At 51.9% G+C, this 45,707-nt stretch carries 43 protein-coding genes and 1 pseudogene (1 of these 44 running past the window's edge); 16 read left to right on the top strand and 28 right to left on the bottom strand.

The features are described 5' to 3' along the window. Positions 1 to 118: 118 nt before the first annotated feature. Together gss and FDW92_RS03270 are read right to left on the bottom strand one after the other, a co-directional pair. Positions 119 to 1,978, bottom strand: coding sequence for a bifunctional glutathionylspermidine amidase/synthase (gene gss / locus FDW92_RS03275; protein ID WP_042310963.1), 1,860 nt, complete (start codon positions 1,976 to 1,978; stop codon positions 119 to 121). A gap of 153 nt (positions 1,979 to 2,131) precedes the next feature. After that, positions 2,132 to 4,420 (bottom strand): FdhF/YdeP family oxidoreductase, encoded by a 2,289-nt coding sequence (locus FDW92_RS03270; protein WP_042310965.1) that lies wholly within the window; start codon positions 4,418 to 4,420, stop codon positions 2,132 to 2,134. 218 nt (positions 4,421 to 4,638) lie between these two features. Between FDW92_RS03270 and yghU the strand changes: the two genes are divergently transcribed. Continuing rightward, entirely contained in the window at positions 4,639 to 5,505 is an 867-nt protein-coding gene (gene yghU / locus FDW92_RS03265; RefSeq protein WP_038633828.1) for a glutathione-dependent disulfide-bond oxidoreductase, read from the top strand. An 88-nt stretch (positions 5,506 to 5,593) separates the two neighbouring features. Here yghU and hybG read toward each other — a convergent pair whose 3' ends face one another. The 11 genes and pseudogenes from hybG to FDW92_RS23160 form a co-directional block, all read right to left on the bottom strand. Then, positions 5,594 to 5,842: a hydrogenase maturation factor HybG gene (gene hybG, locus FDW92_RS03260; protein WP_042310968.1), complete on the bottom strand. Its 249-nt coding sequence runs from the start codon at positions 5,840 to 5,842 to the stop codon at positions 5,594 to 5,596. A gap of 30 nt (positions 5,843 to 5,872) precedes the next feature. Beyond that, positions 5,873 to 6,214, bottom strand: coding sequence for a hydrogenase maturation nickel metallochaperone HypA (hypA, locus tag FDW92_RS03255; RefSeq protein ID WP_003828349.1), 342 nt, complete (start codon positions 6,212 to 6,214; stop codon positions 5,873 to 5,875). Further along, entirely contained in the window at positions 6,207 to 6,695 is a 489-nt protein-coding gene (gene hybE / locus FDW92_RS03250; protein ID WP_042310970.1) for a hydrogenase-2 assembly chaperone, read from the bottom strand. Before hybE ends, hypA begins: the two co-directional genes overlap by 8 nt. Further along, positions 6,688 to 7,182, bottom strand: a complete 495-nt coding sequence (locus FDW92_RS03245; protein ID WP_003024473.1) for a HyaD/HybD family hydrogenase maturation endopeptidase — start codon at positions 7,180 to 7,182, stop codon at positions 6,688 to 6,690. Before FDW92_RS03245 ends, hybE begins: the two co-directional genes overlap by 8 nt. Further along, entirely contained in the window at positions 7,182 to 8,885 is a 1,704-nt protein-coding gene (hybC, locus tag FDW92_RS03240) for a hydrogenase 2 large subunit (protein WP_038633838.1), read from the bottom strand. The genes FDW92_RS03245 and hybC overlap by 1 nt, the downstream gene beginning before the upstream one ends. Next, positions 8,882 to 10,060 (bottom strand): Ni/Fe-hydrogenase cytochrome b subunit, encoded by a 1,179-nt coding sequence (gene hybB, locus FDW92_RS03235; RefSeq protein ID WP_042310972.1) that lies wholly within the window; start codon positions 10,058 to 10,060, stop codon positions 8,882 to 8,884. The genes hybC and hybB overlap by 4 nt, the downstream gene beginning before the upstream one ends. Then, positions 10,050 to 11,036, bottom strand: coding sequence for a hydrogenase 2 operon protein HybA (gene hybA / locus FDW92_RS03230; RefSeq protein ID WP_003828357.1), 987 nt, complete (start codon positions 11,034 to 11,036; stop codon positions 10,050 to 10,052). The genes hybB and hybA overlap by 11 nt, the downstream gene beginning before the upstream one ends. A 2-nt stretch (positions 11,037 to 11,038) precedes the next feature. Beyond that, complete coding sequence (gene hybO / locus FDW92_RS03225) at positions 11,039 to 12,157, bottom strand: hydrogenase 2 small subunit (protein WP_003024486.1); 1,119 nt, start codon at positions 12,155 to 12,157, stop codon at positions 11,039 to 11,041. A 190-nt stretch (positions 12,158 to 12,347) separates the two neighbouring features. Then, positions 12,348 to 12,635, bottom strand: coding sequence for a DUF2623 family protein (locus FDW92_RS03220; RefSeq protein WP_038633845.1), 288 nt, complete (start codon positions 12,633 to 12,635; stop codon positions 12,348 to 12,350). A gap of 85 nt (positions 12,636 to 12,720) precedes the next feature. Beyond that, the gene (locus FDW92_RS03215; protein ID WP_042310974.1) at positions 12,721 to 14,361 is read right to left on the bottom strand and encodes a methyl-accepting chemotaxis protein; all 1,641 of its coding nucleotides are present in this window, start codon (positions 14,359 to 14,361) and stop codon (positions 12,721 to 12,723) included. Positions 14,362 to 14,579: 218 nt separating this feature from the next. Next, positions 14,580 to 14,705: pseudogene (locus FDW92_RS23160) on the bottom strand (dienelactone hydrolase family protein); the annotation flags it as partial. 137 nt (positions 14,706 to 14,842) lie between these two features. Here FDW92_RS23160 and FDW92_RS03205 point away from each other — a divergent pair. Further along, positions 14,843 to 15,883, top strand: coding sequence for an aldo/keto reductase (locus FDW92_RS03205; protein ID WP_042310975.1), 1,041 nt, complete (start codon positions 14,843 to 14,845; stop codon positions 15,881 to 15,883). A 64-nt stretch (positions 15,884 to 15,947) separates the two neighbouring features. Here FDW92_RS03205 and FDW92_RS03200 read toward each other — a convergent pair whose 3' ends face one another. Then, positions 15,948 to 16,451, bottom strand: a complete 504-nt coding sequence (locus FDW92_RS03200) for an ESA_00282 family adhesion-associated protein (RefSeq protein WP_042310977.1) — start codon at positions 16,449 to 16,451, stop codon at positions 15,948 to 15,950. 104 nt (positions 16,452 to 16,555) lie between these two features. Here FDW92_RS03200 and FDW92_RS03195 point away from each other — a divergent pair, with 104 nt between their 5' ends. Both FDW92_RS03195 and FDW92_RS03190 read left to right on the top strand, forming a co-directional pair. Next, entirely contained in the window at positions 16,556 to 16,960 is a 405-nt protein-coding gene (locus tag FDW92_RS03195) for a hypothetical protein (RefSeq protein ID WP_042310979.1), read from the top strand. Position 16,961: 1 nt separating this feature from the next. Further along, the gene (locus tag FDW92_RS03190) at positions 16,962 to 17,369 is read left to right on the top strand and encodes a hypothetical protein (protein ID WP_042310980.1); all 408 of its coding nucleotides are present in this window, start codon (positions 16,962 to 16,964) and stop codon (positions 17,367 to 17,369) included. Between the two features lie 71 nt (positions 17,370 to 17,440). Here FDW92_RS03190 and exbD read toward each other — a convergent pair whose 3' ends face one another. Both exbD and exbB read right to left on the bottom strand, forming a co-directional pair. Next, the gene (exbD, locus tag FDW92_RS03185) at positions 17,441 to 17,866 is read right to left on the bottom strand and encodes a TonB system transport protein ExbD (protein WP_042310983.1); all 426 of its coding nucleotides are present in this window, start codon (positions 17,864 to 17,866) and stop codon (positions 17,441 to 17,443) included. Positions 17,867 to 17,872: 6 nt separating this feature from the next. Beyond that, the gene (gene exbB / locus FDW92_RS03180) at positions 17,873 to 18,607 is read right to left on the bottom strand and encodes a tol-pal system-associated acyl-CoA thioesterase (protein WP_042310985.1); all 735 of its coding nucleotides are present in this window, start codon (positions 18,605 to 18,607) and stop codon (positions 17,873 to 17,875) included. 250 nt (positions 18,608 to 18,857) lie between these two features. On the opposite strand from exbB, the gene metC reads away from it, so the two are divergent. Beyond that, positions 18,858 to 20,045 (top strand): cystathionine beta-lyase, encoded by a 1,188-nt coding sequence (gene metC, locus FDW92_RS03175; RefSeq protein WP_042310987.1) that lies wholly within the window; start codon positions 18,858 to 18,860, stop codon positions 20,043 to 20,045. A 131-nt stretch (positions 20,046 to 20,176) separates the two neighbouring features. Then, positions 20,177 to 20,836: a DedA family general envelope maintenance protein YghB gene (yghB, locus tag FDW92_RS03170; protein WP_003024510.1), complete on the top strand. Its 660-nt coding sequence runs from the start codon at positions 20,177 to 20,179 to the stop codon at positions 20,834 to 20,836. Positions 20,837 to 20,926: 90 nt separating this feature from the next. Here the strand turns inward: yghB and FDW92_RS03165 are convergent, their stop codons facing one another. Next, the gene (locus FDW92_RS03165; protein ID WP_137365268.1) at positions 20,927 to 21,826 is read right to left on the bottom strand and encodes an AraC family transcriptional regulator; all 900 of its coding nucleotides are present in this window, start codon (positions 21,824 to 21,826) and stop codon (positions 20,927 to 20,929) included. Positions 21,827 to 22,021: 195 nt separating this feature from the next. Here FDW92_RS03165 and yqhD point away from each other — a divergent pair, with 195 nt between their 5' ends. The 4 genes from yqhD to FDW92_RS03145 all read left to right on the top strand — a co-directional run bounded on the left by yqhD (position 22,022) and on the right by FDW92_RS03145 (position 26,383). Beyond that, positions 22,022 to 23,185 carry an alcohol dehydrogenase gene (yqhD, locus tag FDW92_RS03160; RefSeq protein ID WP_042310994.1) on the top strand — a complete coding sequence of 388 codons (1,164 nt, stop codon included), beginning with the start codon at positions 22,022 to 22,024 and terminating at the stop codon, positions 23,183 to 23,185. A 228-nt stretch (positions 23,186 to 23,413) separates the two neighbouring features. Beyond that, a complete protein-coding gene (gene dkgA, locus FDW92_RS03155; protein WP_137400541.1) occupies positions 23,414 to 24,241 on the top strand; it encodes a 2,5-didehydrogluconate reductase DkgA in 828 nt (275 codons plus the stop codon). Positions 24,242 to 24,429: 188 nt separating this feature from the next. Continuing rightward, on the top strand, positions 24,430 to 25,884 hold the full coding sequence (locus tag FDW92_RS03150; RefSeq protein ID WP_038633882.1) for a DASS family sodium-coupled anion symporter: 1,455 nt from the start codon (positions 24,430 to 24,432) through the stop codon (positions 25,882 to 25,884). 43 nt (positions 25,885 to 25,927) lie between these two features. Beyond that, complete coding sequence (locus FDW92_RS03145) at positions 25,928 to 26,383, top strand: HIT family protein (RefSeq protein WP_042310999.1); 456 nt, start codon at positions 25,928 to 25,930, stop codon at positions 26,381 to 26,383. Between the two features lie 55 nt (positions 26,384 to 26,438). Here FDW92_RS03145 and FDW92_RS03140 read toward each other — a convergent pair whose 3' ends face one another. Next, positions 26,439 to 28,610 carry a YgiQ family radical SAM protein gene (locus FDW92_RS03140; protein ID WP_003024532.1) on the bottom strand — a complete coding sequence of 724 codons (2,172 nt, stop codon included), beginning with the start codon at positions 28,608 to 28,610 and terminating at the stop codon, positions 26,439 to 26,441. A 198-nt stretch (positions 28,611 to 28,808) separates the two neighbouring features. Between FDW92_RS03140 and FDW92_RS03135 the strand changes: the two genes are divergently transcribed. Further along, on the top strand, positions 28,809 to 30,284 hold the full coding sequence (locus tag FDW92_RS03135) for a TrkH family potassium uptake protein (RefSeq protein ID WP_042311002.1): 1,476 nt from the start codon (positions 28,809 to 28,811) through the stop codon (positions 30,282 to 30,284). A gap of 16 nt (positions 30,285 to 30,300) precedes the next feature. Here FDW92_RS03135 and ftsP read toward each other — a convergent pair whose 3' ends face one another. The 4 genes from ftsP to FDW92_RS03115 all read right to left on the bottom strand — a co-directional run bounded on the left by ftsP (position 30,301) and on the right by FDW92_RS03115 (position 35,505). Next, entirely contained in the window at positions 30,301 to 31,713 is a 1,413-nt protein-coding gene (ftsP, locus tag FDW92_RS03130) for a cell division protein FtsP (RefSeq protein ID WP_038633892.1), read from the bottom strand. A gap of 71 nt (positions 31,714 to 31,784) precedes the next feature. Next, positions 31,785 to 32,522, bottom strand: coding sequence for a 1-acylglycerol-3-phosphate O-acyltransferase (plsC, locus tag FDW92_RS03125; RefSeq protein ID WP_032940773.1), 738 nt, complete (start codon positions 32,520 to 32,522; stop codon positions 31,785 to 31,787). A 194-nt stretch (positions 32,523 to 32,716) separates the two neighbouring features. Next, a complete protein-coding gene (parC, locus tag FDW92_RS03120) occupies positions 32,717 to 34,975 on the bottom strand; it encodes a DNA topoisomerase IV subunit A (RefSeq protein WP_042311005.1) in 2,259 nt (752 codons plus the stop codon). A 134-nt stretch (positions 34,976 to 35,109) separates the two neighbouring features. Continuing rightward, positions 35,110 to 35,505: a YgiW/YdeI family stress tolerance OB fold protein gene (locus FDW92_RS03115; RefSeq protein WP_038633899.1), complete on the bottom strand. Its 396-nt coding sequence runs from the start codon at positions 35,503 to 35,505 to the stop codon at positions 35,110 to 35,112. Positions 35,506 to 35,656: 151 nt separating this feature from the next. On the opposite strand from FDW92_RS03115, the gene qseB reads away from it, so the two are divergent. Both qseB and qseC read left to right on the top strand, forming a co-directional pair. Next, entirely contained in the window at positions 35,657 to 36,316 is a 660-nt protein-coding gene (gene qseB / locus FDW92_RS03110) for a quorum sensing response regulator transcription factor QseB (RefSeq protein ID WP_032940770.1), read from the top strand. Then, positions 36,313 to 37,662: a quorum sensing histidine kinase QseC gene (gene qseC / locus FDW92_RS03105; protein ID WP_042311007.1), complete on the top strand. Its 1,350-nt coding sequence runs from the start codon at positions 36,313 to 36,315 to the stop codon at positions 37,660 to 37,662. Before qseB ends, qseC begins: the two co-directional genes overlap by 4 nt. 7 nt (positions 37,663 to 37,669) lie before the next feature. Here the strand turns inward: qseC and FDW92_RS03100 are convergent, their stop codons facing one another. The 3 genes from FDW92_RS03100 to FDW92_RS23150 are packed head-to-tail and all read right to left on the bottom strand — an operon-like array spanning position 37,670 to position 39,201. Further along, positions 37,670 to 38,002: a DUF2645 family protein gene (locus tag FDW92_RS03100; RefSeq protein ID WP_072014783.1), complete on the bottom strand. Its 333-nt coding sequence runs from the start codon at positions 38,000 to 38,002 to the stop codon at positions 37,670 to 37,672. A 6-nt stretch (positions 38,003 to 38,008) separates the two neighbouring features. Next, positions 38,009 to 38,719 (bottom strand): hypothetical protein, encoded by a 711-nt coding sequence (locus tag FDW92_RS23155; RefSeq protein ID WP_042311009.1) that lies wholly within the window; start codon positions 38,717 to 38,719, stop codon positions 38,009 to 38,011. A gap of 2 nt (positions 38,720 to 38,721) precedes the next feature. After that, entirely contained in the window at positions 38,722 to 39,201 is a 480-nt protein-coding gene (locus FDW92_RS23150; protein WP_042311010.1) for an Hcp family type VI secretion system effector, read from the bottom strand. Between the two features lie 246 nt (positions 39,202 to 39,447). Between FDW92_RS23150 and FDW92_RS03085 the strand changes: the two genes are divergently transcribed. Together FDW92_RS03085 and FDW92_RS03080 are read left to right on the top strand one after the other, a co-directional pair. Then, on the top strand, positions 39,448 to 40,029 hold the full coding sequence (locus FDW92_RS03085) for an NAD(P)H-dependent oxidoreductase (protein WP_042311012.1): 582 nt from the start codon (positions 39,448 to 39,450) through the stop codon (positions 40,027 to 40,029). Positions 40,030 to 40,059: 30 nt separating this feature from the next. Continuing rightward, positions 40,060 to 40,374 (top strand): putative quinol monooxygenase, encoded by a 315-nt coding sequence (locus FDW92_RS03080; RefSeq protein WP_042289259.1) that lies wholly within the window; start codon positions 40,060 to 40,062, stop codon positions 40,372 to 40,374. Between the two features lie 93 nt (positions 40,375 to 40,467). Here the strand turns inward: FDW92_RS03080 and FDW92_RS03075 are convergent, their stop codons facing one another. From FDW92_RS03075 to FDW92_RS03065, 3 genes are read right to left on the bottom strand one after another with little or no spacing between them, the layout of a single operon-like run. Next, positions 40,468 to 41,658 (bottom strand): glycoside hydrolase family 88 protein, encoded by a 1,191-nt coding sequence (locus FDW92_RS03075; protein WP_042311014.1) that lies wholly within the window; start codon positions 41,656 to 41,658, stop codon positions 40,468 to 40,470. A gap of 23 nt (positions 41,659 to 41,681) precedes the next feature. Beyond that, positions 41,682 to 42,950, bottom strand: a complete 1,269-nt coding sequence (locus FDW92_RS03070) for an oligosaccharide MFS transporter (protein WP_042311016.1) — start codon at positions 42,948 to 42,950, stop codon at positions 41,682 to 41,684. 10 nt (positions 42,951 to 42,960) lie between these two features. Further along, positions 42,961 to 44,781, bottom strand: a complete 1,821-nt coding sequence (locus FDW92_RS03065; RefSeq protein ID WP_042311018.1) for a DUF2264 domain-containing protein — start codon at positions 44,779 to 44,781, stop codon at positions 42,961 to 42,963. Positions 44,782 to 44,946: 165 nt separating this feature from the next. Here FDW92_RS03065 and FDW92_RS03060 point away from each other — a divergent pair, with 165 nt between their 5' ends. After that, positions 44,947 to 45,707: the 5' portion of an AraC family transcriptional regulator gene (locus tag FDW92_RS03060; protein ID WP_042311020.1), read on the top strand. The gene runs 91 nt beyond the window's last position; the window shows 761 of its 852 coding nt (coding positions 1-761); it begins with the start codon at positions 44,947 to 44,949; its stop codon lies off the right edge, out of view.

The following is a 45,707-nucleotide window of genomic DNA, read 5'->3' as shown; positions in this document are numbered from 1 at the left end:
CGGGCACCACTATTTAAAGAACCCGCCCAAAAGGCGGGTTTTTGCTTTGGGGTATTTCTAAAATTATTCCCATCAAATAACCCCGTGATAGCAACATCACCACCACAGGGGTTCGCAATTATTCCTTCACCACAATCAGCGGTTCGATATCGCTCTCTTTTTTAATTACCAGCGACTCGTCACCGCGCAGGCAGGTACCGCCGTAGTTACCGCCTACGGTGAAGGTACAAACCTGAATATATTTACCAGCAACCTTCGGCAGACACCAAAGCTGCTGATAAATGTTCTTCTGTTCAGCAAACTTACCGCTGGTTTTATCCAGGAGCTCTTCCTGGTGGCTCACCAGATCGATGTTGCTGCCACAACGTCCTGCAATAGGTTTCACTGCATAACCGGTTCGCGCCAGCTCTTCATTAACAGTGAAATCAGTATCAAGCAGATAACGGTGGTGCGGGAACAATTGCCACAGGATCGGCAGAATCGCTTTGTTGCCAGGGATCACCGTCCACAGAGGCTCGAAGACCAGCACTTCCGGGCGTAGCAGCACGTCTATCAAACGCACTTCCTGATTGGTATGCCCGGTACGGATGGGCACTGCGGCATACTCCGTTTCGCTGACCTCTCGCACCTGCTCTATCGCGGTTTCCCACGCCCAGGTTTTCCAGACGCAGTTCACCAGGCGACCATCGCCGTCAATCAACTGACCGGCGTCATCCCAACGTAGCTCATCGAGGCCACGCAGAATTTTGCTGTCAAACCCGGCCTGACGCAGCGCCTGCTGCATAAACTGCGCGTGGTAGTTTTCCTCAATATCCTTATCCTGCATGATGTGGACAAAAGGACGCGCGCGGCTATGTTTCCAGGCACCAGCCAGTTCGTTGATCAATCCTTCAGCCGGATTATGTCCCTGTCCTGTGTAGCCCCGCTCGGCCCATCTTTCGAGGATCAAACCGGCTTCGGTATGACAGGATGCGGAATCGGCGTTGTACTCATACACCTTCAGTCCGCGTTCATCCATACAGAAATCCATACGCCCGGTGATCATATGATGCCGACGACGCTGCCAGGAAAGACGCAGCCGCGGCCAGAGGATTTTCGGGATGTCGAACAGCGCCAGCAGATTGTCGTCTTTCAGCACTTTGTCGGTCGCGTGCAGATACATCAGGTGCAGTTCGTTGGTGGCTTTAATCAGCTCCTGCTCCGCACTCTCGGTAATGGTGAAGTACTGATGCGGATCCTGATTAATGACGTGGCCGTTCGCCAGCACGTACGCTTTTTGCAGCGGATCCTGTTCATCCAGCCATTTACCGTCAAACTGCCCGTTATCTTCCAGTCGCGCGCCGCCAATTTTTAGTGAGTCATTGGCGATCCCCGGCTGCGGCAGGCTGTAACGGGTATCATCGGTCTGGATCATCCAACCAAGAATGGTGGTGTCGTCAAAGGTATCACGCAGGGTGTAACACCCGTTTTCAACCACCATTTCCAGTTCGCGGGTCCACTGCTGTCCGGGAGGCAGCGGCGTGTGGATCACGTTCTGTTCGGCAATGCGGATTTTGTTTTCCAGCAATTGGGTGACTACCGCCACATGGCCGGTGTCTTTAAATTCGCCGCCTTTCTGCCAGATCAGCAGAGCACCTGCAACTGGCGCACGGGGTGAACCATTCGGAAATGCCTGTAACGGCAGGATATTGTCATTCACCACTTCGCGCAGGAAGCGTAAGGAGAAGATCTCCCATGCCATGCCCACATCGGTGAAGACCATGCCATAGTTCAGGAAGAGAAAACGACGTGCAAACTCTACGCACTGCCATTTGTGGCCCATATATTCGTCGTCGATATAGCTGCGAAATGCCGCATCATCGTCGTAGTCCCGTGGGTCGAGGGAGCTGTAATCTGAAGAGTAGATTGCTACGCCGCCTGGGGCGTAGCCCAATAATGTCCCGAATGGGGCATCCTGACTGGTCGTTCCTTTGCTCATGCACCTTACCTCAAAACAATACAGCCTGAGCAGGTTGGCGTGAATTTTTCGCTCTGATTGCCTGCTCTGCGACACTAACCGGACAGAGGTCGACATCATCATACACCTCAACGCAGCGGCTGGCGCTCAGAGGCGAAAAATTCACAGCAGGAACTACGCTTTTGTCAGGGTGACCGGTACGCTTTTATACGCCGGAGTCAAACTTTGTGTGTCTACCGCATCCAGCGAAAGCAGGGCATTCGCTTCAGGCAGGTAAGCGCCAACAGAGCCTGCCGCCATGTTGTAAATCACCACCGTTAAACCGTGCATAACACGTTCCGCACAGGGCTGGCCGTTGTCGTCCAGCGCCTGAACGTTGACCACATCTCCCTGGCTCAGACCGCGAGCCGCCGCTTCTTCGGCGCTTAAAAACACCACATCACGCCGACCGGTAATGCCACGATAGCGATCGTTCATACCATAGATAGTGGTGTTGTACTGATCGTGGCTGCGCAGCGTCGCCAAAACTAACGCATCCGCAGGTTGGTTTTCCCGCTCCACCGCTTGCTGATGACTGACGATAAAGTTGGCTTTGCCATTCGGCGTTCGCCATTCACGGCGCGAAGCGGGCGTATCCATGCGAAATCCGCCCGGCTCGGCAATACGTGCGTTGTAATCGTGGAATGCCGGGATCACGGCTTCAATGGCGTCACGAATCAACGTGTAATCTCCGGTTAACGCTTCCCAGTTGATCGGCGAAAGCGGTAGCGTGGCACGAGCCATGCCCGCCACAATCGCGGGTTCCGATTTTATCCAGCGGGAAGCCGGTTTCAGCGCGCCGCAGGAGGCGTGAACCATCGACATCGAGTCTTCGACGGTCACCGACTGAATCCCCGTCGCCTGCATGTCGCGCTCCGTTCGCCCTAATGCAGGTAGCAGGTAGTTATGCTTTGCCAGCAGCAGATGCGATCTGTTCAGTTTGGTCGCCACATGGACCTGCAGATCCAGACTTTTCATCGCCGCAAAAGTACGCTGCGGCTGCGGCATCGCCACCGCCAGATTACCGCCCATGCAAATGAGCGCTTTTGCCTCTCCCCGTTCGATGGCACGAATGCTCTCCACGCTGGAGCGGCCATGCTTACGCGGCACGCTGATAGCGAAATGCGACTCAAGGCGTTGCAGGAACTCTTCGGGCGCCGCTTCGTTGATCCCCACAGAACGATCGCCCTGCACGTTAGAATGACCGCGCAACGGGCAGATCCCCGCGCCGGGCTTACCCATATTGCCTTTCAGCAACAGCAGGTTTACCAGTTGCTGAACGTTCTCAGTGCCGTTTTTATGCTGGGTGATCCCCAACCCGTAACAAATAATGGTGGCGCGGGATTTGTTGTAGCTGTGTGCGAGGTCCTCCATCTGACTGCGCGTCAGTCCGGAATCCTGTTCCAGTTTTGCCCAGCTACACTGGCGTAAATCGTCATACAGCGTCGAATAGCCCTCGGTATGCTCATGAATAAAAGCATGATCGAGGCAGGGCTGTTGATCCAGTAAGATCCGCGCTTCATCCATTTCGATCAGCGCTTTCATTATGCCTTTGAGCAGCGAGCCGTCACCGCCTATTTTAACCTGATAGTAATCGCTGCTTAGCTCCGTGGCCTGGCCGCCGAACATCTCTTTTGGGCTTTGCGGGAAGCTAAAGCGCTCAAGCCCCCTTTCGTTCAGCGGGTTGATGGAGATAATTTTGGCCCCACGTTTGGCAACGTCGCGTAAGGTGGTCAGCATGCGTGGATGGTTAGTGCCCGGGTTATGCCCGATACAAATCACCAGATCGCAGTGGTCAAAGTCGTCCAGTTCAACGGTCCCTTTCCCAAGGCCAATGGCTGGTGTTAACCCTGCGCTGGTCGGCCCGTGGCACATGTTAGAGCAATCAGGGAAGTTACTGCTGCCGTATTCGCGGGCAAACAGTTGATACAGAAATGCCGCCTCATTTGAGGTTCTGCCGGAGGTGTAAAACTCAACTTGTTCCGCAGAATCATAGCTGCGCAAGCGCTCACCGATCTCGTGGAAGGCGATATCCCAATCCACTGCCTGCCAGGTGTCTGACGCTGCATCGTATTTCATTGGATGCGTCAAACGACCAATGTTTTCCAGTTCATAATCGCTATAGTGCCAGAGCGTAGAAACCGGATGACGGCTGAAAAATTCCGGTGACGCTTTCTTGCTGGTTGTCTCCCAGGAGACCGCCTTCACGCCATTCTCGCACAACTCCATTGGCGCACGATGCCCTGGGTCCGGCCACGCACAGCCCGGACAATCGAACCCTTTCACCTGGTTCATTTTGAACATCGCGATAATGTCGCGTGCGACGGCCTTTTGCGAAAATACCGAAGCAGTGACGGCTTTTACCGCGCCCCACCCACCCGCCGGGCCCTGATAATCGCTTACTCCTGGAACACCATTTTTCATTATTACTGCTTATTCACCGCCAATTTTTGATGGTGAATACGGTAGCAATTTCCGTCCAACATTGATTTCCTCTTCATGGAGTACGGCCCGGCTACAATGAACGGGTTAGATTTATCTTCCCCTTTCAGCACAAAGCGACATAAAGTCCCAATCTGTTAAATTGAGTTCTACCTAACTGCTACACTGCATCAACACAACCACTCAGAAGGCAGGTCAACATGTCAGACAATACCTATCAGCCCGCGAAAGTCTGGACGTGGGAAAAATCGAACGGCGGCGCATTCGCCAATATCAACCGCCCGGTTTCCGGTGCCACCCATGAGAAAACGCTGCCGGTCGGCAAACATCCGCTGCAGCTCTATTCGCTGGGTACGCCAAACGGGCAGAAAGTAACGATTATGCTGGAGGAGCTGCTGGCGCAGGGCGTCAAGGGCGCGGAATACGATGCCTGGATTATCCGTATTGGCGATGGCGATCAGTTTTCCAGCGGCTTTGTTGAGGTGAATCCGAACTCGAAGATCCCTGCGCTGCGCGATCATTCGCAAAACCCGCCGGTTCGCGTTTTCGAATCTGGCGCAATCCTGCTCTATCTGGCGGAAAAATATGGTTACTTCCTGCCGCAGGATTTGGCGAAGCGCACTGAAACGCTGAACTGGTTGTTCTGGCTACAGGGCGCAGCCCCCTTCCTCGGCGGTGGTTTTGGTCACTTCTATAACTATGCGCCGGTAAAAATTGAGTACGCTATTAATCGCTTCACAATGGAAGCCAAGCGCCTACTCGACGTGCTGGATAAGCAATTAGCGCAGCATCAGTTTGTGGCCGGAGATGAATACACCATTGCCGATATGGCGGTCTGGCCGTGGTTTGGCAATGTGGTTCTGGGCAACGTGTACGACGCGGCAGAGTTCCTTGATGCAGGAAGCTATAAGCACGTGCAACGCTGGGCAAAAGAGATTGCAGCGCGTCCGGCAGTTAAGCGTGGCCGTATTGTAAACCGTACCAACGGGCCGCTGAACGAGCAGCTTCATGAACGCCATGACGCCAGCGACTTCGATACCAATACCGAAGATAAGCGCCAGGGTTAACGTAAGATGCCGGATGGCGGCGCTAACGCCTTATCCGGCCTACATATAAGGCGCGGGCCTGATAAGCGCTGCGCCATCCGGCATAAAATCACGCGCTGGTGACGTCGTACTCCATGCGGCGAAGTGCGTCTAACGTGGCTTTAGCTTCATCTTCATCAATGATGCTCATGGCGAACCCTACGTGCACCAGCACCCATTGCCCGACCAGCTCAGCCGTATTACCTTCACAAATCAGGGCAATATTGACATCACGTTTGATGCCGCACACTTCAACCTGCGCAAGCTGGTGAATATCTTCACCAACGGCCAGAACCTGACCAGGGACTCCAATACACATATCTGACTCCGCCCCATAGCAACCTATGGGTTATTCGACTTCAATACTTTTCACTTTCAGTGAATCGCCAGCATCAACCCGCAGACGATCGCCCTGACATAGTGGACACTGCGCATCATGCTGGGTGATTTCCACAACCTGACTGCAATCCCAGCACCACGCCTGGGCTGGTTTGTAATCAATATGCAGCTCACAACCCTGCGCCAGCGTACCCTGACAGACGATGTCGAAACTGAAACGGACGGCACTCTCCTCAACGCAGGAGAGTGCGCCAATTTCCAACCAAACGCCGGTTACGCGTTTGACACCGTGCTGCTCTGCCTGCTGTTGAACAATCTCAACCGCGCTCTGACAAAGGGACAGCTCATGCATTTTCGCAGTTCCGACGACCCAGCAGCAGCGCGCGGCGATTTAGCTGCGGCGCATTCGGATCGCTCACCGGCAGCGATAACAGCATGCGCGCACAATCATCAGCCAGACGGACACCTTCTTGTGCCGACATGCTGTGCGAAAGCGGCGACATCAGCGAACAAGAGAGATATTGCGATACGCCCTCCAGTTCACCCACGGTAAAGGTCATTTCGCCATACGGCAGACGCAACCCGATTTTTTCGCTGACTTTACGCACCGGCCAGATCTGATCCGGTCCGGGGAAAATCAGTGCGCTGAGCATCCAGGGTGTGATAACACACCCCGTCCACTGACCTTCAAACAGCGTAAAATCAGAGACATACACCGGCATATTTGGATGCAGGAAGGAAAGATCGTGCATCGAACTCCGGGCAATCTCTTCAAACGCCGCCTGAATTTGCGTCTTCGGGGCCGTCTGAAAACCGACAAACTCCTCAGACATGAGCCGCCTCCCGAGGGATCGCTTCAACGCCTGATTCGCGAAGCGCGGCAAGAACCTGCTCAAGCGCAGGTTCAATCATGGCTTCAACCGTTGGCGTTAGCCCAATATGCGGTTCCAGCGATTCCGGAATAATACCGACTAACGTCAGCTTTTTCGGAAACTCGCCGGTGAAACGCAGGGCCGACAATACGTCGGCCAGGCCAAGCTGGTGCGGTGAGATTTTGTTCGTAAACAGCGCCGGGATCTCTTCATCCCGCAGGACCATCATTGTTCCCGGCGTGTTTTTCTTCGACACGATGGCGTCAGCAATGATCAGATGATCCCTGTTCGCCATATCGCCGAGAAGCTCCATCCCAGCCGTACCACCGTCCAGAACATCAACAAAGTCTGGCAGGATGTAACGTTGCTCTAACGCCTCAACGATACGCACCCCGATAGCTTCGTCGGTCAGCAAAATATTGCCGACCCCTAAGACTAATATCCGCATTACAGAACCTTAACTGAGACCACTTCGTTCCCGTCAACGTCCACCACATGCACCGCACATGACATACAAGGGTCGAAGGAGTGAATGGTACGAACCACTTCCAGCGGTTTGTTTGGATCGGCGATTGGCGTGCCTACCAACGAGCGCTCGTATGGTCCGACTTCATCGTTGAAGTTACGTGGGCCTGAGTTCCAGGTTGACGGAACAACCGCCTGGTAGTTGCTGATAATACCGTCTTTAATCACCATCCAGTGAGACAGCATACCGCGCGGCGCTTCGAGGAAACCAACGCCTTTAAATTCGCCCGTTGCCGGAATATCCGGTTTCACGAAGGTGGTGTGGTCGCCTTTGCCGATGTTCACAATCAGCGCGTTGTACTGATCCTGCAGAACGTTCTGCAGTTCACAGCAGTGAACGGTACGGCCAATGATACGGCCCAGCGTTGAGTGCAGTTGCGACACTTCGATGGTTTTACCGGTCAGCTTGGTGTAAATCGCGATGATTTCATTCAGCTTGGCATGAGTAGACTCGCGTTTAGCCGCCAGTTTACACAGCATGTTGGCCAGCGGACCCACTTCAACCGTTTTACCGTAGAAGGTCGGCGCTTTAACCCAGGAGTATTTGCCGTCATCAGACCAGCCGGTGTAATCCGGAACCGTTGTGCCTTCCCACGGAGCCTGCGGCGCTTCGTCTTTGTACCACGCGTGTTTCGCACTCTCCTGAATCCCTTTGATCAGGTACTCATCGGAGTGAGAGGTGATCGGACGATAGGTCGACAGATCTTCATTGGTGATGTAACCACCCGGGAACAGGAAGCTGCCGTTTTTACCGTCAGTCGGGAATTCCGGCGCGCTCAGATAGTTAACCGCACCCTGACCACGTTCTAGCCACTCAGGGTAGAACGCAGCAATAACCGCGGTATCAACTTTGTAAACCTGCTCAACAAAGTCGCTCAGCTTGTCGATGAAGGACTTGATGTACATCAGACGCTCAAGGTTCAGCACGCCGAGGCCGTCGAGGTTAATTGGGTTAGCAACCCCACCTACCGCCAGGTTCTGGATGTGCGGCGTTTTACCGCCCAACAGCGCGACAACGCGGTTGGCATCACGCTGGCATTCCAGCGCCTGCAGATAGTGAGCAACAGCAATCAGGTTCACTTCCGGCGGCAGCTGCATTGCCGGGTGCCCCCAGCAACCGTTGGCAAAAATACCTAACTGACCGCTGGCGACAAGATCTTTGATCTTATTCTGAACCTTGGTGAACTCTTCCGTGCTGTTCAGGTGCCAGGAGGACACACCATTCAGCATCGCGGACGCTTTCGCTGGATCGGCTTTCAACGCGGAGGTGATGTCCACCCAGTCCAGCGCCGAGAGCTGATAGAAGTGAACAATGTGGTCATGCGTGGTGTGCGCGGCCAGAATGATGTTACGGATGTACTGTGCGTTCACCGGAACATCAATATTCAGCGCGCTTTCTGCTGCACGAACGGAAGAGATAGCGTGAGTGGTAGTACAAACGCCACAGATACGCTGAACAATCATCCAGGCATCGCGCGGATCGCGGTTTTTCACGATCTCTTCCATGCCGCGCCACATGGTACCGGAAGCCCATGCTTTAGATACCACGCCATTTTCGATTTCGCAGTCGATGCGTAAATGACCCTCAATACGGGTTACCGGATCAATAGTAATTCTCTGGCTCATGCTTTGCTCGCCTCATGACGATTTTGATCGTTTTGTTTTAAAGGAGGAAGTATCGGCAGTAGACGAATGAGTACGATGTATGCACAAATCTCAATAGCCACAAAACCAATAGAAATCAACAGTTCTTCCCAGGTTGGGAAGTAGTGGTAGCCACCACCAGGATTGAACGCCACCAGCGAATAGGACAGACGCCATGTCGCACAACCCAGCAATGCGCTCAACGCGGACAGATACAGCATGCGTGAGTCATTACGCAGCTTAGTGACGCGCAGCACCACCAGCGGGAAGACCATCAGTACGACTTCAATCCAGAACATTACGGAGTAAAGATCGCCTGCAAACGCATAGGACAGTTTGTCGCGATAGATTAACTCGCCAAAGCGCAGAACCACGAAAATCGCCAGCAATATGCTGATGGTATTCGTCAGCTTGATGAACAAGCTTTTCTCGTCCGGACCGTTACCTTTCAGACCGGCTTGTACCAGTGAGCCTTCAAAGATGACGATCGAGAAACCCATAATAAAAGCGGTTAATACGGAGAAAAGCGGCAACATTTCATACGCTTGCCATAGCGGATGCACCTTATAACCCGCAGAAATCATCAATGAACCCATTGAAGACTGGTGCATGGTTGGCAGCAGTGCGCCGAGAGCGATAATAAAGAACATCACTTTATTCAAACGCTTGAGGGAGACTTTCCAACCCAGACGTTCAAACAGAGCCGGAGCAAATTCCAGCGCCATGATGCCGATATAGATGGTCATACAGACCGCCGTTTCGAACAATACCGAGTTCACGTTGAAGTGACCTGGAATGTAGAAATACGGCAGGTTCCAGTAACGACCGACGTCAATGGTGATCGACAGACCACCCAGCGAGTAGCCAAACAGGCTTGCCAGCAGCGCCGGACGCACCAACGGATGGTATTGCCCTCTGTTGAAAACATACACCGCCCACGCCAGCGCCCAACCGCCGCACGCGAAGCCGGTACCAATCAACAGGTCAAACGCGATCCAAACACCCCATGGGAAACCGCCGTTCAGATCGGAGACTGAACCCAATCCGAAGACCAGACGTTTCACGATCAGGAGCATACACAGGACGATTAACGGCCCAAAAATAATGACCGGTTTGCTGATTATTTTCCCGCCCAGCGGTTTAGGATCATGACTCATGATCGTCTCCTCCGTCGTGATGGTCGTTTTTCGTGTTACGACGAACCAACACGGTTAAGCCCGCCAGCGCAGCCAGGGGTAATATCATGCCCTTATACAGGGAATGTTGAACATGTTCAGAACGCGCACCGGTTGAAAGATCATCCAGTTTCGGCAGATCCAAATCTTCGTAAGGAACCCCCGTCAGCACCATAACCTGCGTACCACCACCTTCCTTCTCACCGTACAGGTGTGGGTAGTACTTCGGTACCGTATGCAGATAGGTATCGCCCGCTTTCACCGTCTGACGCGGATAGTGGTATTCGCTGCCAGGCTTCAGCGCGAGACGTTTTTTCGCCTCAGCCATCAGCTCTTCACGCGTACCAAAAATCACCGCTCCGGCAGGACACACTTCAACACAACCCGGTAAACCGCCTTTATCCAGACGCTCAACACCTTTCTGGTTACACAGTTCACATTTGTGAAGCGCGCCAAACGGGTTGTTATAGTCGTACTTAGGCACGTTGTACGGACAGGCGACCATGCAATAGCGGCAACCTGTGCAGACATCTTTGTCATAGTGGACGATGCCGGTTTTCGGATCTTTCTTCAGTGCGGAGACTGGGCAAACGGAGACGCAGTTCGGATCGACACAGTGCATGCACTGTTTCTTAATGTATGCGTAGCCATTTTCTTCTTGGTCTTTGTTAACGCCTGTTCCGCTACGCCACACCTGGATGATGTTATTGGTATACGGCGACAGCTTGTCGTTGTTTGACCAGGTCTGCTCGCCTTCCGGGTTACGCGCCGGAAAGTTGATGTCCTGACACTTGGTGACACAGGCCTGGCAGCCCACGCATAGCGTCGAGTCATAGAGCATCCCAAGAGAACCAGGGATTGGCGGACGGTTTTCTGCAGCCGCATGGCTGATGGACGGCGCAGCGCCCAACAGCAATGCCCCGCTGGAGGCTGCTTTAATAAAGTTACGTCTGTTCACGGTTATTCTCCCCGTGAGTCAGCGTTATCTTTCTTCTGCTGACGACCCAGTTCACGAACCGCCATCACGCTGACGCCGGCGACCAGCCCTACCACGCCACCAAGCAGCCCAATCGCGCCGGCAGAGACATTGCCACCTTCTTTCATGTTGACATCAGGTTTCTCGGAGCGCGGGGTTTGGTTTTCCACATGAGCAAGCTGGTGAATACCTTTATGGAAACCGACGCCTTCTTCGTTACAGCCGTAGCAAGGGTGACCGATAGCCACCGGCCACACGCCGCCAACATCGCAGAATTGCAGCGTTGAGCAGTTGCCGTAGGTTTCTGGTCCTTTACAGCCCAGATGGTAGAGACACCAGCCTTCACGGTGGCCTTCATCGCCAAACTCTTTCGCAAAGCGGCCAGCATCGAAGTGCGGGCGACGCTCGCAATGTTCGTGAATCAAACGGCCATAGGCGAATGTTGGACGGTTTTTGGTATCCAGCTTCGGCGGCTTACCGTAAGTGATGATATGCGCGACCGTTGCCAGGAAGTTATGCGGGTTCGGCGGACAGCCGGGAATGTTGATGATGGTTTTGCCTGGCAGAACTTCCTGCAAGCCGACTGCACCCGTTGGGTTAACGCCGGCGGCAGCAACACCACCCCACGCGGCGCAAGAGCCGATGGCAATGATAGCGGCTGCGCCTTCAGCGGCCCGACGGATATGATCCACGATCGGTTCACCGGCAACCATGCAGTAAATACCATTATCTTTCAGTGGGATAGAACCATCTACAACCAAAACATATTGCCCTTTGTACTTCTCCAGAGCGTTATGTTTATTCTCTTCAACCTGATGGCCGAAGGCGGCAGAGAGTACCTCGTGGTATTCCAGAGAGATTGTCTCCAGGACGAGGTTTTCCACTGTAGGGTGTGTCGCGCGAAGCAGCGATTCAGTACAACCCGTACACTCCTGAGCACCAATCCAGATAACCGGTGGGCGCTGAGGGCGGGAAACTGATTCGGCCATTTCTGCGGCGGCTTTGCTACTGAGCCCCATGGTGGCGGCCAGTGCTGCACAAAGCTTCATGAAATCGCGGCGATTGATGCCGCTCGAATTGATGAGAGAGTTATCTCCAGTCATTTTATAGTTATTCCGTTGCGAAGACCTGGCTTTTTATTTTGCACCATTCGCATGTTGCATATTGCGATCGGCGCGCCATTTACCACACTTTTTATATGGTTATGTGCGATATAATACTTCGACGGAGCAACAAAACGAAGGCGTAGGTCAATAGTGTAATTAATTAAAGCAAGATAATACCCCTTTCGGATCAAGCTTCGAGCCGATAGCCGGCCATGAAAAAGCGAATTGTTGTACTGGACTGGTTCTCTTTAAAGAAATCCATCACCATCTCCTTATCCAGTCCATAGCGACGCGTCAGGATGCCCGCTTCCCACGCGCTGAGCTGTCGATCGCCAGTTTTTTCAAACATTCGATGTGAAAACCCCAGTACAAAACCGCGTTTATAATCCGCGCAAAAATGCGCCACCGAGCGTGCGCTATCCGCATTTTCCGCGTTTAATCCGGCCATCAGGCCTTTACCAAAATGGTTGTCCATGCATAACCCTCAATCGCTATATAATAAATTATATAGCGATTTTTTAAGCAAAGACCAGAGGTATCAGGGACTTTTTTGTGCCAGCTTAAAACGACACCCAGTCATCCGTTTTAGTTGTTGCAGAGGTTTTGCGTTCTGCTGAAGGGGAAGCGGTCGCAGTGGCAGTGTATTGCACGTCGTTAGCTGATAGACGGAACTGTTGCACCGAACGTTGCAGATCTTCCGTTTGCCGTTCCAGCGCGACTGCCGCGGCGGAAACCTGTTCGACAAGCGCGGCATTCTGTTGCGTAACGCTGTCCATCTGCGTGATCGCTACGCTTACCTGTGAGATGCCTTTGTTCTGTTCTTCCGAAGCAGAGGCGATTTGTTTCATGATGGTGGTGACTTCTGTCGCGCCGCGCAGAATCGCCTCCATCGTTAATCCGGTCTCTTTAACCAGACGAGCACCCTGATCGACACGACGCGACGATTCGCCGATCAGCGTCTCAATCTCTTTTGCCGCTCCGGCGCTACGGCTGGCAAGATTACGCACCTCACCGGCAACCACGGCAAAACCGCGCCCCTGCTCGCCCGCTCTGGCCGCTTCAACCGCCGCGTTAAGCGCCAGGATATTGGTCTGGAAAGCAATGCTGTTAATCACAGAGGTAATTTCCGCGATCTGTTTAGAACTGGCGGCAATGCCGTCCATGGTCTCAACCACTTCTGAAACCAGCGAGCTGCCTTTACCTGCCGTTTCTGTCGCCGTATCGGCCAGTTGGCTGGCCTCACGCGCATTTTCGGCGTTCAGTTTTACCGTTGCGGTCAGCTGCTCCATGCTGGCGGCGGTCTCTTCCAGCGCTGCAGCCTGCTCTTCTGTACGTGAGGAGAGATCGTTATTACCGGTGGAAATTTCCGTCGCCCCTCGCCAGATGTTGTCACTACCAGAGCGAATGGTACTCACGGCTTCGCGCAAGCTGTCCTGCATCGCGCACAGTAACGGCACCAGTTGGCCCACGCAGTTACGACCAAAATCTTCAATAGAATGGCTGAGATCGCCCTGCGCAATTTGTTGAAATTGTTGGCGAATACGTCCCAGAGGTTTCACCATCATGGCGACGAGGTAGCGGTCGGTAAAGAACAGGAGAGCAATACCGAGGATTACGGCGGTGATAATCAGGGTCCGGATGATAGACGTTTTGCCATCGACCATAACGCGGGTGGTATCGAGTCTTTCACCCGCAGTGGTGTTAAAACGCTCAGCACTGGCGCCAAATTCACGGCTCAGGGCTGGCGTAACGGTGCTGGCATGCTCCGCAAAGGCCGTGAGCGTGCCCTGCTGCGCCAGTTGCATTTGTGGGATCACGCCGTTATCCAGCAGCGCCTGCCACTTGGTCAGCACCGCCGCGGCGACTTCCGGATCCATGGGGCCAGGAGACAATGTTTTCATCTCCTGGAGTTTTTTACTCATATTGTCCAGGGACTGTTGCGCTGGCGCAAAATCCGGCGTTCCGCCGCTAATTTTGACATCCATTGCGCGACTTAACCGCGTCACAAAACGAAAATACTGATCGTTACCCTGGCTGAGAACAGTCATCTGATGGACAAGATGACGGTCAATATCATTCCCTTCTGATATTTTTGATAAAGAATGAAGACTGAATAAACCCACGCCCGACCACAGCAGGCAAAAAAGTCCCAGTATTGCCAACATGACAATACGAATAGTGAAGTTTTTCAGCAAACCCATAATAATTTCCTTGCCGTTGATGAGGAATTCGCCACCAGGCGATACTTATCCTTGTTATCGGCAGCCGATAGAGAAGATATAATGCGTTCTTTATTTTTTTACTTTCTTAAGTCCAACCCATATCTCTCCAGACGATATCAACATGAATGCTAATGAAATTAGCTAGCATTATTATTCAGATAACTCACCTAAATTATTTAATAATGCTTTGTTTTCTATCACAAAGATTTATAAAACCCAGCAAGAGTGTACTCCCAGGCTAAATCAGCGGCAGCTTTCTCATAACGACAGGTTGGGGCATTATGGAAGCCGTGATTAACGCAAGGAAAGATATAGTCTTCCCAGGCCAGCTCCTTCAATAACTGGCGGTTCGAATACTGCTCAGTTTTTTATCCCAGTGTGACCTGTGAACGGAATATTCACCGAGAACCCGCTAGAATAGAAACGCTGTTTTGAAATTCACCTGCACTAAGGAGATCTCATGGCCTGGTTTGCCAATCCTGAACGTTACGAACAAATGCTCTATCGCTACTGTGGACGCAGCGGTTTACGCTTACCCGCACTGTCGCTGGGTTTGTGGCACAGTTTTGGGCACGTTCAGGCGCTGGAGTCACAGCGCGCCCTACTGCGTAAAGCCTTTGATTTAGGCATCACCCATTTTGATTTGGCCAATAACTATGGGCCGCCTCCAGGCAGCGCAGAAGAGAATTTTGGCCGTTTACTGCGCGAGGATTTTGCACAATACCGAGATGAGCTGATCATCTCCACCAAGGCGGGCTACGACATGTGGCCAGGGCCATACGGTTCTGGTGGTTCGCGTAAATACCTGCTTGCCAGCCTCGACCAGAGCCTGCAACGCATGGGGCTCGACTATGTCGATATCTTCTACTCACACCGCGTTGACGAAAATACGCCAATGGAAGAGACCGCCTCAGCGCTGGCCCATGCGGTGCAAAGCGGTAAAGCGCTGTATGTCGGCATCTCGTCCTATTCTCCGGAACGAACGCAAAAGATGGCCGAGCTGCTACGGGAATGGAAAATTCCGCTTCTTATCCACCAACCCTCTTACAACCTGCTTAATCGCTGGGTAGACAGCAGTGGCTTGCTGGATACGCTGGAAGCTAACGGCATGGGCTGCATTGCCTTTACGCCGCTGGCCCAGGGGCTGCTGACGGGGAAATACCTCAACGGCATCCCGGAAGGTTCACGTATGCAGCGTGAAGGGAAAAAAGTCCGTGGGCTGACAGAAAATATGCTGACGGAAGAAAACCTTAGTAGCCTGCGTTTGCTCAATGAGATGGCGCAACAGCGCGGACAGTCGATGGCGCAAATGGCCTTAAGCTGGTTGCTGAAAGACAACCGGGTCACTTCGGTATTAATTGGCGCCAGCCGACCGGAGCAGCTGGAAGAAAACGTTCAGGCATTGGCTAATCTGACGTTCAGCGCCGAAGAACTGGCGCAAATCGATAAACACGTCGCTGACGGTGAGCTGAACCTGTGGCAAGCCTCATCTGACAAATAGCCGTTTGTCACTCCGTGCCGGGTCGCAATAAAGCGCTACCCGGCCATGGTAATGCGCCATGACCTCATACTTCTTCTGCTTTGAGCTGTGGACGCTGGTATTCCGGCCACACCAGCGCGACGAGCGCAGGGTAAGCCTCCAGGCTGAACTCTCTGAAGCACTGACGTAAGTTGAGCACGTCCAGATCGGCATGCGGGACCTTCTCCCCACTGAGACAGCGTTTTTTTATATTGTCGTAATATTTGTACACCGCAGAGTTAAGGTCGCTACAACGCCGCTGCGCATCAAATAGGCCAGGCGTCTCATTCAGCTCCACCATCGTCATCCGTTTGATCGTCGAGTGGATAAAATCGATATATTCGTGATTAACGCGCCAATACCATACCGGGGTAATCGAATTCATCAATACAGAAAAATGATCTTCACCCTCTTCTTTACTCAAGATTTCCGGCTGGTGTCCAGCGTTACCATTTTCTGCATAGCGGTTTTTATTTGCGCTGCGCATCAACAAAAGCACCCCGCAGGTAAGCAATAGCAGGGTAATAACAGAATAAAATATACTGTTCATATACTGGCTCCATTTTTTTTGATTTTAAAATTACACCATGCTATTGTCAACGCAGCCTGACATATTAAAAACAATACAGTATTGGCATCAAAGGATATTTCAACATGCTTCCCGAGCATCTTGTTCCCGCGCATTATCATTTATCTCAAACATCGACTAATACCTTCCCCACAGAAAACAGTGAAAATTTGACTCAGGGAAAGAAAACATTAAGTGATTATGAAGCTGATATTTTGATCAGCGCTACAGCGACCGGCCAGGCGCGCAATATGTTGTTTGAAGAGTGCGACCGTCATTTAAAAGAACGTTTGTTTTGCGCGGCAAAGATTGAGTCATTCACGCGCTTGCTCAATTCATTGCAAGCGGAGGGCGACATTAACGCACAAGAATTAAGTAAAATCTTGACCGAAAAAACAGCCACCATTAATGAGCAAGGCAATAAAATTTGGCTTAATTTAATTACCCGCGAAACCAGCGACCCTATTTTTTATTCTCTGGAAGAGAAATAAAATGAAAGATGTTGAGGATAATAATGTTTATTTGGCTTTAGATGACCATAAAAGTGATGAGTTTGTCTTAAAGCAGAATTTAGCTATCCTGATTGCCAATAAAAACACGACGCTGGAAAGCGTTGCCCAGGAAATGGTTTCTATACCCGCCGCACTGGTGCGGATGAAATGGCAAAATCGTCGCGAAATTTATGCGCTACAGGCGAAAGAAGAGATCTATGGCGCCGCGATTGAGGCCATCATAGCCCAACAACCCGAACTGCGGGATAAAATCATGGCCCGGCTGGAGAGCACCTACCAGCATATACTCGCGCGAGAAACGGCCACCTTACGCCTGACGCGCAAGCTGTCCGAAGGCAGCTACGAACCGACCAGGATAACCACGGTCGCGTTGGATGAAAACAGATAAGAACAGGTTTGTAAGGCGTGGAATCAGGATAAGCAGGCCGGGTAGGTGAAAACCACTACCCGGCGAGAAAGTTACTTCGCTTTCACGGTCTCTTCACCGACCAGACCAATCTTCAGGAAACCGGCCTGATGCAGCGTGTCCATTACCTTCATCATGGTTTCATAATCGACGGTCTTATCTGCACGGAAGAAAATCGTGGTGTCTTTCTTCCCTTCTGTCAGCGTAGTGAGCTCGCTAATCATGGTTTCATCCGTCACCTGATTATTGCCAATAAACATACTCTTATCGGCTTTGACTGACAGATAAACCGGTTTTTCCGGACGCGGCTGCGGCGTGCTGGTGGAGGCAGGGAGATTCACCTTCACATCCACTGTTGCCAACGGCGCGGCTACCATAAAGATGATCAATAAAACCAACATAACGTCGATAAACGGCGTCACGTTGATTTCATGCATTTCACCGTTATCGTCCAGGTTCTCATTAAAGCTCATTGCCATGGAACATTACCCTACACGTAATTTCTGCGCGGCACGTACCGGATGCGCGGAGGCGCTGGCGTTCAGGTCCAGATCACGACTTTGCAGCAACAGCACCTGCGCCGCGACATCGCCCAGCATCGCTTTATAGCTGCCAATCTGACGTGCGAAAATATTGTAGATGACGACCGCTGGAATCGCCGCAACCAGACCAATCGCGGTCGCTAACAGCGCTTCTGCAATGCCCGGAGCAACAACGGCCAGGTTGGTGGTTTGGGTTTGTGCAATCCCGATGAAGCTGTTCATGATGCCCCATACCGTACCGAACAGACCCACAAAAGGCGAGATAGCCCCGATGGTGGCCAGGTATCCGTTACCACGTCCCATATGACGACCTACCGCCGCCACACGACGCTCCAGACGAAAACCGGTGCGCTCTTTAATACCTTCGTTGTCGTCACTGCCTTCAGACAGTTCCAGCTCGTTCTGCGCTTCGTAAATCAACTGTGCGCCAAGGCTTTTAGCATCGAATCTTGCGGCAATCTCGTTTGCCTGGTCTAAGGAGCGGGCATCCGCCAGCAGTTGCTGTTCACGCTTAAGACGGCGTTTCTGAGTAAAGAACTCAAGGCTCTTACTAAAGAAGATAGCCCAGGTGACCACTGACGCTAAAATCAGCCCAATCATCACGCACTTAACCACGATATCGGCGTGCTGATACATACCCCAGACGGAAAGGTCCGTCTGCATCAAATTATTACCCACTCTGTATCTCCAGGACGCAAATCACAAAATCTAAGCGTAATCATATCAAAACAACGTCGAATTGATAGTCGTTCTCATTACTATTTACATATTGCCGCACCTTTGGTTTCTTTTCTTTGCGCTTACGCAGTAAAAAAGTCACCAGAGGCATTTTGAGATTATTTTCTACTGTATGACCGTTCTACAGGATGCGTCATCTTTGATTCATGGTAGTTTAGACATCCAGACGTATAAAAACAGGTAATACACCATGGCAGATAAGCAACTTGAAACCAAACTCGTTCACGCAGGACGCAGTAAAAAGTACACGCTGGGCTCGGTAAATAGCGTGATCCAGCGCGCTTCTTCGCTGGTGTTTGACAGCGTTGAGGCCAAAAAGCAGGCCACGCGCAACCGCGCAAACGGTGCGCTTTTCTATGGACGTCGCGGAACCCTGACGCATTTTTCGCTGCAGGAAGCCATGTGCGAACTGGAAGGCGGCGCGGGTTGCGCGTTGTTCCCTTGCGGCGCGGCAGCTGTTGCCAACACCATCCTTGCTTTTGTTGAACAAGGCGATCATGTGTTGATGACCAATACCGCCTATGAGCCCAGCCAGGACTTCTGCACCAAAATTCTCGGTAAACTTGGCGTCTCAACGGGCTGGTTTGATCCGTTGATTGGCGCCGATATAGTGAAGCATATTCAGCCGAACACCAAAGTTGTCTTTCTGGAATCACCCGGCTCCGTCACCATGGAGGTACATGATGTACCAGCAATTGTTGCCGCCGTCAGAAGTGTTGCGCCTGAGGCTGTCATCATGATTGATAACACCTGGGCTGCCGGCGTGCTGTTCAACGCGCTGGATTTCGGTATTGATATCTCGATTCAGGCGGGTACGAAATACCTGATTGGTCATTCCGACGGCATGGTCGGCACAGCGGTATCCAATGCCCGCTGCTGGGACCAACTGCGCGAAAATGCCTATCTGATGGGACAAATGCTGGACGCCGACACCGCCTATATGACCAGCCGTGGATTACGCACACTGAGCGTACGCTTACGTCAGCATCATGAAAGCAGCTTAAAGGTCGCCGAGTGGCTGGCCAACCACCCACAGGTCGCTCGTGTTAATCACCCGGCGCTACCCGGCAGTAAAGGCCATGAATTCTGGAAACGTGATTTTACCGGCAGCAGCGGGCTATTCTCCTTTGTATTGAATAAGAAGCTTAATAATGAAGAGCTGGCCGCGTATCTGGATCACTTCAGCCTGTTCAGCATGGCCTACTCCTGGGGCGGTTTTGAGTCGCTAATTCTCGCCAACCAGCCGGAACACATTGCGGCAATCCGTCCGCAAGGTGAAGTGGACTTCAGCGGAACGCTTATCCGTTTGCATATCGGTTTAGAGAATGTTGACGATCTGATTGCCGATTTAGCCGCAGGATTTGCCCGAATCGAGTAACATTGCCATAGATGGACATATATGCAGACACTTCTGGTGGAAAAGTCTGCAATTGTTGCGTCCGGGATCAAGGCATCCCGGACAATTCAGGAGTACAATCCACACATAAACGCTGTTCCACAGGAAAGTCCATGGTAGTTATTCAAGATATTGTCTCCGCGCTCTGGCAACACGACTTTGCCGCGCTGGCGGATCCACACGTTGTGAGCGTGGTTTACTTCGTCATGTTCGCCACACTGTTTTTAGAAAATGGCCTGCTGCCCGCCTCCTTTTTACCCGGAGACAGCCTGTTATTGCTGGCTGGGGCGCTGATCGCTCAGGACGTGATGAGTTTTTTACCTACCATAGCTATTCTGACCGCCGCCGCCAGCCTGGGCTGCTGGCTGAGTTACATTCAGGGACGCTGGCTGGGCAACACAAGAACGGTAAAAGGCTGGCTGGCGCAATTACCTGAAAAATATCATCAGCGCGCCACCTGCATGTTTGACCAACACGGCCTGATGGCGCTGCTGGCCGGGCGCTTCCTGGCGTTCGTACGCACCTTGCTGCCGACCATGGCAGGAATTTCAGGGCTGCCTAACCGTCGATTCCAGTTTTTTAACTGGCTGAGCGGCCTGCTGTGGGTCACCGTTGTCACCAGCTTTGGCTACGCGCTGAGCATGATCCCGTTCGTTAAACGCCATGAAGATCAGGTGATGACCTTTTTAATGATCCTACCGATTGCCCTGTTAACCGCAGGTCTGTTGGGAACCCTGTTCGTGGTGATTAAAAAAAAATACTGTAGCGCCTGAGTCGCATCCGTAGGCCGGATAATCTCCGGCATTTTGCCTTATGGCGCGTAGCTTTAAGGCCTACGGTGTACCGTTCAGACGGACAAGCAATCAACTCCCCTGCATCATCCGAATTCTGGCCGCATCTTCCCCCGGCGTCACGCCAAAGAAACGTTTGAATTCCCGACTGAACTGCGATGCACTCTCATAGCCGACACGCATGGCTGCCGCACTGGCCTTCATCCCGTCATGAATCATCATCATCCGCGCTTTATGCAGACGATAGCTTTTAAGATATTGCAGCGGCGACGTGCTGGTCACCGCTTTAAAGTTATGATGAAACGCCGACACGCTCATGTTCGCCTCTGCCGCCAGCTGTTCTACATTGAGGTTCTCGGTGTATTTGGTTTCAATCCGCTTCAGCACCCGGCTTATCAAGCTGAAATGCGTCTGACGACTGACCAGCGCAAGTAACGCGCCGCCGCGCGGCCCGGTCAGCACATGGTAGAGGATCTCGCGAATGATCTGTTTGCCGAGAATACGCGCATCCAGCGGGCGTTCCATCACATCCAACAGGCGCTCAGCGGCGCAGAGAATTTCGTCTGAAAGCGTCGCGGAGTTAATCCCACTGGCCGCCATAGCAGGCTGAAACAGCTCGTCTTCCCCAATGTCCATCAACAGCTCCTGCAATTGCAGGATATCGACATTCAGGTAGATTCCGGCCAACGGAACCTCCGGTGTCGCATACGTTTCACATTCAAAGGGTAAAGGTACGGTTAGCAGCAGGTATTCATTGGCGTCATAACGAAATACGCGTTCATTAATATAACCAATTTTATGGCCCGAAAAGAGAAATATGATACCTGGCTGATACATGACTGGTGTCCGTGCAGCTGGCACCGTACCGTGCATCAGGCGGACATCTGGCAGCAATGCACTGAGGTTATTTTCATTATTTTTCAGCTGCTTAATTTTATCTGTCAGCAGAAGGCAGATCTCTTCACGGTTCATAAAGCACCATTTCATCATCGGTTTTCGACCCTAACATCATGCGCAGATTTATCCGTTTTCTCCAGTAGTCTGTAGAAATGGGCAAGACATCGGCAGAAATGTGCATTGAGAGCAGCGCGGCTGGCGACCACAATGTTCATCATCCGGCAGACACTCTCCTGCCCTCTTTTTATTACCCACACAAGGGAACGAGCAATGAACAATTTTAATCTCCATACCCCAACCCGTATTCTGTTCGGTAAAGGCGCTATTGCCGAATTGCGCGATCAAATCCCTCAGGATGCTCGCGTATTGATTACCTACGGCGGCGGCAGTGTGAAAAAAACCGGCGTTCTGGCACAGGTTCAGGATGCACTGAAAGGCCTGGACGTGCTGGAGTTTGGCGGTATTGAGCCGAACCCGTCTTATGAAACGCTGATGAATGCGGTAAAGATCGTGCGTGATGAGAAAGTAACGTTCCTGCTGGCTGTGGGCGGTGGTTCGGTACTGGACGGCACCAAATTCATCGCAGCAGCGGCACAGTACGCTGACGGCATCGACCCATGGCGTATTCTGGAAACTCACGGCAACGACGTAAAAAGCGCCATCCCGATGGGCTCCGTATTAACCCTGCCCGCCACCGGTTCTGAATCTAACTCCGGCGCGGTCATCTCGCGGAAAACCACTGGCGACAAACTGGCCTTTATGACCCCGTTTGTGCAACCGGTATTTGCCGTACTGGATCCGGTTTACACCTATACCCTGCCGCCACGTCAGGTTGCAAACGGCGTCGTGGATGCCTTCGTGCATACCGTTGAGCAGTATGTAACTTATCCGGTCGACGGGAAAATTCAGGATCGCTTTGCCGAAGGCATTCTGCTTACGCTGATAGAAGAAGGTCCGAAAGCCTTGCAGGAGCCGGAAAACTACAACGTGCGTGCGAACGTCATGTGGGCGGCAACCCAGGCGCTGAACGGCCTGATTGGCGCAGGCGTACCGCAGGACTGGGCAACCCATATGCTGGGCCACGAACTGACCGCGATGCATGGTCTGGATCATGCGCAAACGCTGGCCATCGTTCTGCCTGCGCTGTGGAATGAAAAACGCGATACCAAGCGTGCCAAGCTACTGCAATACGCAGAACGTATCTGGAATATCACCGAGGGTTCTGAAGACCAGCGTATCGATGCCGCCATTGCCGCTACCCGTGCTTTCTTCGAACAAATGGGTGTCCCGACTCGCTTGTCTGACTACGGTCTGGACGGTAGCTCCATCCCGGCGCTGCTGGAAAAACTGCAAGCGCACGGCGGTACGAAACTGGGTGAGCACCAGGACATTACGCTCGACGTCAGCCGTCGGATTTACGAAGCTGCCCGTTAAGGTTTTTTAAGCTCCGCCTTTCGTTTTTGGCTATTTATACTCTAAATAATTCGAGTTGCATAAAGACGGCAAAGGAGAGAATCCCCAGGAGCTTACATAAGTAAGTGACTGGGGTGAACGAGTGCAGCCAACGCATATGCAGCTTGAAGTATGACGAGTATAGGCCAGACTTAAGTCACACCTAACTCACCGGAGCTTGCTCCGGTGACTGTAATCCAGGGGGGAATTATGACCGGTCCAACCATTATCAAACTACAGGATGGTAACGTCATGCCGCAACTGGACCTGGGGGTCTGGAAGGCAAGCAACGAAGAAGTCATTACCGCTATCCATAAAGCACTGGAAGTGGGTTATCGTTCGATTGATACCGCCGCCGCGTACAAAAACGAAGAAGGTGTCGGCAAAGCGATACGTAATGCGGGCGTGCCGCGGGAAGAGTTATTCATCACCACCAAGCTGTGGAATGATGATCAGAAACGCGCCCGGGAAGCCTTACTCGAAAGCATGGAGAAACTCCAGCTCGATTACCTCGATCTTTACCTGATGCACTGGCCTGTTCCGGCGATCGATCACTACGTTGAAGCGTGGGAAAACATGATCGATCTGCAAAAAGAAGGGCTGATTAAGAGCATCGGCGTGTGCAACTTTCAGATCAATCATCTCCAGCGCCTGATAGACGAAACTGGCGTTCATCCCGTGATCAACCAGATAGAACTGCACCCACTTATGCAGCAGCGCCAGCTTCATGCCTGGAACGCCACACATAAGATCCAGACCGAATCCTGGAGTCCATTGGCGCAGGGCGGGAAAGACGTCTTCGACCAAAAGATCATCCGTGACCTCGCAGAGAAATATGGTAAATCACCGGCGCAGATTGTCATCCGCTGGCATCTGGATAACGGTCTGGTGGTTATTCCGAAATCGGTGACGCCTGCCCGTATCGCAGAAAACTTTAACGTCTGGGACTTCCGCCTGGATAAAGAAGAATTAGGCGAAATTGCGAAACTCGATCAAGGCAGACGGCTGGGACCAGACCCGGACCAGTTCGGCGGTTAATCTCTTCTCTCCGGCCCGACACTCCCGTCGGGCCTTTCTGGTAATGAAATATCAGGAAACAATTAACATACATATATTGATGTATTTCTTGCAGTCGCTGGAGCAGCATTACGCAACATAACCTGTTAATTATTCAATAAATATATTCATTTCGTGAATGTATTTACCACACCTATAGGTGCGTAACCGTGGCTGATAAAAAAAGTAATGGCGTCAAATGGCTCCCATTAATTCTTATAGTACTCATTTCTGCCGGACTCTGGCAGCTTACGCCCCCCACCGGGTTAAGTGCGCCAGCCTGGCATTCGGCAATTATCTTCGTCGCCACCATCGCTTCTATTGTGGCTAAAGTATTACCCATCGGCGCGGTCGGCATTATTGGTATTACGGTATTCGCGCTCGCCTATGCTGCCGGGGATAAAACCGCCAGCGGCGCCATCACCACGGCATTGAGTGAACTGAACAGTTCGCTTATCTGGCTTATCGTCGTGGCTTTTATGATTGCCCGTGGGTTTATCAAAACCGGTCTCGGGCGACGTATTGCGTTGCAGATGATCCGCCTGCTCGGCAAGCGAACGTTGGGACTCGCCTACGGTCTGGCTTTTGCCGATCTAATCCTCTCTCCCGCTATGCCGAGTAATACAGCTCGCTGCGGCGGCGTCATCTATCCGATTGCCGACTCTCTGGCGCGTAGTTTCCATTCGAACCCGGAAGATGAGTCCCGCAGTAAAATCGGCACCTTTCTTATCACCTGTATTGGCAACGTCAACGACGTGACGGCAGCACTGTTTATGACCGGCTATACCGGCAACCTGCTGGCAGTAAAACTGGCGGCCAACGCCGGGGTTACGCTGACCTGGGGCGGCTGGTTTATGGCGGCGCTGCTACCTTGTCTGGTCTCTTTGCTGCTCGTTCCGCTACTGGTCTACTGGCTGGTGCGTCCGGAAATCAAACACACGCCGGATGCCCCGAACCTCGCCCGCAAAGAGCTGGCGGAAATGGGCCGCATGTCACGCGGGGAATGGCTGATGTTGGCAACTGTCGGCGTACTGCTGGTGCTGTGGATTTTTGGCGATACGCTGGGCGTTGACGCCACTACCGCTTCGTTTGTAGGGCTGTCGATTTTATTGCTGAGCGGCGTGCTGAGTTGGGAAGACGTCAAAAGTGAGAAAGGGGCATGGGATACGCTGATTTGGTTCGCCGCGCTACTGATGATGGCGAATCAGTTGAAAAAACTGGGCTTCACCACCTGGTTCGGCAATCTGATTGGCGACAGCCTGAGCAGTACTATGCACGGGACCAGTTGGGTGATCGTCCTGCTGCTGCTGAACGCCGCCTATTTCTATACCCACTACTTTTTTGCCAGCGGCAATGCGCAGATTGCCGCGCTGTATGCTGTTTTCCTCGGCGTCGGGCTGCATCTGAATATTCCCGCTGCTCCCACGGCGTTAATGCTGGCCTTCACCAGCAGTTTGTACTGCTCGCTCACCCAGTACACACATGCTCGCGGCCCTATTCTGTTTGGCGCCGGGTATGTTCCAACAGGCGTCTGGTGGCGCACAGGATTTATCATCAGCTTGTTTAACCAGGCGGTCTTTATTACCGTGGGTCTGATGTGGTGGAAGGTGTTGGGTCTGTACTAAACTGACTGCGTCCTGACGAAGACCTTACCTGCGGAGAAAAGGAATGACCTGTATTTTCTGTCAAATTGTTGAAGGCAAAGCGCCCTGCCATAAGGTATGGGAAGACGAACACCACCTGGCTTTTCTGTCGATTTTCCCGAACACCGACGGTTTTACCGTGGTGATCCCGAAAAAGCATTACCCCAGCTATGCCTTCGACATGCCGCCGCAGGCGTTAGCGGACCTGATGCTGGCGACCCAAAAAGTGGCTAAGAAACTGGATAAGGCTTTCCCGGATGTTAGTCGTACGGGAATGTTCTTCGAAGGTTTCGGCGTAGACCATGTGCACAGTAAATTAAGTCCCATGCACGGTACTGGCGATTTAACCCACTGGAAACCGATTGAATCGCGGCAGAACAAATTTTTCGAGCAGTATGAAGGATATCTGTCGTCACACGATCATGAACGGGCTGATGACGAAAAACTGGCCGCATTAGCGGCCAGAATTCGTGAGGCATAAATACTGATCTCTTCTGCCCGATAGCGGTGCAAGCACCTTATCCGGGCAAGACAGATTAACGTCCCGCCACTTTCCCGCGTTTTTTGTTCGCGGCAGGCGTCTGACGCTGGTGCGCCACTGGCGTGTGTTTGGTCAGCGCCGGACGAGTATGACGGTTCTGGCGACGCGCTTCGCGCATCTCTTCCAGCGTAGGCGCCGGAACCAGACATTCGCGACGCCCGCCGATCAGATGCTTTTTACCCATATCTTCCAGCGCCTGGCGGATTAACGGCCAGTTGGCTGGATCGTGGTAGCGCAACAGGGCTTTATGCAGACGACGCTGCTTATCACCTTTCGGCACCACCACGTCTTCACTCTTATAACCAATTTTACCCAACGGGTTTTTCCCGGTGTAATACATGGTTGTGGAGTTCGCCAACGGCGATGGATAGAAGTTCTGCACCTGATCCAGACGGAAACGACGTTGTTTCAGCCACAGCGCCAGATTCACCATATCTTCGTCACGCGTACCCGGGTGCGCGGAGATAAAATACGGGATCAGGTACTGCTCTTTACCGGCCTGTTTAGAGTAGGTATCGAACAATTCCTTGAAGCGATCGTAGCTGCCCATCCCCGGCTTCATCATCTTCGACAGCGGGCCTTCTTCAGTATGCTCTGGCGCAATCTTCAGATAGCCGCCCACGTGATGGGTAGCCAGTTCTTTGATGTAGCGTGGGTCTTCCACCGCGATGTCATAGCGCACACCGGATGCGATAAGGATCTTTTTAATGCCTTTGAGATCACGCGCCCGGCGATAGAGGTTAATTGTCGGCTCATGATTGGTATCCATGTGCGGACAAATATCCGGATAGACGCATGACAGACGACGGCAGGTTTGCTCCGCACGCGGTGACTTACAGCGCAGCATATACATGTTCGCCGTTGGGCCGCCGAGATCGGAAATCACGCCGGTAAAGCCCGGGACAGTGTCGCGAATGGCTTCGATTTCATTGATGATCGAATCTTCAGAGCGACTCTGGATGATACGGCCTTCGTGCTCTGTTATCGAACAGAACGAGCAGCCGCCAAAGCAGCCACGCATAATGTTGATCGAGAAACGGATCATCTCATAGGCCGGAATACGGCTGTCACCATACGCCGGATGCGGTACACGCTTGTACGGTAACGCAAAGACGCTGTCCATCTCTTCGGTAGACAGCGGAATAGCTGGCGGGTTGATCCAGATGTAGCGATCGCCATGCTTTTGCATCAGCGCACGCGCGCAGCCTGGGTTAGTTTCGTGGTGCAGGATACGCGACGCATGCGCATACAGCACTTTGTCGCCCTTCACTTTTTCGAAGGACGGCAGCAGCACGTAGGTTTTTTCCCACGGTTTCGGACGTGGCGGCTGTACGGTTACCGCTTTCGCTTCCTGTTTTTTCGGGGCGACAGGTTTGTTGTCGGCACACGGCAGATCTTCACCGTAAGGATGCGGGATCGGGTCAATCTTGCCTGGCGTGTCGAGACGCGTAGAATCCACCCCACTCCAGCCCGGCAGCGCTTCTTTAACCATAATCGCGGTGTTACGCACGTCGCGGATCTGATCGATAGTTTCCCCCATCGCCAGACGATGCGCCACTTCCACCAGCGGACGTTCGCCGTTGCCGAACATCAGCATATCGGCTTTCGAATCCACCAAAACGGAGCGGCGAACGGTATCAGACCAGTAATCGTAGTGCGCGGTGCGGCGCAGGCTGGCCTCAATGCCGCCAAGAATAACCGGCACATCTTTCCATGCTTCTTTACAGCGCTGGGTATAGACCAGCGTGGCGCGGTCCGGACGTTTACCCGCCACGTTGTCCGGCGTGTAGGCATCATCATGGCGCAGTCGGCGATCGGCGGTATAACGGTTGATCATCGAGTCCATGTTGCCAGCGGTCACACCAAAGAACAGGTTCGGTTTACCCAAACGCATAAAATCGTCTTTGTTGTTCCACTCCGGCTGGGCGATAATTCCGACGCGAAAGCCCTGAGCTTCCAGCATACGGCCACAAATCGCCATACCAAAGCTTGGGTGGTCGACGTAGGCATCGCCGGTCACCAGAATGATGTCGCAGCTATCCCAGCCAAGTTGGTCCATTTCGTCACGTGACATCGGCAAAAACGGTGCCGGGCCAAAACAGGCAGCCCAGTACTGCGGCCAGGAGAAAAGGTCTCTGTCCGGTTGGATCAGGGATATTGCGCTCATAGTGCTTCCAAAAATGGTAAAAAAATAATCAAAGGCCGGGGATTATACGCTGTATGTCGGCAAGAAATGAAGTGGAGTCTGAACCAGACCAGTAGAAAGTTGTATAAATTGTTAAATTTTACGACAGCCATTTTTATCAATCATAATTAACACCATGCCGGCCAACTGAGATCACTCTTTTCGGCGGGGGATTTTTCATTGCGACTCAACGATTCACTGCATATTTCCCAGTTACGGGTTGTTGTTCACCTGTGCGGATTTCTGGTTCTTCTCTACAGCTTCTCCATGCTGCCGCCAATGACCATCGCTCTGTTAAATAAAGAGCGGAGCTTTTTCGCATTTTTCAGCACATTTATGACTTTCTTTACCCTTGGCGGCGGGGCGTGGCTGGCAACCAAACATGCGGGAATTCAACTGAGAACCCGGGATGGATTCGTCATTATCGTTTTGTTCTGGCTACTGTTTTCGTTTATTAGCGCAATGCCGATGTGGATGGACGATGGCTTAAATCTCTCCTTTGCCGATGCCCTGTTCGAAGGGGTTTCCGGGATTACCACCACTGGCGCAACGGTGATTGACGACGTCAGCGCCTTACCGAAATCGTATCTTTACTATCGTGCTCAGCTCAATTTTATTGGCGGCCTGGGCGTTATTGTCCTCGCCGTGGCGGTATTACCGCTGCTGGGTATTGGCGGCATGAAACTGTATCAGTCTGAAATGCCAGGCCCCTTCAAAGAAGAACGCCTCACGCCAAGGCTTGCCGATACCGCACGTACGCTGTGGTTGACCTACGTCATTCTGGGTCTTATTTGTACTCTAGCCTACTGGGCTGCCGGGATGTCGTTTTTCGACGCCTTATGCCACGGGCTGTCGACGGTCTCTCTTGGCGGATTTTCCACTCGCAGCGAGAGCATCGGCTTTTATAACAGCCACGCTATAGAACTCGTCGCCGGACTGTTTTCACTGTTATCCGCGTTTAACTTCACCCTCTGGTACGTTGCTATTGTAAAACGTACCTTCAAGCCCTTTCGTCGTAATGCCGAGCTGCGTTTCTTTCTGCTAATTGCGCTGGTGGTCACGCTGATCGCCACCTGGCAGGTCTGGCGGGCAGGTATGTACGGGCTAACGGACAGCCTGGTGCATGCCTTTTTTCTGGCCAGCTCCATGCTGACGGATAATGGCCTGTCAACGGCGGATTACGCGCAGTGGCCCTCGCACACGATCTTCATGCTGCTTAGCGCCAGCTTTTTCGGCGGTTGTGTGGGATCGACGTGCGGGGGAATTAAAGTGCTGCGCTTTTTGATTATGTTCAAGCAGTGCCGCCAGGAATTACACCAGCTCGCGCATCCTCGCGCCCTGCTGAACATCAAAGTGGGTAACAGCGTGGTAAGCGACAGGGTGGTGCGTTCGGTATGGAGCTTTTTCTTTCTCTACGTTTTGTTCACCAGCTTTTTTATCTGGGCGCTCAATCTGATGGGCTACGATCTCTTCTCATCTTTCGCCACCGTCGCCGCCTGCATCAACAATATGGGGCTGGGATTTGGCGTTACCGCCACGACGTTTGGCACGTTAAATGAGGAGGCAAAGCTGCTGATGTGCGCAGCCATGATCATGGGGCGTCTGGAGATTTACCCCATACTGATCCTGTTTTCGCGCATGTTCTGGCGGGCGTAACGCAAACCCCGGCGCGTTACGGCGCCGGGTTCACCAGGATCTGACCGATCGAGCCACGATCCGCCATTTCCAGCGTCTGGCTGTTAAAGTAGAACGGGAAATGCGCCCAGGAAGGCTGACCGTAATAAACCAGTAACTCGACCTGACCATCTACCCAGACGGTATCTTTCCAACCTCTGTCTTCCGGGAACGGCATTGCGCCGTTCACATTACGGATCAGGAACGAGACGCCCTCAATATGGAAAGACTGCGGCATATCCGCCCGCACCGTCCAGCGCTCCCAGGTACCCTGCTGCGCGGTAATATCCATGCGGTTGACGTCCCACAGCTGACCGTTGATCCCCGGATCGTCATCCAGGCTGATATCACGGCTGCGAATCGGCGAACCGCTGAGGATCTCCGTAGGCAGCAGGCGCATTGGCAGGCTGTCAGTCACCAGCGGCAGAAGGCCAGTTGGTCGCAGAGTCAGCACCAGCGTGGAGATAAGAATACTCGATGGTTCAAAGAATCCGCGGATCCTGTCGACAATGCTGGCCGCCTCGCCACAGGTAATAGAGACCTCATTACCGTTAGTCATATCCACCAGGATCTCACGACGTTCGCCTGGCGCCAGCGAGAGCTGTTTCAATGAAACAGGCGCAGGTAAAAAGCCCTGATCGCTGGAGATCACATGCAGTGCACGGCCATCACTCATTTGCAGTTGGTAACGACGCGAGTTTGACGCGTTCAGCAAACGCAAGCGTACCCAGCCGCGGGAGACTTCGACATACGGGCTTTGCGCCCCGTTGACCAGCAGCGTATCCCCAACAAAACCGCCGCTGCCAGGTTCGCTGTATTCCGGCGTACCAAAGTTGTCCAGACGCTTGTCCTGGATAATGATCGGAAAATCATCTACGCCGTAATGGTTGGGAATAGACAGGGATTTACTGACCTCATCTTCAACCAGCCACATCCCGGCAAGACCATTATAGACCTGCTGGGCAGTACGATTTGGCGTATTGGCGTGATACCACAGCGTGGCGGCATTCTGGCGGATCGGCAGCACTGGCGCCCAATCCGCATTAGGTGACATCATGCGCGCCGGGCCCCCCATCAGCGGACCAGGTACCTGTAATCCGGCGACGGTCATCGAGACATTTTCTGTCAGACGGTTGCTGTAGATAAGCTTGACGTCATCCCCTTTCCAGACGCGGATTGTCGGCCCCAGGTAGCGGCCGTTAATCCCCCAGACAGGCGCGCGTGTGCCTTGTGTAAATGACCAATGCGCGCGTTGCAGCGTCATAAATAACGGCTGCCCCCGACGAGACTCCAGCAGTGGAGGCACAGGTAACGGTTGTTGCTGACCGGCAGCATTAGCCTTCAGCGGAACAGCACCTGCACACAGTGCGATCCCCGATGCCTGAATGAACTGACGCCGACTGAATGACATATAAACTCCATGAAAAACTGGCGATTAACACGCAGGAAATCTTTTCCTGTAAAAAAACCGAATTGCGCGGATTAAACCTTACCGGCGGCTTCCCGCTCTGCAACTTCTTTATCGAGCTCTGCGATTTTTTGTTCCATCAGCGTGCGGCAATGCGCTGCCAGTTCACGAACCTGATCTTTACCAAAATGGCTAATATCCACCGGCGGCAACATCTCTACAATCGCCAAACCGTTATTGAGCCGGTTGAGTTTTATTTTGTTTGAAGTTGTTGAAACGCACACCGGAATAACCGGGACGCCCGCCGCAATCGCCGCATGAAACGCGCCGGTTTTAAACGGCAGCAGACCACGGCCGCGGCTGCGCGTCCCTTCCGGGAACATCCAGATAGAAATACGACGTTTTTTGAAATGGTTCACCACGGCTGCGATGGTGCTGTGCGCTTTAGCACGGTTGTTTCTGTCGATCAACAGGTTACCGGTTAACCAGTACAGCTGCCCGAAGAACGGGATCCACAGCAGGCTTTTTTTACCCACCGTTACCGTCGGCGGCTGAACGATATTCGAAGCAGTAACCATGTCATAGTTGTTCTGGTGGTTACAAATATAGATAGCATTACCATAATTCTGCGCGTCTGCCGGCATGCGGCACTCGACCTTCAGGCCATACAGGGGAGCCAGGCGGCCAAACATATGACCGAACGTTGCGACGTGTTTTGGATTCCGTGGGCTGAACAGACAGTATATACAACCGAAAATACAGACCAGAATGCAGTAAATAACAGTAATGATTAAACGAAAAATATATAACATAACAACCTCTAAGGCCTAAGAGCCTGGCATTTTACGTCACCGGATACATAACTCTGCATCAGGTTAGGGCTTTGTTAAGGCGGCTCTCTGGAAAAGCGTATTGTTAATCGCAACGCACGAATAAACAACGGTTTTACGGGAAATTTTAACGTTGGCTCTCCCTGAGCGAAAGCAGGGAGAGCCGGGCAGTCACGTTATTCTTCGCTGTCGCCCTGACTGGCGCGTCGAGGCGAGTCAATTTCAATGCGATCGATACGCTGTAGACCACGCATCAGCGTGCCGCGACGACCACGTTCGCCGGTCACTTTCTGCAACTCTTCAGGACGCAGTTTAATTTTGCGCTTACCGACGTGGATAGTCAGCGTGCTCTGTGGCGGCAGCACATAGAGCAGCGCCAGGCCATCTTCGCCTTTCGCCGCTTCTGCTGAAGGGATATTGATAATCTTGTTCCCTTTGCCTTTCGACAGTTGCGGCAAATCGCTCACCGGGAACATCAACATGCGACCTGCATGGGTAATGGCCAGCAGCATATCGGTTTCATCTTCAATCACCACAGGAGGCATGACATGCGCATTTTCTGGCAGTGTAATCAATGCTTTACCCGCACGGTTACGCGCCACCAGGTCATTGAAGGTACAGACAAAACCGTAGCCCGCATCGGATGCCATCAGCAGTTTCTGATCGTCACCTTCCATCAGCATATGCTCAACCGTCGCGCCCGGCGGCAGCGTGAGCTTACCGGTTAATGGTTCGCCCTGGCCACGTGCCGACGGCAGCGTAATCGGGTCGATGGCGTAGCTGCGTCCGGTCGAGTCAACGAATACCACCGGCTGGTTGCTCTTACCCTTCACTGCCGACTTAAAGCTGTCGCCCGCTTTATAGCTTAATCCTGGCGCATCAATGTCGTGGCCTTTGGCGCTACGCACCCAACCACTCTGGGACAATACAATAGTCACCGGCTCAGACGGCAGCATGTCGTGCTCGCTCATCGCCTTCGCTTCTTCGCGTTCCTGCAACGGGGAGCGGCGATCGTCGCCATAAGCATCGGCATCGGCCTGCAGCTCTTTCTTCAGCAGGTTACTCATTTTACGCTCGGAAGCGAGAATGGCCTGCAGTTGATCGCGCTCTTTCGCCAGCTCATCCTGCTCACCGCGGATTTTCATCTCTTCGAGTTTGGCAAGGTGGCGCAATTTCAGCTCAAGGATAGCTTCAGCCTGCGTTTCGGAAATGCCAAACCGCGACATCAGCTCAGGCTTAGGTTCATCTTCATGACGAATAATCTCGATCACTTCGTCAATGTTGAGGAACGCCACCAGCAAACCTTCAAGGATATGCAGGCGCTTAAGCACTTTTTCCAGACGATAGTTCAGGCGACGACGCACGGTATCACGGCGGAACGCCAGCCATTCGGTGAGGATCTCCAGCAGGTTTTTCACCGCCGGGCGACCGTCGAGGCCGATCATGTTCAGGTTGATACGGTAGCTTTTTTCCAGATCGGTGGTGGCAAACAGGTGGTTCATCACCTGTTCCATATCCACGCGATTGGAGCGCGGGACAATCACCAGACGGGTCGGGTTTTCGTGATCCGATTCGTCACGCAGGTCATCAACCATCGGCAGCTTTTTATTACGCATTTGAGCAGCGATCTGCTCCAGCACTTTTGCCCCGGAAACCTGATGCGGCAACGCGGAAATCACTACCGCACCGTCTTCTTTGGTCCATACCGCGCGCATACGCACGGAGCCGCGTCCGTTTTCGTAAATCTTACGAATTTCCGCACGCGAAGTAATAATCTCGGCTTCGGTCGGATAATCCGGCCCTTGCACAATATCCAGCAGTTGATCGAGCGTTGTTTTCGGCTGCTCAATCAGCGTAATCGCCGCTTTGGCGACCTCTCGCAGGTTATGCGGTGGAATATCCGTCGCCATACCAACGGCAATACCGGTCGTACCATTCAGCAGAATATTTGGCAGACGCGCAGGCAGCATCTTTGGCTCCTGCATGGTGCCGTCGAAGTTTGGCACCCAGTCCGACGTTCCCTGACCTAGCTCACCCAGCAGGACTTCCGCATATTTAGACAGACGGGATTCGGTATAACGCATCGCCGCGAAGGATTTGGGATCGTCCGGCGCCCCCCAGTTCCCCTGCCCGTCAACCAGCGGATAACGGTAAGAGAACGGCTGCGCCATCAGTACCATCGCTTCATAACAGGCGCTGTCGCCGTGTGGGTGGTATTTACCCAGCACGTCACCGACGGTACGCGCGGATTTTTTAAATTTGGCGCTGGCATTCAGCCCCAGTTCGGACATTGCATACACAATGCGACGCTGAACGGGTTTCAAACCATCGCCAATAAATGGCAACGCCCTGTCCATGATGACGTACATGGAGTAGTTCAGATAGGCGTTTTCCGTGAATTCATGCAGCGCCAGGCGCTCTGCCATATCGCTCATTAATCGTGGTTCCTCAACTTTGTACCCCTCTATTGAAGGGCAATATTACCGCAGATACTACCCTATCTGGCGTGTTGAGTCACAAAGAAAAGGGCCGCGNNNNAAAAGGGCCGCGAATGCGGCCCTGATGGGGATTATTTAGCAACTTTGCTAATCTGTTTCACGTCGATTTCAACGGAGTTCCAGTCTTTATCCACTTCGCCCTGGATCTCAACCACATCCTGCGGGGTTACGGTTACGCCGTTCCAGCGCTTATGGTCAATATCCACATTCACCGTGCCGGTCGCATCTTTAAACACATACAGATCGTCGGAAATACGCTCAACGATGTTCCCACGCAGGGTAACCCACGCGTCATCACGCAGCGATTTAGCACTTGCTACCGTCGTGATGCTGCCGTTCGGGCCGACAAACCCACCGCTTTGGCTTTGTGTGGTCGTCGTCGGCCCAGAGAAGCCGCCCTGCTGCGCTGCCAGAACAGGTGCGGAACACAGTGCCATTACGGCAACCATTGCAGCTAATTTTTTCATCGTCATGTCTCCCTTTCATGTTGGTTTACGACTATTAAATAAGTTAATCCTTAACAACTTCTTAAGGAAAAAAAAGATTCTTTTTTGCTGTACAGATGCGGCGGCGACAAGGTTTACTGACGGTAAAGAGAGTTTTCGCAGGGAAGAATATATGCGCATTTTACTGGTTGAAGATGATACGTTGATTGGTGATGGCCTTAAAACCGGTCTGAGTAAAATGGGTTTTAGCATCGACTGGTTTACCGAAGGACGTCAGGGGAAAGAAGCACTCTACAGTGCCCCGTATGATGCGGTAATCCTCGACCTGACGCTGCCAGGCATAGACGGACGAGACATCCTGCGCGAGTGGCGAGCCAACGGGAAGCAGGAACCGGTGCTGATTCTGACCGCCCGCGACGCACTGGCGGAACGCGTTGAAGGCTTACGTCTGGGCGCGGATGACTATCTGTGTAAGCCCTTCGCGTTGATCGAAGTTGCCGCCAGGCTGGAGGCGCTGGTGCGTCGTGCCAGCGGCCAGGCCAGCAACACATTGCGCCATGGCGAGGTGACGCTCGATCCCGGCGCGCTGGTCGCCACGGCGGCGGGCGAACCTTTGTCTCTTAAGCCCAAAGAGTTCGCGCTGTTGGAGCTGCTTATGCGCAACAAGGGCCGCGTCCTGCCCCGTAAACTGATTGAAGAAAAACTGTATACCTGGGACGAAAACGTCTCCAGCAATGCGGTTGAAGTACACGTCCATCACTTACGCCGTAAGCTCGGCAGCGACTTTATCCGTACCGTGCATGGCATTGGCTACACCCTGGGTGACGCATGAAATTCGCACAACGCCTCAGCCTGCGCGTCAGGCTAACGCTTATCTTCATGATTTTGGTTTTAGTGACCTGGCTGATTTCCAGCTTTGTCGCCTGGAAGCAAACCACCGATAACGTGAATGAGATGTTCGACACGCAGCAAATGCTGTTCGCCAAGCGTCTTGTCACGCTGGATCTTGATGAACTCAAAGCCTCTGAACGTATCGCGCATACCCCGAAAAAATTCAAACATGGTCATATTGACGACGATGTACTGACCTTTGCGGCCTACACGCCAGAAGGGAAAATGGTTCTTCACGATGGCGACAATGGCCAGTACATTCCCTATAGCTATCGCCGGGAAGGTTTTGACGATGGCTATCTGAATGGCGACAACGATAAATGGCGTTTTGTGTGGCTGACTTCCGCAGATAAAAAGTATCGAATTGTTGTCGGCCAGGAATGGGAATATCGTGAAGATATGGCTTTAGCGATTGTGACAGCGCAATTGGTGCCGTGGTTGGTCGCTTTGCCACTGATGCTGTTAATCCTGATTGTGTTGTTAAGTCTTGAACTTAAACCCCTGAAAAAACTGGCGCAGGCGCTACGTTTACGCGACCCGGAATCAGAAGAACCGCTCAGTTTGAAAGGCATTCCTGGTGAGGTTCGCCCGCTGGTTGAATCACTCAACCAACTTTTCACCCGTATTCATACCACCATGGTACGTGAACGGCGCTTTACTTCAGATGCCGCTCACGAGCTGCGTAGTCCGTTGACGGCGCTGAAAGTGCAAACCGAAGTGGCACAACTGTCTGACGATGACCCGCAGGCAAGGCAAAAAGCCTTAATGCAGATGCAGGCCGGGATCGATCGCGCCACGCGTCTGGTTGATCAGTTACTGACGCTTTCGCGCCTTGACTCCCTCGACAATCTTCAGGATGTGGCGGAAATCTCGCTGGAGGAGTTGCTGCAATCTGCGGTGATGGATATCTACCATTCGGCCCAGCAGGCGCATATTGACGTACGTTTGCAGATTAACGCGCATGGCATCACATGTACCGGGCAACCGCTGTTACTCAGCCTGATGGTGCGAAATCTGCTGGATAATGCGATTCGCTATAGTCCCCGGGGAAGCATTGTGGAAGTGACGCTCAACGCCCGCAATTTTAGCGTCAAAGATAATGGTCCAGGTATTGCGCCGGAAGTTCTGATGCACATTGGAGAACGCTTTTATCGCCCACCAGGGCAAAGCGTGACCGGCAGCGGTCTGGGGTTGTCAATTGTCCGTCGCATCGCGTCCTTACACAGAATGTCGGCCTCGTTTGGAAATGCTCCGGAAGGAGGGTTTGAAGCTAAGATCAGTTGGTAGGCCTAAATCAGTGGCAATATAAATAACGCCCCCAAAAAAGCCACCAGCCAACGAAAAGGCAGGTGGCTACCGCGAGACAATATAACCAGAACTCAAACATTCTTCGGTCATAGAGTTTTCTGACTAGGATAATAATAAGCGGCGTGAGCAGAAAAAATGCTGCAACGGCAGCCTGCAAACCGCGATTATCGTTTGAGACGACAGGTATACTACAAATTGAGTCATTCGGCTCAAGCATCCAACTATATTTATTGAAGGCAAAAAATGTATCGGTTAACCAATACGCAAGGACTATATATAGAGACACTTCAAGTATAGATACTACTTTTCCTTTTAACATATACAATTACTCTCTAAGTAATGCTCTGATATGTTCTCTTATTTCCAGCAATCTCATACCATAGGATATATAGTTATAGTCTTCCGTACCTCGTTTGGGTACATTACTTATTAATTGGGTGAAATCTTCTAAACGTCTTTGAACTCCCCGATTATACCTCACACCCGCCATTATGTATTGCTCATCGGTCATATAAAGTGTTGCTACATCAGGATAATCATAGAGAATGAGATCTCTCAAATAATTTGCTGTTACGCGCAAGTTAAAGTCATCCTCCATGAGACAAGTTGCTAACTCCAACTGATCCCTGGTAGTAAGCTCCGAAGGATCCAGGCCAAGTGTAACAGCCGCAACGCGTATTTGTGCAGCTACAGAACCAAATGATGTTTTATCTGCAGGTTTGCTCCCCCACCCAATCATCCTTTTAACCTCAAACACCTGAAATTTAAAATTTTCAGGCATTCCTCCTGATTCAATCCATGCTACTGCGCCAAGCAGGTCGGAGCGTATCCCCGCAGCGTTAGCATGTTTAATGATTTTATCTCTGTTGTATTGCACATATGCATCTTTATAGGCATTCAAATAAAATGCTCCTGAAAATCCACGGGCATCATTTTTGCCTAACTTCCAAAACAAAACATCAATTTCATCCCATTTCCGGAATTTTGTCTGTGGGATGGTACAGAAACGGTTCCTCAGCATAAAATCGCTTTTCATCGTTAGAAAATCCTTTCTTCCCAGAAGCTATATGACTCAGTGCCGGCTATAAGATGTTTCCACGTTATATTTTTATAGCTCAGCATAATGACTTCCTCTGGCTGATTACCTGCATGTGTTAACACATGAGGATAGCAGGATGAAATGTTAGACAAATAAGCATCCTGTAACTCAATAGAGTAAAACCGTTCAATACCACCACCAGAAATTGTTCTATAAAAGTCAAATAAAACCGATAATTTTTCATTTTCAGAAATCGCGGCATTTAACAAAGGTGATGACTTATCTATTGGCTTATAAAATTTCACAGGATGATGTAAAACATTATGCTCTCGACTCATGGAATGGTCGAATTGCAGGACAAAAATTTCATCAACGTGGTTTAGTTGATATTTATTACCAATAGAAGCAGATGTTCCACAATCAGCAGAAATCATGCCCTGCTTTTCACCGATAACTGTCGCATATATAATATTGGCCATTATAAAACCCTTTATATTGGTGTTTTGAATAACTCAGCTACAGACAGTTTATTCCTTCACTGTGATAAAAAATCACTCCATTTATCAGTTACAGAAAATTCAGAATTCATTTACACACTTTACGTAATTTCTCCACGACACCCAACTATTGCTATAAATGCAAAAGACTTTGCACATTTTGCTAATTTCACCGTACCGCTCATCAGCGTAGAATCGGCCTCAAACGTTATTCTTTGAGGACACAAAATGAGCAACATCCTGATTATCAACGGTGCGAAAAAATTCGGCCATTCTAATGGGCAATTGAATGACACCCTGACCGAGGTCGCGGACGGTATCCTGCGCGACCTCGGGCATGATGTTAGAGTCGTACGCGCTGACAGCGATTATGACGTTCAAACAGAAGTGCAGAACTTCGTCTGGGCCGATGCGGTTATCTGGCAAATGCCTGGCTGGTGGATGGGCGCACCGTGGACCGTGAAAAAATACATCGATGACGTGTTTACCGCAGGTCACGGTACGCTGTATGCCAGCGATGGCCGTACACGTTCAGATGCCTCTAAAAAATACGGTTCCGGCGGGCTGATTCAGGGCAAAAAATACATGTTGTCTCTGACCTGGAACGCGCCGATGGAAGCCTTCACGGAAAAAGATCAGTTCTTCCATGGCGTTGGCGTTGATGGCGTTTATCTCCCGTTCCATAAAGCAAACCAGTTCCTGGGAATGGAAGCGCTGCCGACCTTTATCACCAATGACGTGATTAAAATGCCGGACGTCCCGCGTTATATCGCAGAATATCGCAAGCATCTGAACGAAATTTTTGGTTAACTGGTAACCTGGAATTAGAAGGAGTTAACCATGCTTACCGTTATTGCAGAAATCCGTACACGTCCAGGTCAACATCATCGCCAGGCGGTACTGGATCAGTTCGCTAAAATCGTTCCGACCGTACTGAAAGAAGAAGGCTGCCACGGCTACGCGCCGATGGTCGATCATGCTGCTGGCGTCAGTTTTCAGACCACGGCCCCGGACTCAATCGTGATGATTGAACAGTGGGAAAGCATTGCGCATCTTGAAGCGCATTTGCAGACACCGCACATGAAAGCCTATAGCGAAGCCGTGAAAGGTGATGTGCTGGAGATGAATATTCGTATTCTGGAATCTGGCATTTAAGATTGTCGATTTGCCGGATAACGCCACAAACAGACGTATCCGGCTTATACAGCAATCTCCAGGCCCGGTAAGCGCAGCGCCACCGGGCATTCTTTACCAGTAAAGCTTCCAGCTCTGAGTGAAGCGCATTAACGCTTCAACGTAGAAATAATCCCCCCAACTTGCGCACTCATCGACCCCTTTGTTGCTCGACAGGTGATACACCGAGTGTTTCAGTAGTCCGTTCCCCAGCTCATCTTTGCCCATCAGATAGTGCCTGGTCAGCGAAGACATGATCCCCATCGCCCACTGCTGATAGCGCTCGCGATCCGGATCGGTCACCGGCAGGTGTTTAATCAGCTCCAGCAGACCGCAGACGGCAATCGCTGCCGAAGATGAATCGCGCAGCGCAACGGTTCCGACTAATGCCAGATCCCAATGGCAAACGGCATCTTCCGGCAAACGATTAAGAAAGTAGTTGGCCAGCTTTTTCGACAGCTGCACCATCTGGGTATCACCGGTGTAGATATAGCTCAGCAGAAAACCATAAATTCCCCACGCCTGCCCACGCGACCAGCAAGAATCGTCGGCATAGCCCTGCTGAGTATTACCGTAACGCGGCTCGCCGGTTTGCACGTCCATATAGTAGGTGTGGAAGGTCGAGGCATCCTGGCGGATCAGGTATTTGGCTGCCTGCGCAACGTGCGCTTTGGCGGCATTCGCAAAACGCGGATCGCCCGTTTGCTCGCTTGCCCAGTACAACAGCGGCAGATTCATATTACAGTCGATAATCATCCTCCCGGCCTGCTCGGGATCGCGAAGATCGCCCCATGCCTGGATGATCTGCGCCTTTTCATGAAAACGCTCCAACAGCGCTTCTGCCGCCATCAGGGAAAACCCTCGCGCATCACGATTACCCGTCAATCGCCAGGCCGCCACGCAGGAAAGCGTGTAGAGGAATCCCAGGTCGTGGGTGTTAGTATCGTGGCGTCCGGCAATACGCAAGCCAAACGAACGCACATGTTTCTCCGCCATCTCACGAAATTTGCTCTCACCACTCATTTCCCACGCCAGCCATAACTGCCCGGTCCAGAAGCTGGTCGTCCATTCCACATTATCTGTCAGCGGGTAATAACCTTGCACACAGGTTTCGGCAGGAAATTGTTCACCGAATTCCGTTAAATGACGGCTAATCAATTCGAGGACATGTTCTCGAGCGCTACTCATTTGATCCTGAAAGCTACCGGGATTAACCGGGCTGCCAGGAAATACGCGCAACGATTCCTCAACGATATGATTTAACATATTTCGGTTCCTTCTTACGTAAATTATTTTGCAGGATTATTCTCAGCAATATCGAGAGCGATATTTTTGCCTCGTTTGCTCTGACAGGCAGATAAAGTAAATGCTGATATCAATGTAAAGATCAGCGCCACAATGCCCATAATGATATATGTCTTCTCAAAACCGATCCGGTCATACATTAATCCAGCAGGTGATGAAACTACCACGTTACCGACATACAGCATGGCCTGATAACCCAGTAAATACATGGTCGCATTTACCCGTTTATCAAAATGCTCGGCAATATATTTAAAGACGGAAACCAGTAATAAACAGATCTCCAGACCGTATAGCGGTTTCAGCACAGAAATGAGCAGATGAGAGTCGCACAGACCGGAGATAACCAACCGTGCGCCCACCAGCAGCCCAACAATCAGCAGGCCACGCTTCGCGCCAACATAATTGACGAATAACGGGATGACCATGTACATGACAAATTCCATTCCCGACTGCACGGTCCCCAGATAGCCAAACACGGCGTTCCCTTCATGCACATCCGAGAAGAAAGTGACGAAGTAGCGGGAGAACTGCTGCTCAGCGATGAACATCATCCACGCTACGCCCGCAACATACAGGCAGAATGCCCAGAATTTGCGATTGCGCAGCAGGGCGTACACATCCGCCGGGGCGATTTTCTCTTTGGTTAACACCTGCGAGGCGTTGGCCGCATTGACATTGACTTTCAGACTCAGCAGAACAACCAGCATCACCACCGACGCCACGCTGCCGAGCATAAAGTTATAGGCCGGAGAGAGGTTAAATAGCAGGCCAGAGAACGATGACGCCACTGCCCAGCCAAGTGACCCCCACATGCGGATTTGCCCAAACTCCATGCCGTTCAGGCGGCTGTAGCGATCGGAATACGATTCACAGGCAGCCACCCCGGCATACCACGCAAAGCTTAAGTAAATCGCGCCAACGATAATGCCCAGCATTGTATTGGACAGTAATAATGGCTGATAGACATAAATAAAAAAGGGTGCCATTAATGCAGACATCGCCACGACAAAATAGAGCAAATATTTACTCATACCTATTTTATCGAGAATATATCCATAAATAGGTTTCAGAATAACCGAAAAAATACCATTCACGGCAAATACGGTGCCGATCACCGTACCACTCAATTGCGCTTTTTGCCCTAACCAGATAGCCAGCAGTCCAATACTTGCAGACCACGTAAAGAAATAGAGGAATATAAAACCACTTATTTTATAATATTCAGTCCGATTTCCCATTGAACTATTTTTCATACCATCCTCGCTATAAAAAGAACGACAACTGGCGTGCACTTTCAGGCTGCTGAATAACAACCTGGCTGTTGTTGATAGAAAGCAGCGGAACGGCGGCGTACTGTCTTTGCTGTCCACTGGCGCTCACGGCACAGCAAAGCCAGCTTTCGCCCTGTGGGATTTCGGCGGTAAGCACAGGGATCGAGGCGCATTCAGGGAACATGATGCTGCTGTTTGGCGGCGTGACCACGTTGCCAGGCTGACGAAATATGGACGGTGAAAGATCAACGATAACGCTGGTTCCATTACGTGCCGCAATGAGACAGCCGCGATCGCGTAGCTGAGGCTCGGCTTTAATTACCGCAAATCCCCCTTCCACCGTTTGCAGGCTTCGCGCGCTGTGAATACGGTGCAAACGAAGATGCCACTCACCAAACGGGACCAGCCATGTATCAAGGGTAACGTCATGCCAGGGAGACCAGTTGGACCAGATAAAATTCTCATCAACCCGAACGTCATCGCACTGACGACGGCCACGATAGTAGCCATCGCCGTCTGCCAACAGCAGCATAGAGTCACAGGCCGCATGTTTGATGCCGTAACGGCCACGCTCAATGGTGAAACCGAAACGGCTGGAGTAGGCGAATTTGGTGTATTTGGCTTCGGTATTGACGTAATTGTTCAGTTCAAGCTGGCCTGAGGTCAGCATAGTGACATGTTCAGAATGCTCACTGTGCTGCATGATCTGCGCGGCATGCGTAATCACCCGTTTTTCATCAAGTACAGGTAAGGCCTGCTCTTCAGCCAGCCAGAAGGGATGCTTCTCAGGCAGAGCGAGGATCAAAAAGACCTTCAATGCCCAGTAGGGCGATCCCGGCGAGTTGTAATCTTCGCACATCGCCAGGTTCGGGTAGGCAAACCCCAGTGTCAGAATGCCATCACGATCGAAAATCGGCTGCTTCTGCCACCAACGCAGATGGCGCAGGATCACGCCTTTAATGACGCCTGGCGAAAAGACATCCAGTTCAGCAAACGCTACTGCGCTCCAGAACGCAACCATGGCAAAGCGGTAGGTCAGGCTGCGGCCAAACGGCACCGATGCGCCGTCTGCTGCGGACAGATAAATGAAATCTTCGGCAAACAGACGCGAGCGCTCACGCAGAGTGGCGGCGCGATCGGCATCATCGGGGCTTAGGGTGGCATATAACAGGCCATAAAAATGGAAGGCCATAGAGATGTAGTAATCTTTCGGACGCCCGGGACCATCGGAATACCAGCCGTCACCGAGATAGTAGGCTTCCATCAGCTCAAAACGGCGATCGATAGCAGCCTGATCATAAGGCAGCCCCGCCCGCTTGAAGCCAAGCTGAACGATAATCGCAAAGTAGTTCCAGTTGCTGTCCGGCATTTGCGCGTCGGTTATCTGGTTCAGCCAGCAATGCAGATTTTCACGTTCGCGCAGGGAGAAGCAGTCCGTCAGTTGCGTCTGTAACAATGCCAGACCAAGACCATATGCAGCCATCTCGACCAGGCGCTGATCGTACGGGCCGGTATCCCCCCAGTAGTGTGGACTTTGCGGGTCGGTGCCAAGTTTTACCGCCTGAATGTATTTTTCGGCATACGGCGCATCAGCCCCGCCCGCCATCAGCGGAAACAGTCCCCACAGCGCCCGGGAAAGTCCTTCCATACAGGCAATATCCACGCTGTAGTGAGCGCAGGTATTGCCAAGTGAAAACTGAGCCTGTCCCGCCGGAAACTGCTGATCCAGCGCACGCAAAACGGCGTTAACAGCGCACGTTACGTCTTCGCGTGATGACAATGGATTTGATTTTTCTTCAGTTGTTGACCACATACTCTGCCCCTCTGAATTAAGTGGCTAAAGAATAGTGAATCGCAGAGCAGCAGAAATGTTACGTCAATCACACCACTAGCATTAAAGTAAAACAGCGATTGAGGAAATTTAAAAATAGGGTTTATAAATTACTATTCGGCGGAAAAAGTTTAAATTTATTGCACTATGACCTTATCCTCACAGCAAGAACATCTGGAGTTGATCGCCCTCAACGATGCGATTGCATCGTTCAGCCGTTTATTCGCCAATACGGTGCGTTACCACCACTGGCATCAGTGTCTGGAAGTGCTGTATGTGGAAGAAGGCTTTGGCGTGGTCACGGTTGACCATAAGCAGTTCACTATGCGACCAGGACGGATGTTCTTTTTTCCGCCGTTTACCCTACACAAGATATGGGTCGACGAGCAGGCGCGGGATGGTTATCGGCGTACCATTATTCATCTCGATCAACATGCGGTGCTGAAGGTGCTACGCGACTTTCCGCACACTCAGCAGCATCTGCAAAATCTGAGCGTGCGCGGCAGCGAAGCATGGGTTGTCGACGCGGCGGATATCCACACCCATGTTGATTTTCTTTTCAGCCGTTATGAAAAAATGGCTGCACAGAAGCCGCTGAACACTGAGCAGGTTGCCTGTCTGTTAGTTAATTTATTCAGCCTGTTGCCCGAAGATAACGGTAATATGCCAGAAATTAGCAGTGGAATTGCCAGTCAGGTAATGTTCTGGCTGGATGAGCATTACACCCACAAATTTAGTCTGGCGGCGCTGGCGCAGGAGCTGGGCAAATCAAAAAGCTATGTTTCTCGCCGCTTCCAGATGGAAACGGGCGAGAGCATTCTCAACTATCTCAATACTCTACGCCTGCGAAAAGCCTGTGAAGCGCTGCTACATAGTGAAATCAGCGTGCGGGAGATTGCGCAAAAGGT

Origin of the sequence: Citrobacter sp. wls706, from assembly GCF_005281305.1 — a bacterium.
GTDB lineage: Bacteria > Pseudomonadota > Gammaproteobacteria > Enterobacterales > Enterobacteriaceae > Citrobacter > Citrobacter werkmanii.
This window is presented reverse-complemented; position numbering and strand designations above follow the sequence as displayed.

Excerpts from the sequence above, each read along its gene's own strand:
- hybG (WP_042310968.1), bottom strand. The coding sequence starts at position 5,842 with ATGTGTATTGGAGTCCCTGGTCAGGTTCTGGCCGTTGGTGAAGATATT.
- parC (WP_042311005.1), bottom strand. The coding sequence starts at position 34,975 with ATGAGCGATATGGCAGAGCGCCTGGCGCTGCATGAATTCACGGAAAAC.
- hybC (WP_038633838.1), bottom strand. The coding sequence starts at position 8,885 with ATGAGCCAGAGAATTACTATTGATCCGGTAACCCGTATTGAGGGTCAT.
- FDW92_RS03195 (WP_042310979.1), top strand. The coding sequence starts at position 16,556 with ATGCTTCCCGAGCATCTTGTTCCCGCGCATTATCATTTATCTCAAACA.
- ftsP (WP_038633892.1), bottom strand. The coding sequence starts at position 31,713 with ATGTCATTCAGTCGGCGTCAGTTCATTCAGGCATCGGGGATCGCACTG.
- FDW92_RS03100 (WP_072014783.1), bottom strand. The coding sequence starts at position 38,002 with ATGTTAAAAGGAAAAGTAGTATCTATACTTGAAGTGTCTCTATATATA.
- qseC (WP_042311007.1), top strand. The coding sequence starts at position 36,313 with ATGAAATTCGCACAACGCCTCAGCCTGCGCGTCAGGCTAACGCTTATC.
- FDW92_RS03075 (WP_042311014.1), bottom strand. The coding sequence starts at position 41,658 with ATGTTAAATCATATCGTTGAGGAATCGTTGCGCGTATTTCCTGGCAGC.
- FDW92_RS23155 (WP_042311009.1), bottom strand. The coding sequence starts at position 38,719 with ATGAAAAGCGATTTTATGCTGAGGAACCGTTTCTGTACCATCCCACAG.
- FDW92_RS03145 (WP_042310999.1), top strand. The coding sequence starts at position 25,928 with ATGACCTGTATTTTCTGTCAAATTGTTGAAGGCAAAGCGCCCTGCCAT.
- exbD (WP_042310983.1), bottom strand. The coding sequence starts at position 17,866 with ATGGCAATGAGCTTTAATGAGAACCTGGACGATAACGGTGAAATGCAT.
- hybO (WP_003024486.1), bottom strand. The coding sequence starts at position 12,157 with ATGACTGGAGATAACTCTCTCATCAATTCGAGCGGCATCAATCGCCGC.
- gss (WP_042310963.1), bottom strand. The coding sequence starts at position 1,978 with ATGAGCAAAGGAACGACCAGTCAGGATGCCCCATTCGGGACATTATTG.
- hypA (WP_003828349.1), bottom strand. The coding sequence starts at position 6,214 with ATGCATGAGCTGTCCCTTTGTCAGAGCGCGGTTGAGATTGTTCAACAG.
- yghU (WP_038633828.1), top strand. The coding sequence starts at position 4,639 with ATGTCAGACAATACCTATCAGCCCGCGAAAGTCTGGACGTGGGAAAAA.
- FDW92_RS03200 (WP_042310977.1), bottom strand. The coding sequence starts at position 16,451 with ATGAACAGTATATTTTATTCTGTTATTACCCTGCTATTGCTTACCTGC.
- plsC (WP_032940773.1), bottom strand. The coding sequence starts at position 32,522 with ATGTTATATATTTTTCGTTTAATCATTACTGTTATTTACTGCATTCTG.
- yghB (WP_003024510.1), top strand. The coding sequence starts at position 20,177 with ATGGTAGTTATTCAAGATATTGTCTCCGCGCTCTGGCAACACGACTTT.
- hybB (WP_042310972.1), bottom strand. The coding sequence starts at position 10,060 with ATGAGTCATGATCCTAAACCGCTGGGCGGGAAAATAATCAGCAAACCG.
- FDW92_RS03140 (WP_003024532.1), bottom strand. The coding sequence starts at position 28,610 with ATGAGCGCAATATCCCTGATCCAACCGGACAGAGACCTTTTCTCCTGG.
- FDW92_RS03165 (WP_137365268.1), bottom strand. The coding sequence starts at position 21,826 with ATGAACCGTGAAGAGATCTGCCTTCTGCTGACAGATAAAATTAAGCAG.
- FDW92_RS03245 (WP_003024473.1), bottom strand. The coding sequence starts at position 7,182 with ATGCGGATATTAGTCTTAGGGGTCGGCAATATTTTGCTGACCGACGAA.
- yqhD (WP_042310994.1), top strand. The coding sequence starts at position 22,022 with ATGAACAATTTTAATCTCCATACCCCAACCCGTATTCTGTTCGGTAAA.
- FDW92_RS03220 (WP_038633845.1), bottom strand. The coding sequence starts at position 12,635 with ATGGACAACCATTTTGGTAAAGGCCTGATGGCCGGATTAAACGCGGAA.
- metC (WP_042310987.1), top strand. The coding sequence starts at position 18,858 with ATGGCAGATAAGCAACTTGAAACCAAACTCGTTCACGCAGGACGCAGT.
- FDW92_RS03190 (WP_042310980.1), top strand. The coding sequence starts at position 16,962 with ATGAAAGATGTTGAGGATAATAATGTTTATTTGGCTTTAGATGACCAT.
- hybE (WP_042310970.1), bottom strand. The coding sequence starts at position 6,695 with ATGTCTGAGGAGTTTGTCGGTTTTCAGACGGCCCCGAAGACGCAAATT.
- FDW92_RS03205 (WP_042310975.1), top strand. The coding sequence starts at position 14,843 with ATGGCCTGGTTTGCCAATCCTGAACGTTACGAACAAATGCTCTATCGC.
- qseB (WP_032940770.1), top strand. The coding sequence starts at position 35,657 with ATGCGCATTTTACTGGTTGAAGATGATACGTTGATTGGTGATGGCCTT.
- FDW92_RS03080 (WP_042289259.1), top strand. The coding sequence starts at position 40,060 with ATGCTTACCGTTATTGCAGAAATCCGTACACGTCCAGGTCAACATCAT.
- FDW92_RS23150 (WP_042311010.1), bottom strand. The coding sequence starts at position 39,201 with ATGGCCAATATTATATATGCGACAGTTATCGGTGAAAAGCAGGGCATG.
- dkgA (WP_137400541.1), top strand. The coding sequence starts at position 23,414 with ATGACCGGTCCAACCATTATCAAACTACAGGATGGTAACGTCATGCCG.
- FDW92_RS03215 (WP_042310974.1), bottom strand. The coding sequence starts at position 14,361 with ATGGGTTTGCTGAAAAACTTCACTATTCGTATTGTCATGTTGGCAATA.
- FDW92_RS03115 (WP_038633899.1), bottom strand. The coding sequence starts at position 35,505 with ATGAAAAAATTAGCTGCAATGGTTGCCGTAATGGCACTGTGTTCCGCA.
- FDW92_RS03070 (WP_042311016.1), bottom strand. The coding sequence starts at position 42,950 with ATGAAAAATAGTTCAATGGGAAATCGGACTGAATATTATAAAATAAGT.
- FDW92_RS03085 (WP_042311012.1), top strand. The coding sequence starts at position 39,448 with ATGAGCAACATCCTGATTATCAACGGTGCGAAAAAATTCGGCCATTCT.
- FDW92_RS03270 (WP_042310965.1), bottom strand. The coding sequence starts at position 4,420 with ATGAAAAATGGTGTTCCAGGAGTAAGCGATTATCAGGGCCCGGCGGGT.
- FDW92_RS03065 (WP_042311018.1), bottom strand. The coding sequence starts at position 44,781 with ATGTGGTCAACAACTGAAGAAAAATCAAATCCATTGTCATCACGCGAA.